Origin of the sequence: [Mycobacterium] fortunisiensis, assembly GCF_019050325.1 — a bacterium.
Taxonomy (GTDB): Bacteria; Actinomycetota; Actinomycetes; order Mycobacteriales; family Mycobacteriaceae; genus Mycobacterium; species Mycobacterium fortunisiensis.
In genome coordinates this window covers 114,347-170,425 of the sequence record NZ_VOMB01000019.1, presented here as the reverse complement: position 1 = coordinate 170,425, position 56,079 = coordinate 114,347, and the positions used below count along the sequence as shown (strand labels likewise).

Sequence of the window (56,079 nt, the reverse complement as noted above, 5' to 3'; positions counted from 1 at the left end):
TCGGACGAGAGCGACTGGGAACTCAGCGACGAGGTCGCCGAGGTTCTCGAGGAGGCCGCGGCGCCACCGCCGGTGGTGGCCGTCGTCGGCCGGCCCAACGTCGGCAAATCGACTCTGGTGAACCGGATCCTGGGTCGTCGCGAGGCCGTCGTGCAGGACATCCCCGGGGTGACCCGAGACCGGGTGTCCTATGACGCGAACTGGCTCGGCCGCCGATTCATGGTGCAGGACACCGGGGGATGGGAACCCGACGCCAAGGGGTTGCAGCAGCTTGTCGCCGACCAGGCGCTGGTGGCGATGCGCACCGCCGACGCGATCATCCTGGTGGTCGACGCAGTCGTCGGAGCGACGTCGGCCGACGAGGCCGCGGCACGGATGCTGCGCAAGTCGGGCAAGCCGGTTTTCCTGGCGGCCAACAAGGTTGACACCCAGCGCGGTGAGTCCGATGCCGCGGCGCTGTGGTCACTGGGCATCGGTGAGCCGCACTCGATCAGCGCCATGCACGGCCGCGGCGTGGCCGACCTGCTCGACACCGTGATGGAAAAGCTGCCCGAGGTGTCCGAGGTGGGTGGGGCCGGCGCCGGCGGACCACGCCGGGTGGCGCTGGTGGGCAAGCCGAATGTCGGGAAGAGTTCGCTGTTGAACCGGCTGGCCGGCGACGAACGCTCGGTGGTGCACGACGTCGCAGGGACGACCGTCGACCCGGTTGACTCGCTGATCGAATTGGGCGGCAAGACTTGGCGATTCGTCGACACCGCAGGGCTGCGCCGCAAGGTCGGCCAGGCCAGCGGCCACGAGTTCTACGCCTCGGTGCGCACCCACGGCGCGATCGATGCGGCCGAGGTCGCGATCATGCTGATCGATGCTTCCCAGCCGCTGACCGAGCAGGACCTGCGGGTGCTGTCGATGGTGATCGAGGCCGGGCGGGCACTGGTCATCGCGTTCAACAAATGGGATCTGGTCGACGAGGACCGGCGCTATCTGTTGGACAAAGAGATCGACCGGGAACTGGTGCAGGTGCAGTGGGCGCCGCGGGTCAACATCTCGGCGATGACCGGCCGGGCGGTGCAGAAGCTGGTGCCGGCCCTGGAGACATCGCTGGCGTCCTGGGACAAACGCATCTCCACCGGGCAGCTCAACAACTTCCTCAAAGAGGTGGTGGCCGCGACGCCGCCGCCGGTGCGTGGCGGCAAGCAGCCCAAGATCCTGTTCGCCACCCAGGCCGCCACCCGGCCGCCGACCTTCGTGCTGTTCACTTCCGGATTCCTGGAGGCCGGCTACCGCCGGTTCCTGGAGCGCCGGTTGCGTGAGCAGTTCGGTTTCGACGGCAGCCCGGTGAAGATCAACGTCCGGGTCCGGGAGAAGCGCGGCGCACCCAAGCGGCGCCGATAGCCCGCGATTTGTGTGCGTGCAGCGGCGGTAGGCGCCGCTGAACGCACACAAATCGGGCCGATAGGGTGGCCCGAATGTCGGTCACCCACATGATCCTCATCGCGCTGGCCGGTGTCGGCGCGGGCGCGATCAACGCCATCGTCGGGTCCGGCACCCTGATCACGTTCCCCACCCTGGTGACGCTGGGGATTCCACCGGTCACCTCGACCATGTCGAATGCCGTCGGCCTGGTCGCCGGTGGGGTGTCGGGCACCTGGGGTTACCGCCGCGAGCTGCGGGGCCAGTGGAAGCGGCTGCGCTGGCAGATCCCCGGCTCGCTGATCGGCGCCGGGCTGGGGTCCTGGCTGCTGCTGCACCTGCCGGAAAAGGTGTTCGTCGCGGTGGTGCCGGTGCTGTTGATCTTGGCGCTGATCCTGGTCGTCGTCGGGCCGCGCATCCAGGCCTGGGCGCGGCGACGCGCCGAGGCGTCGGGGCAGTCCGCCGACCACGTCAGCTCGCGCCGGATGGCGGTATTGGTACTCGGCACCTTCGCCGTCGGCGTCTACGGCGGCTATTTCACCGCGGCGCAGGGCATCCTGCTCATCGCCGTGATGGGCGCGCTGCTGCCCGAGTCGATCCAGCGCATGAACGCCGCCAAGAACCTGCTGTCGTTGCTGGTGAACGTGGTGGCGGCGGTGGCCTACACCATCGTGGCGTTCGACCGGATCAGCTGGGTGGCCGCGGGGCTGATCGCGGTCGGGTCGCTGATCGGTGGGTTCCTCGGTGCGCACTACGGCCGGCGGCTGTCGCCGAACGCGCTGCGCGCCGTGATCGTGGTGGTGGGCCTGATCGGGCTCTACCGGCTGCTCAGCCTGTAGGGCCGCACCGGCCCCGTCCGAGGGCTCAGGTAAAGTCACGACAACTGTCGAGCAGGAAGGGGTGACCGGTGGCTGAACTCGCCTACCGCACCGCGCCGTCTGCTCTGGCTGCTCTTGAGCCCTTCTGGCCCTCGCGTCGGCTGATGGCTTTCGACGAGTGGTGTCGCGCGCGCCGGTAGATACGCGCCCATCTTCCGTCGGGTCGCCTGGTCGGTGACCACAATCGAAAGCAGCCGAACCGTATGCGTTCGCTTCTGATCTTCACGCTCGTCGGCCTCGGAGCCCAGTTGGTCGACGGTGCGCTCGGGATGGCCTTCGGTGTCACCGCCTCGACCCTGCTGGTACTCAGCGGGGTGGCCTCGGCGCAGGCCAGCGCCGCGGTGCACCTGGCGGAAGTGGGCACCACGCTGGCCTCGGGCCTGTCGCATTGGCGGTTCAAGAACATCGACTGGCAGATCGTGCTCAAGCTCGGTGCGCCCGGGGCGGTCGGTGCCTTCCTGGGCGCCACCGTGCTGTCGTCGCTGTCGACCGAGGATGCCGCACCGTTGATGGCGGCGATCCTGCTGGCCATCGGTGTGTATGTGCTGCTGCGGTTCTCGCTGCGGACGCCGCCCGCCTTCCGCGCCGGCGGCACACCGCACACCGCGAAGTTCCTCACCCCGCTGGGGCTGCTCGGTGGCTTCATCGACGCCTCCGGTGGCGGCGGTTGGGGGCCGATCACCACCAGCACGCTGCTCTCGCGCGGCAAGGCGGCACCACGCACCGTGATCGGGTCGGTCAGCGCCTCGGAGTTCCTGGTCGCGGTGTCGGCGTCGCTGGGGTTCGTGGTGGGCCTTCGGCAGGACTTCTTGGACAACCTCCCGGTGGTGGCCGGTCTGGCAGCGGGTGGCGTGCTGGCCGCACCGCTGGCGGCCTGGCTGGTGTCCAAGATCAGCCCCGCGTTGTTGGGCACCGCGGTGGGCGGCGTGATCGTGCTGACCAACGCCCAGAAGCTGCTCAAGTACTTCGACATCCACGGCGCGGCCTCCACGGCCGTCTACGTCACGATCGTGGTGGTCTGGGCGGGGCTGGTGCTCTACGCCTGGCGGGTGTCCCGGGCACCGGAATACCTGCCCACCGAGCTTGAGCCCGAGGAGCCGGCCGAGGAACAGCTGGCGGACGAGCCCGACGCGGCCGCGCGGTGACGCGCGGGGGGAGCGATTGGGGCGAAACCGGACCTCTACGGTAAGCTTTCGACTCGCTGCCGGTGCAAGCCGGAAGCACGCGGGCTGTGGCGCAGCTTGGTAGCGCACTTGACTGGGGGTCAAGTGGTCGCAGGTTCAAATCCTGTCAGCCCGACACACTAAACCGCCTGTTCGCAGGCGGTTTTTTTATGCCCCGAGTGCCGCGGCGAGGTAGGCGGCGGTGGCGCTGTCAGAGCACTCGGCAATCTCGGTCGGGGTGCCGGTGGCGACGATCCGCCCACCGGCGGCGCCGGCCCCGGGCCCCAGGTCGATGACGTGGTCCGCCTGGGCGACCACCCGCATGTCCAGCTCGGCGGCCACCACGGTGTTGCCGGCATCGACGAGCCGGTGCAGGTGGGCGAGCAGCCGGTCGGTGTCGGCGGGGTGCAGACCTGCGGTGGGCTCGTCCAGCAGATAGAGCGTGTCGCCTCGGTGCGCGCGCTGCAGTTCGCCGGCGAGTTTGACCCGCTGCGCCTCGCCGCCGGACAGTTCGGTGGCCGGCTGTCCGAGCCGCAGATAGCCCAGCCCGACATCGCCGAGGGCCTCCAATGCGCGGAGGATGTCGGGCTCGCCGTCGAAGAAGTCACGGGCGGCCGAGGTGCTGAGTTCCAGCACCTCGGCGATGTTGCGTCCGCGCCAGCGGATCTCGAGCGTCTCGGGGTTGTACCGGGTTCCGTGGCAGTCCGGGCACGGACTGTAGACGCTGGGCAGGAACAGCAGCTCGACCATCACCCACCCCTCGCCTTCGCAGGTGGGGCAGCGTCCGCCGGCGACGTTGAACGAGAATCTTCCGGGTTTGTAGCCGCGTTTCTGCGCCTCGGGAGTTTCGGCGAACCGTCGGCGGATGTGGTCGAACACCCCGGTGTAGGTGGCGACGTTGGACCGCGGGGTGCGGCCGATCGGCTTTTGGTCGATGCACACGATCCGGCGTACACCGCGGATGTCGCCGACGACTTCACCCGAGGCGGGCGGCGCGGCCTCGGCGAGGAGGTCGTCGTCACCGGGGTCGTCGAACCGGACGGGGCGACCCAGGTGATCGCCGACGATCTCGGCGAGCGCGTGCGCGACCAGGCTCGATTTGCCCGATCCGGATACGCCGGTCACCGCGGTGAGGCATCGCAAGGGGACCGACACCGAGATGTCGTGCAGGTTGTTGCGCCGCACGCCGGCAAGCTCCAGCCAGTCGTTGCGGTCGCGCGGCGTGCGCGGGCCGGTACGTGCGCCCGCATCGAACAGGTAACGGCGCGTGACGGATTCAGCGACGTCGGCCAGGCCGGCCGGTGGCCCGCTGTAGAGGATCTGGCCGCCGTCCTCCCCGGCGCCAGGCCCGATATCGACCAGCCAGTCGGCGGCGGCGATGACATCGAGCGAGTGCTCCACCACGAAGACGCTGTTGCCGCTGCGCTTGAGTCGCTGCAGGATGTCACGCAACGCGTCGCGGTCGCGGGGATGCAGACCGGCCGAGGGCTCGTCGAGGACGTAGACGACGCCGAACAGCTGAGACGACAGCTGCGTGGCGAGCCGGACGCGCTGCAACTCGCCGCCCGACAGCGTCGGTGTGCTGCGGGCGAGGGAGAGATACCCCAGCCCCAGATCGATGAGCGGCTGCAATCTCTCTTGCAGATCCGCCACCAATCGCTGTGCCGCAGCCCGCTTTTCGGCTGACATGTTGGGTGTCTGCCGAACGTCCGGTGCGGCGACATGAGCGGCTCCACCCGCTGCGACCCGCGCCTCGACAGCCGACTTGCGAGCCTTTTCGTCGAGTACCGCACCGGACGTGGCCGGCCCCCACCGTGGACCGAGCACGGTACTGCAGAGGGCCGCGAGTTGATCCAACGTGAGCCGGGACAGTGCGGCGATGTCGAGACCCTCGAACGTCACCGAGAGTGCCTCGGGTTTCAGTCGTTTTCCGTGGCACGCCGGGCACGGGCCGCTTCCGACGAACTGTGCGACTCGCTTCTTGACGCCGGCGCTCTTGGTGGTGGCGAAGGTGTCGAGCACGTATCGACGCGCACCGATGAAGGTGCCCTGGTAGCTGGGTTCCCAGTCGTCCTTGATGGCACGCCGGGTTTCCTTCGGGGTGAGGCCGGCATAGACCGGCACCGTAGGGCGTTCCTCGGTGAACAGGATCCAGTCGCGGTCCTTGCGCGGCAACGTTTTCCACGGGACGTCGACGTCGTAACCGAGCGAGACCAGGATGTCGCGCAGGTTCTGGCCGTACCAGGCCGGTGGCCACGAGGCGACGGCGCGCTCACGGATCGTCAGTGTCGGGTCCGGCACCATGAGCGCTTCGGTCACCTCGTACACGCGGCCCATGCCATGGCAGGTCGGGCAGGCCCCCTGAGGTGTGTTGGGGGAGAAGTCTTCGGCGAAGAGCATCGGCTGGTTTGCCGGGTAATTTCCCGCGCGTGAGTAGAGCATGCGGATCAGGCTCGACAGGGTCGTCACACTGCCGACCGACGACCGCGTGCTGGTGGCGCCTCGCTGTTGTCGCAGTGCGACGGCCGGCGGCATGCCTTCGATGGAATCCACGTCCGGCACGCCCACCTGGTCGATCAGGCGACGCGCATACGGTGCGACGGATTCCAGGTACCGGCGCTGGGACTCGGCGAACAGGGTGCCGAAGGCCAGGGAGGACTTGCCCGAACCCGACACCCCGGTGAACGCGACCAAGGCATCGCGCGGAACCTCCACATCGACGTTCCGCAGATTGTGCTCACGCGCGCCCCGCACCCGAACCATGTCCTGAGCGCCCATCGCTGACCTCCTGCCCGGTTCAGACGAGCCATGGTTGACCGCTTCAACCGACGCTACCTGCGCGTACTCACGCGCTACCGGTTTTGCGCGCCGGACCGGGATGATCACCGGCCATCTGCGCGATCAACTCTCTGCCCGACCCGCAGACCCGATGCGCAGGTACCGCGCGGTGTTCGCTCGCCCCACCGGGGTTGCCTGACCGAAAGAACAGTCCTACAACGTGTTTCGGGGAATTGCCACCACCACTGCCGAAGCCTGGGCCCAGGCGAACCGGAATTGACCTGTGCCACCATGCCCTCACCCGTTTCGGGTGAGGAGGTAACGATTTCAGCAGTGTGTCCCCGGAACCTGTGGCAGTTTGCGGCGTCGACGGTGAATTGCTGGCAGGGTGGCGAGTGTGACCCAGTGGGGAAGTGCCAGCGCGCCATCGCCAGACGCGCATCGCCACGTCGGGTCCGGCTACGAGTTCGGCCCATCGAGGCCGTCATCGATCGATGAAATCCAACTGCGGTCAGCGAGCTGACGGCACGTCACCAGGAGGTGCACATGGCAGCGTCATCAGACAAGTCCAAGCCGAACATCGTTCTCATCGTCTCCGACGACTTCGGTTACGGCGATGCGGGCATATACGGCGGTGGCGAGAACCGCGGCATGCCCACCCCCAATCTCGACAAACTGGCCGCGGACGGCATGCAGTTCCTGTCGTTCTACGCACAACCGAGCTGCACACCCGGACGTGCGGCGATGCTCACCGGGCGCATCCCCAACCGCAGCGGCATGACCACGGTCGCCTTCCAGGGCCAGGGCGGCGGGCTGCCGGCGGCCGAGTGGACGCTTGCCTCCGTCCTCAAGACCGCCGGTTACCAGACGTTCTTCACCGGCAAGTGGCACCTCGGTGAGTCCGACTATGCGCTGCCCACCGCGCACGGCTACGACGAGATGCGCCATTGCGGGCTCTACCACCTCAACGCGTACACCTATGCCGACCCGGAATGGTTCCCGGACATGGACGACGAGCTCCGTGAGATGTTCGCCCAGGTGACCAAGGGCGCGCTGTCGGGGAAAGCCGGCGGCGAGGTCAAAGAGGACTTCAAGGTCAACGGTCAGTACGTCAACACCCCGGAGAAGGGGGTCGTGGGCATCCCGTTCTACGACGAGTACGTCGAGCAGGACGCCCTCGAATACCTGGACGCCAACGCGAAGTCCGACACCCCGTTCTTCCTACACGTCAACTTCATGAAGGTGCACCAGCCGAACATGCCGCACCCGGATTTCAAGGGCAAATCGCTCTCGAAGTCGAAGTATGCGGATTCGATCGTGGAGAACGACGCCCGGATCGGCAACATCATGGACAAGATCCGCTCGCTCGGGCTGGCCGAGAACACGTATGTGTTCTGGACGACGGACAACGGTGCCTGGCAGGACGTCTACCCTGACGCGGGCTACACACCGTTCCGCGGTACCAAGGGCACCGTTCGCGAGGGCGGAAACCGAGTTCCTGCGATCGCGTGGGGCCCGGGGATCAAGGCCGGTACCCGCAGCGCGGACATCGTCGGTGGCCTCGATTTCATGGCAACGTTCGCCACGCTGGCCGGTGCCGAGTTGCCGGACAAGGACCGGGAAGGTGAGCCCACCATCTTCGACAGCTACGACATGTCGCCGGTGCTGTTCGGCAAGGGCTCCTCCGACCGCAAGAACTGGTTCTACTTCAGCGAGAACGAACTGACGCCCGGCGCCGTGCGGGCGGGCCACTACAAGGCCGTGTTCAACCTGCGCGGCGACGACGGCGCCAGCACCGGCGGCCTCGCGGTCGATACCAACCTCGGCTGGAAAGGCGCACAGTCGTACGTGGCGACGGTTCCGCAGATCTTCGATCTCTGGCAGGACCCACAGGAACGCTACGACGTGTTCATGAACAACTACACGGAGCACACCTGGACCCTCGTGGTCTTCAACGAGGCGATCAAGGAGCTGATGCAGACCTATCTGAAGTACCCACCGCGGCAACTTCAGAGTGAGGGATATACGGGTCCGATCACCGTCTCGCAGTACCAGCGGTTCAAGTTCGTGCGGGACCAACTTGCAGCCGACGGCGTGAACATCTCGCTGCCCACCGGCAACTGAGCACACGTTGCGGCAACGGGTGCGCGGCCGGCGCTCGGCGGTCGCGCACCCGGTTGCGCCCCAGGTCTATCCGGACGACACCCGCCGGAACTCGGCTTCGCCGGTGACCAATTCGAGGCGGTCGCCGACGTCGACGGTCACCTCGGCGGTGGCCTGGAACAGGCCGTAGAAGTCGTCGGTCCTGGCGAAGGTGTGCGCCCGGGAGAACAGCGGCTGCACGTCGAACACCCGGACCCGGAGCTTCTCGCGGGTGAGTCTGCCCAATTCCCGGCCGGATTCGGGGTCGGTGATCACCTGACCGGACTCGGAGAGCACGGCGAACACCATGCCGGGCGTCACGCCGGCCTCGGCGCCACGATTGATCACCAAGGTGTAGTCGTCCTCGATGAGCGCGACCTGGCCGGACAGCGTGGGGTCGTTGTTCATGACGCCGCCAGGGAATTGCTTTCTCTCAACGCTGCGGCTGCGGCCCCGACCCGGATGCGCGGCCGGGCGCTATGGGCGTCCACCGACAACAGGGCGTCGATCGGAGCGCCGGCTTCCTGCTCCGTGCCGAGTGTGAGCTCGACGGCGGTCTTGGCCTGGAACAGGGCGATCATCGCATGCTGCTGGTGTTCGGCGGCAAACGCGCCGAGGGCGACGGCGAGCTTTTTGTCGACATATTCGACCGACCGTTGCAGATCCGACGCCGAGGCGGTCGCCGGGCTCTCGACGTGCGGTGCGGGCTGCGGGTCGAAGCCGGCGTACCAGCGATGTCCCAACGCGCCCAAGGTGATCGAGCACACCGGGATCACCACGATGATGCACACCAGGCCCAGTGTGTCCGGCAGGACGACGGCGCCGACGATGCCCAGCAGGATGAGTAGCCCCGCCACGGCCAGCCAGCGCACCGGCGGCGGCACCGCCGCGACCGCGCGGGACAGGTGTGTGGCGGTGCGGGCGCCCGATCGGGCGACGCCGGCGAGGAACCGGACGATGGCCGCACCGGCGTCGGCCGCGATCCGGCCCACCGCGTCGGCCTGCGTGCGGGCCGACGCGGGCGTGGGCATCGTCCACACACGTTGCTGCTGTGACGACGACGCCGGGCCCGTTTCGGAATCGGCCGACATCCCGTCTGTTTCCGGGCCGGACGACGGGGGGACCGACACGTTGGTCACATTCGTATCAACAGCCACATTTGCATCATCGCGCTCTTTGCTCTCGATGTCGGGACCGACGCGCCGGGCTCACGCGCGTCGGCTGCGGGCCAGGACCGCAAAGACGGCAGTGGCGATGATCCGGACGACGATGTTCGCGATCAGCACCGCACCCGCGCCCTGTCCGAGGAGATAGGCCACCTCGAGGATCGCGGTGGCGCCGTGAAAAGCCGCGAAGCACAGCGCGATCGGTCACGCGCGCGGGACGGTTAGCTGCGCGACGACGGGTGCGGCAGCCCGAGGATGCGTCGCCCGGCGGCGATCAACTGTGCGCGCAGGGTTTCGTCGTCGATCCGGTGAGATGCGGTCGACGCCCCACCGGCCACCCCGGTGAGCGCCACCGAGGCAGTGACCCCGTCCGATGGCTCCGGTTCGATGTCCGCGAGCAACGCCATCTGCCGGTCGATCACCCCCGACCACTGGGGGTGGCTCACCAGCACGCTCCGCACGCTGGGGTCGAACGTGGTGACGGCGGCCAGGGTGCGGTGACGGGTGACGATGTCGGCGTAGCCGGTCAGCATGGCATCCGCGCGGGAGGCTGCGTCGGGCTGCTGTTCTGCGACGGCGACCACCCCCGCGATCTCGGTGAAGATCGGTTCCATCAACGCCAGCAGCAGCTGATCGCGGGTGCGGAAGTGGTAGTAGATCGCTGCCTTGGTGAGCCCGAGTTCGTCGGCGATCATCTGCAACGACGTGCCGGCAACGCTGTACCGGCCGAACAGCGACACCGCGGTGTCGAGGACTCGGCGACGCGTACCCGGTATCCACTCCGCGTCGTCGGTGGTCGTGGCCGTTGTGTCTCCCTCGCCAACCATGGTGTGACACATTACTGGCCGATCGTATGAACAATCAATTTTATGGCTTAATTCCTTTACTTTACGATCGGAAAGTGATTACTTTACGATTGGCAAGTACGCCGCAGCGGGAGACACCCGCGCCGGGTTCACCCACCACGAAAGGACCGGAACCGATCATGACCACGAGCCTCGACGTTCTGAACACACGAGACCTCACGCCGCGCATCGGCACCGAGATCCGCGCCGACAAGGCGACGTTGTTGTCGGGCGAGCAGGCCGGAGCGATTCGGGACCTGCTGGAGCAGCGGGGTGTCCTGGTGTTCCCGCAGATCGGGTTCACCGACGACGAGCACGTGGCGTTCACCGAGACGCTTGGGGTCGCGGCCGACGAACGCACCGGCGAAAAGTTGTACAACGTCACGCTCGACGCCAGCGTCAACAGTTCGGCGGACTACCTCAAGGGTTCGCTGTACTGGCACATCGACGGCACGATGAACGACGTCCCGATTCGGGCGTCGCTGCTGTCGAGTCGGGTGTTGCCGGCCGACGGCGGCGGCGACACCGAGTTCTGCAACACCTACGCGGCCTACGACGACCTGTCCGACGAGGACAAGGTGGGGTTGGAGGGGCTCACGGTGATGCACTCGGCGTGGAATTCACTGTTCTACTACGAACCCGAACCCAGCCTGAAACACCTGCGGTCGATGATGCGGATCGGCGACAAGGAACTGCCGCTGGTGTGGAACCACGTATCGGGCCGGAAGTCATTGGTGCTGGGCTGCACCGCCCGGCACGTGGTGGGGATGGACTACCGCGACAGTGCCGAACTGCTTGTGCGACTCCGCGAATGGTCCACCCGGCCCGAGTTCACCTACCGCCATCAGTGGTCGGTCGGAGACTTGGTGATCTGGGACAACACCGGGACCATGCACCGGGCGACACCGTATGACCCGGAGTCCGGTCGGTTGCTCAACCGCACCAAGCTCGAGGGTGAAGAACCGTTTGCCTGACGCGCCGACCGCACGGGTAGCGTGAGAGTCGTTGTCATTACCCGAGCGTGGGCGTCCGAACCCGGAACGTCCGAACCTGGACAAGGAGAGTCGACATGGATCTCGGCATCTGGGGCGACCTCACGATTCTCGCCGGTGTGCTGGCCGTGACGTTCGGTGCCGGTGTGTTCGTCTACGTGGGCCGCCTGGAGAAGCGGTCCCCGGCCGCGCTGGGGGAGAAGGTCGGGGCGCACAAGGCGGTGCTCGCCAAACTTCGCAAGCGGGAACCGATGTCGCAGGACGAATTCGACTATGCCACCGAGCTGGTCACCGATGCGCGCTCACCCCTGGCCTACGCGATACCGGCCGCCCTGTTCACGATGGGTTTCTTTTACGTGGTCGGCTGCCTCTACGAGCTCCATGTCCATGGCGGCAACCCGTCCTTCCGGACGTTCATCGGCGGGATCCCGATGCTGACCTCCATGAACATCGCCGCTCAGCTCCGCCGGGTCGCGGGCCTGAAGGGTAAGTTGCGGAATGTCGAGGTGACCGACCAATCGGCTGACGAGCTCAGTCCTGCTGCCAGAGACTGACTTCCGTCACTTCCCGGATGGAGCGGCCGCGTCCCCGTCCTCCCACAGCAGCAGCTGACGCACCGCCGCGCGCGAACCGTAGGGCTGCAGCATCTGGCTGGCGGGCCGCGGCCGCACCCGAAGCGGCCACCAGAACCAGCGCCCGAGCAGCGCGGCGAGGGACGGCGTCATGAACGAGCGCACGATCAGGGTGTCGAACAGCAGGCCGAGAGCGATCGTGGTGCCGATCTGACCGAGGATCCGCAAGTCGGCGAAGATGAACGACGCCATCGTGGCTGCGAATACCAGACCGGCCGAGGTGACCACCGCGCCGGAGCCGGCCATCGACCGCACGATGCCGGTGTTCAGGCCGGCGTCGATCTCCTCCTTGAATCTCGAGACCAGCAGCAGGTTGTAGTCCGATCCCACCGCCAGCAACAGGATGATGGCCAGCGCCAACACAATCCAGAACAACTCGATGCCGAACAGCTCCTGCCAGATCAGCACCGAGAGCCCGAACGACGCGCCCAGCGACAGCGCCACGGTCCCCACGATGACGAGGGCGGCCACCATGCTGCGCGTGATGAACATCATCACGATCAGAATCAACGTGAGCGCCGCGATGGCGGCGATCATCAGATCGTATTTGGCGCCGTCCTGGATGTCCTTGTAGGTGGCGGCCGTGCCGGCCAGGTAGATCTTCGACCCGGCCAGGGGGGTGCCTTTGACCGCCCCCTGTGCGGCATGCCGGATCGCGTCGATGTGCGAAATGCCTTCGGGTGTGGCGGGATCCCCGTCGTGGGTGATGATCATCCGGGCGGCTTTGCCGTCGGGGGAGAGGAACAGCTTGAGCCCGCGCTGGAATTCGGGGTTGGTGAACGCTTCTGGCGGCAGGTAGAAGGAGTCATCGGTCTTCGATGCGTCGTACGCCTGCCCTAGGGCCGTGGCGTTCTTCAGTGCCTCCTCGGTCTGGTCGTTGATGCCCGAGGTGGTGGCGTAGTTCGTCAGCGTCAGGTCACGGTTGGTCTGCTGACTGGCGATCTGTGGCGGTATCAGCGCCAGCAACTTCGGTTGCAGCGCATCGAGTTTCGAGATGCTGCCGGAGACGTTGGCGAGCTGATCGGTCAGGGCGTCGATACCGTCGAGCGCATCGAACACCGATCTCAGCGCCGCGCACATCGGGATGTCGAAACAGTGGGGCTCCCAGTAGAAGTAATTACGCAGCGGGCGGAACTGGTCATCGAAGTCGGCGATCTTGTCACGGAGGTCCTCGGCGGTGGCCACGGTCTGCTGGAAGGCCTTGGCCTGCTCGTCGGTGACGGCGGCCGACTGTTGTTGCAAGGCGTACTGCTGACGCAGAATGTCGATCGAACTGTTGATCACGTCAACCTGTTTGAGCAGATCGGCGCCGCGGGCCTGCTGGAACGGCAAATTGTTGATCTGCTGCGCGCTGCTCGCGCTGATCTGGAACGGGATCGACGTATGCTCCAGGGGAGTGCCCAGCGGGCGGGTGATCGACTGCACCTGGGCGATGCCGTCGGTGTGGAACACCGCCTTGGCGACACGTTCCAGCAGGATCATGTCGGTGGGGTTGCGCAGATCGTGGTCGGCTTCGAGCATCAGCAGTTCCGGGTTCAGCCGGGCCTGGGAGAAGTGGCGTTCGGCGGCGGTGTAGCCGACGTTGGCTGGTGCACTGGCGGGCATGTACGGCCGCGCGTCGTAGCTGGTCTGGTAACGCGGCAGCGCGAGCAGGCCGATGAGCGCCACCGCGACCGTCACCACCAGGATGGGCCCGGGCCAGCGGACGATGGCGGTGCCGACGCGTCGCCAGCCGCGCGTGCGCATGGGCCGGGCGGGTTCGAACAGACCGAAATGGCGGCCGATCACCAGCAGGGCGGGCGCCAGTGTCAACGCGGCCGCCACGGCCACCAGGACGCCGGCTCCGGCCGGGATGCCCAGGCTCTGGAAATACGGCAGCCGGGTGAAGGTCAGGCACAACACCGCACCGGCAATCGTCAGACCCGATCCCAGGATGATGTGCGCGGTGCCGTGGTACATCGTGGTGAACGCCGTGAGGCGATCCTGCCCGGCGTAACGCGCTTCGTGGAACCGGCCGAGGATGAAGATCGCGTAGTCGGTGCCGGCGGCGATGACCAGCAGCGTCAGCAGGTTCGTCGAATACGTTGACAGCTCGATGATCCCGGCGTTGGCCAGCACCGCGACGACGCCGCGCGAGGCGGTCAGTTCGATCATCACCGTGAAGAGCACCAGAATCGCCGTGGTGACCCGGCGGTAGAGCGACAGCAGCATCACCAAGATCACCCCGATGGTGATCAGGGTGGTTTTGAGCGTCCCCTGCCGGCCCACCTCGAATTGATCGGTGACCAGTGGTGCCGGGCCGGTGACGTAGGCCTTGAGGCCCGGGGGCGGCGGGGTGTGATTGACGATGTCGCGTACCGAGTCGACGGACTCGTTGGCCAACGACTCACCTTGGTTGCCGGCGAGGTAGACCTGCACCAGGGCGGCTTTGCCGTCGGTGCTCTGTGAGCCGGCCGCCGTCAGCGGGTCGCCCCAGAAATCCTGGATGTGCTGGACGTGCGTGGTGTCCTGGCGCAGCTTCTGGATCAAGCCGTCGTAGTAATGGTGGGCTTCGGCCCCGAGCGGCTGATCGCCCTCCAGGACGATCATCGCCGAACTGTCGGAATCGAACTCGTCGAATACCTTGCCGATCCGTTTGGCGGCCTGCAACGACGGCGCGTCCTGAGGGCTCAGGGACACATTGTGGGCTTCGGCGACGGTCTCCAGCTGCGGGACGAAGACGTTCGTCACCACCGCCACGCTCAACCAGAACAGCACGATGAGCGCCGAGAAGCGCCGGATCAGGTCCGGAACCGAACGCCGTGACGACCGCGGGCTCATCCGGACTTGTCCAGGCAGGAGGTGTAGGCGTTCACGGTGTTCACGGTTTTCTCGTCCTTGATCACGTCGTCGATCTTGATTCGGCAGCCGATGGAATCGGTGTTGCCCTGCGCCTGGATGTTGACGAAGACGGCCGGCTGGGTGGTGGTGGTGTCGTAGCGCCACGGCAGCGGGACGGCGTCGGCGCGCTGGGGTTGGGCGTCGACGTCCAGGTAGGTGATGGTGGCGACCGTCCCCGGTGGACCGAAGACCTCCATGACCACGTGCTTGGGATTGAACGGAACGATGTCGTTCACGGTGCCACTGGGCGTCGAGGTGACGTCTTCGGAGCCGAATACGCCGTGCAGCCGGTACACCACGAACGCGGCCACCGCCACCACGACCACGGCCACCACCAGCGTCCACCGTCGGCCGAGGCGCCGTGCGATCGAAACCCGCTGCATCCGTGACCCTTTCATGAGCGGCGCCAGTCGCAAACGTTGGGAAAATGCCTTAGTGGGACTAATCAACTAGGTTGACACTACGACACCCGTGTCGGGCACCACAACCGTGCCCGGCAGGCATTGTGCGTGACGAAGCTGGGAATGCCCGGCGACCTGGGTCAGGCGCGGGCAGTGTGTCGCGACGGGGTGCGCGAGGGTTCGGCTACGTGAGGTACGTTTCGTGCCCGGTGGGGAATCCGCCGCCGTTGGTGGCGATGTGCACGTGGTCGTAGTGGTTGGCCGTGGCGCCGCCGCGGTCGGCCATCTTTCTGGGTGCCCTGCCGCGGGAGTGGATCTCCTGACGGAAGATCACGTGGTTGACGTCCCAGCGCTCGGCATTCTCGAGCGCGTATGCCACGATCCGGTCGCCGAGCGCCTTGCCCTCGGGCGTCATGTAGTTCGGAATCATCACGTCGATCGCGAGGCCGTTCGGGTGCCACTTCAGTGAGTCGGCCCGCACCCCGCCGATGTCGAGGATCTGCGGGAACCGGGCACTGACCGCGCGGGCGGCCAAGATCGTTTCGACCTGCAGGCCTTTTTCCAGCGCCACACCGGCGGGCAGCGGGAAGCGGGTGTTACGGCGCACAGCGCGGTCGGCTCGTGCCGGCAGCGGGTTCGGCGCCTGGACGGCTGCCACCGGGACGACCTCCGTGCAGCACTGCGGCGCGTCCGGGACGGCTGGAGCGGTATCGGCTCCGACGGCCACGATGGCGGCGGCGGGTCCGATGACCGCAGCCATGACCACCGACCGGCGGCGGCGCCGGCCCTTGTTCAGCTGGTGTCTGCCCACGGGGTCCGGACCCTACCGGCGAGTAGCCGGGTTTCCGGAATCGCGATGTTGCCTGGCGTCGCCAGTGGCAATCAGATGGGCGGAGACCTCACCGGGTGCTCGGCGCGGTAGGGTCTTCGGGCTGCCGGCGCCGGGGTACACGCATTCGCGGCAGAAAGCCCCAGCTCAGTCCAGTGAGAACGGCAAAGCGGCCGTGCGACTTTGCGTGGGGCACGGCACGGTCTGCGTGTGTCGGGCGCCACCCGTCGGTCGTGATCTGTGTCCGGCCGAGCAAAATGTATGGCGTTTACCACACTGCGCGGCAATTGCCGGGCTCGAGCCGCTCATTTGTCCGTACTGCGAGCCTCGGCTCCGGTCTCGCCGCTGTCGAAATCGTCGTCGGGGGATGCCTGCCCCACATGGCTGCCGTCCGCGTCGCTGCCGTCCGCGTCCCGGCCACGTCGTGAATGTGCCACGTGGGTATCGCGCTCGACATCGGATTCGGCTTTGTCAGGTTCGGGCCGGCTCATCGGAGGCCTCCGTTCGGTGATCCTCGGACAGGATTGCCGCGACCGGGTGGGTTGAAACTGCCCCGGTTCAGTCGGCCTGGGTGACCCCGCGGACCACGGCCACGCACAGTCGGGCGCATTCGGCTGCGAGGTCTGCCGGTGTTTCGACGGGATCCTGCAGCCAGGCATCGATGAGTTGGTTCACCCCGCCGACCATGAACCGGGCGCCGCGGCGCAACTCGTCGGGACTCGGGGTCGCGGTGGGCAGAACGTCGGGGGCGTGCTCGACGATCGACTCGGTGATCATCTCCAGGATGTGCGTGCGGTGTTCGGCCAGGCCGGCCACGCTGCTGACATCGCCGGTGGCGATCCGGTGGATGTGGGGATCGGCCGCGATGATCTCGAGGAAGGCGGTCAGCGCCGAGCGGAGTTTGTCGGTGAGCGGGCCGGGGTTGTCGATGCCGGCGGACACGAGCGCCGCCAGCAACTCGTCGCGGACCTCGTCGGAGATGGCGAACAGCAAGGCATCTCGGCTGGGGAACTGTTCGTAGAAGTAACGCGAGGTCAACCCGGCGGCCGTGCAGACGGCCCGGACCGTCACCTCGGAGATCCCGAATTCACCCCAGATCTGGCGGCCGGCGGCGAGCAGTTTGCTCCGTCGTTCGCTGCGGCGGTCGGCCGCGCTGATGCCGCCGTAGCCGCGCACCACCTGTGCCCGCTTCATTGACAGCAGCCTACCGCCGGCCTATTTTTTGACTACATACGTAGTCAGTTGTTTCTGGGAGGCCGCCGATGACCGTTCCCGCCCGCCATCCCGAGCGGCCGCTCGCGGTGCCAGGGGCCATCCGGACGTTCGCCCGGGTGCTGGGTGTGCGTGAGCCCGACGCCGGGCAGTGGCGCCGGCTCGGGGAACGGCTGACAGTCGGCGACGCACCGATGGACCGGCTGGTCGACTGGATGGCCGCAGTGGGCATGGAGCAGACCCGCCCGATGTTCGAGCGGGCGTTGAGCGTCGGGATCGACAACGTGCCCGAGGCCCCGGAACCGTTGCGCGAGTTCTTCATCGGCGTCGAGACCGTGCCCGACTGGGTGGATCGTGCCAAGCTGCGCAAAGGCCGGCGTGCGCTGCTGCGGGGCGGGTCCGACGGCATGGCCATCGCGCGCGACGTCTCGCTGCTCGGGGGCTACCAGTTCTCCGGGTTCAACAAGACCCTGCTGCGCACCGGTGCTCTGGAGAAGGGTTCCAACCAGCGGTTCGCCGAGACCATGCAGTGGGCGATGGACGTCATTTCCGACGGCGGCCTCGACCCGCTCGGGGTGGGGTACCGGTCGACTCTGCACGTGCGGTTGATCCACGCCTTCGTACGCCGGCACGTGGCGGCCATGCCGGACTGGCGGGCCGAGGAATGGGGACTTCCCGTCAACCAGACCGACATGGCCGCGACGCTGGTCGGCGCGCTCATCGCCCCGCCGGTGGCCTCGCTCGGAATGGGCATCATCCCGGCGCCAGGTGACCTCGACGCCATCGCGCATCTGACCCGCTATGTGGGCTGGCTGATCGGAGTCGAGGACGAATGGCTGCCGCGCACCTTCCGCGACAGCATCCGCGTGCTCTACCACACCTCGACTGCGCTGGCCCGCCCCGACGAGACCACACAGCAACTCTCGGTCCCGATGGCCGCAGATCCGCTGTCGTGGCACTACCGCCGTTTCCCGGGACTGCGCCGCCGGGTGGCCTGGGCGCAGCACCTGTCGGTGACGAGTGCGTTCCTGGGCCCGAGCGCGATGCGCGTTCTGGGCCTGCCGGTCTACCTGCCGCCGTGGTATCCGCTGTTACGGATGCCGGTCAACCTCATCCGTAGCGTGGCGGCACTGGCCTCCCCGCCCGGCATGGAGCGCGCGGTGTCGCGAGGGCAACGCGAACAACAAGCCCTGCTACGCACGATCATTGGCGACGACGCCGCCCGCATCGGCGACTCGGCCACCCACGTGAGCCACGCAGCATGATTGCGCCACAACCGGATTCGGTCGGCTAGCGATTCATCGAACCCATGAAGTAGGTCTCGCGCCCGGTCGGGTAGCCGCCACCGTCGGTGGCGATGTGCACGTGGTCGAAGTGGTTGAGGGTCTCATTGCCGTAGTCGGCAGTCCAGTGCGGCGCGCCGATTCCGGGATACAGCCCCTGCCGCCAGATCACGTGCAGCACACCCCAGCGCTCGGCGTTGGCCAGGGCGAACCCGGCGATCTGGTTACCGAGCTCAATCCCCTTCTCGGAGTGGTAGTTCGGAATCATCACGTCGATCGCCAGGCCGTTGGGATGCCACTTCAGAGCATCTTGGCGATACCCGCCGATCGTGGTGATCTCGGGAAACATCACGGCAATGGCCCGGGCTACCCAGATCGTCTTGATCTGCAGCCCGTTCTCGGGTGCCGGGCCCTTCGGTAGCGAGAACTGGAAGTCGCGGGCCACCACCGGCGCACTGGCCGCCACCAACTCGGCTTGAGCGGGCACCGGCCGCGGCTGCGCACTGCTCGGTGGGGTGGCCGCCGGGACCGGTGCACAACAGTCCGGCTCGGAGTTCTGTGCGTACACCATTGCCGCGGCGACAGTGACCGAGACCGCCAGCGCGAGCACGCGCCCCCGGCTGCCGGCCAACAATCGTCTCCCCACGCCAGCAATCTACTGCGGTCAGCGGCGTGACACGGCGAAGTTGGCAAACGGATAGCCAACCGTGTCGAACCGGGCGAAGCCGAGTCGCTGGCCGACGGCGCCGAAGCTCGGGCCAAATGGCCCTGGCCAGAGCCGATCGGCGCCTGCACCATGGGTACACATGAACGAGATACCGGCCACCGATGAGGCAGATGAACCATGGGAGATCGCCGGGAACCTTGACGCTCGGGCCCACGAGACACACACCGGCGTGGTCGTCCTGATGGGTGCCTTGGCCTACAAGGCCAAGAAGCCGATCTGCACCGATTTCCTCGACTTCAGCACGTCCGCACAACGCGAAGAGGCCTGCCGGCGCGAGGTGGCGCTGAACAGCAGACTGGCCCCCGACAGCTACCTGGGCGTGGCCCATTTCGTCGCGCCCGGCGAGGCTGCCGCCGAACCGGTGGTCGTGATGCGCCGCTACGCCGACGCCATCCGACTGTCCACGATGGTGCAGGCCGGCCAGGCAGTGGCCGACCGGTTGGACACGATCGCCTCGACGCTGGCCGAGTTCCACCGCAACGCCGAACGTGGCCCGTCGATCGACGAGCAGGGCAGTGCCCGGGCCATCGTCGGCCGTTGGACCGACAACCTCGATGAGCTGCAACGTTTTCCGGCAGTGGCGGCCGATGTGGCCGGTGAGATCCGTACCCTGGTCGAGCAATATTTCGCCGGCCGGGCCGACCTGTTCACCGGCCGGGTCGCCGAGCGCCGCATCGTCGACGGGCACGCCGACCTCCTCGCCGACGACATCTTCTGCCCACCGCACGGCCTGGCGATCCTGGACTGCCTGGAGTTCGACGACAACCTGCGTTACGTCGACGGCATCGACGACGCCGCGTTCCTGGCGATGGACCTGGAGTTCCTCGGTCGCGCCGATCTGGCCGAGCTGTTTCTCGGCCACTACACCGAGTACGCCGGGGACAACGCCCCGCGCTCCCTGATCGATCTCTACATCGCCTACCGCGCCGTGGTACGGGCGAAGGTCGAATACGTCCGTGCCGAGCAGGGGCAGGACGAGGCCAGGGACGCTGCGCGCCGGCACCTGGACCTGGCGCTGCGGCATCTGCGGGCGGGTACGGTCCGACTGGTCATCGTGGGAGGCGGTCCCGGCACCGGAAAGAGCACGGTGGCCCACGCGCTGGCGCCGCACCTGCGCGCACAGGTGGTCTCAACCGACGACGTCCGTCGCGAACTCGTGGCGGCGCGGGTCATCTCCGGGGAGCCGGGCACGATCGACGCCGGGCTGTACACACCGCAGAACGTGACCGCCGTGTACGACGAGGTCCTGCGACGTGCACATCGACAGTTGACCAACGGGGTCTCGGTGATCCTCGACGGCACCTGGCGCGACCCACAGCAGCGGGACCGGGCCCGCCGGCTGGCCGCCGAGACTGCCACGCCCATGGCCGAATTCACCTGTGCGGTGCCACTCGACCGGGCATCCGAGCGGATCCAGACCCGTACCTCGACCACGTCCGACGCGACACCGCAGATCGCGGCGGCCCTGGCCGAGCAGGATGGACACCACACCGACGGCCATGTGCTGGACACGAGCAGGCCGGTGGCCGAATCGGTGGCCGAAGCTCAGCGCATCTGCGGGCTGGAGATCGTCGGCGATACCAAGTAGGACTACCCATCCCCATCCGGCCCCGGCCCGGCAGACTGAACTCATGTCAAGCCCCGATGTGGTGTCGTCAGCGGACGCCGTGGCGCGCAACACGAAACCCGACCGCGATCGCGCGGTGGACGTCGCACGCCTGGGCGCGCTGCTGGTGGTGATGTTCGGACACTGCGCGCTGCTGTTGGCCACCATCGATTCCGGCGGCGTCCGGGTCGGCAACATCCTCGGAGCGCTACCCGCCCTGGCCCCGATCACCTGGGTGCTGCAGGTGATGCCGCTGTTCTTCATGGCCGGTGGGGCGGCCGGGGCCTACAGCTGGCATACCGGCCGGCCGTGGGGCGCGTGGTTGTTGGCCCGTGCCCAGCGGCTGTGCCGGCCGGTGTTCTGGTATCTGGCGGTGTGGGCGGTGGTCCTGGTCGTGGTGCGCGAGACGATGGGTGCCGCATCTGCCACCGCGCTCGGGCGGGAGTGCGTGGCCCTGCTCTGGTTCCTGGGTGTCTACCTGGTGGTGCTGGCGTTTGTCCCGGCGCTGATGCGCCTGCGCAGCGGCCGTGCGCTGGGGGCGGTGGTCGCCGGCCTCATCGTGGTCTCCGGGGTGGTGGACGCCATCCGCTTCGCGGTGGGTACGCCCGAGGCGGGTACCGCCAACTTGGTCGTGGTGTGGCTCATTCCCATGGTGATCGGGGTGGCCTATGCCCGGCATCTGATTTGCGCCCGGCGCGCGTTGGTGATCGCGGTGATCGCGTTGGCGGCACAGGTAATCCTTGCTCTCACCGGTATGTACGACGTGTGCCTCGTCGTCACCGGAACCGAGCGGGTATCCAACGTGTCGCCACCGACGCTACTGCTGGCGCTGCACTGCACCTGGATGCCGTGCCTGTTCATCGCCGCGGCGAACCCGATCCGGCGGTGGGCATCCCGCCCGCGGGTCTGGTACGTGATCGCCACGGGCAACGGGGGAGCGATGACGCTGTACCTGTGGCACATCCCGGTGATCGCGGTCGCCGCGTTCACCCTGCATGCCTTCGGCTTGGACGCCTTCGATCCGCACGCTCCGGGCTTCTGGGCCCACTTGGCTTTGCGCGCAGCGGTTTTCGCTGTCCTCATGGCGGTGGTCTTCCGGCTGCTGTCACCGCTGGAGCACCGCGCGCTGCCGTGGTGGGATGATCGGGTTCAGGTCAGCGGCGCCCGGTCGGTGCTCACCGGCGCGCTGTTGTGTCTCGCCGGCGCCGCTTTGACGCTGATGGCCAAGAACGGACTCGAGGGTGTGCTGGGTTGGTCCGCACTCGCCGGTTTCGTCGTCGCCGCGGTGGCTGCGCGGGCCAGTGCCGGTCGGGTTGTCAAGACCTAATTCGCTTGTGCGGCACCTTCTGTGGATGAATCCCGGGTTGTGGATAACCAGTTGAGGTGGCGGTTGCCGGCGGTAGAATTCGAACATGATTTCGAACACCGTTTCCGATCGGGAGACGGTGCTGGCGGCCTACGACGAGTACGACGCGGTCTGCGCGAAGCTGGCCGCCCTGAATTATCAGGGGCTGAGCCTACCGGAGCTGCTGGACCTGCAGTCCCGTCGGGAGCGTCAAGCCCGGTGTGCGCCCACGGTGGATCATGCGGTACTGGCCGAAATCCAGACTCGAGTCACCCCGGCTGAGATCGGTGCGAAAAGCTGGGCCGACATGCTCGCCATTCGGTTGCGCATCAGCAACAAGGAGGCCAAACGACGCATCGCCGAAGCCGGCGAGTTGGGCCCCCGCACCACCGTCACCGGAGAGTGGTTGGCGCCGGTGTTGCCGGCGACGGCCGCCGCCCGGGCGGCGGGCGAGATCAATGGCGAACATGTCGCGATCATCCACAAGTTTTTTGCCAAACCACCTGTGCGCCTGGATGCCGAGACCCATGCCCAGATCGATGCCGATCTGGCCCGTATCGCCAGTGGCAACAGTCCAGAAATCTTGAAGCAGTGCGCTGGTCGGATTGCGTTCCTGCTCAACCAAGACGGTGACGAACCCGTCGATGACGAGCCCCAATGCAACGGTGAAATATTCATCGGCCCGCAAAAAGCCGACGGCACCAGTGAAATCCGTGGCCGGCTCACCCCTGAAGCCCGCGCCACTCTCGTCCCGATCCTGTCGCGCTATGGCGCCCCTGGCATGTGCAACCCCGCTGACGAACACCCGTGCACCACTGGTACCCCCAGCGCCGAGGCGATCGCATCTGATAGCCGCACTCCGGCCGAACGCAACCACGACGCCCTGGTCGCCATGGGCCGCAGTGTGTTGGCCTCAGGAGAACTGGGTGAACAGAACGGGCTACCGGTGTCCATCGTGGTGTCCACCACGCTGCGCGAGCTGGAATCCCGGACCGGCACCGGGCTGACCACCAGCGGCACCTATCTGCCGATCGGCGATGTCATCCGGCTGGGCGCACATGCCCACCACTACCTCGTGGTCTACGAGAATCACCGTCAGGTCCCGCTGTATCTGGGCCGCGCCAAGCGCGTCGCGACTCCCGGGCAGCGGATCGTGCTGCACAACCGCGACCGCGGTTGCACCCGGCCCGGCTGCACCTGCACCTCCGACCGTAGCCAGGTCCACCACGCCAAAGCCGATTTCAGCGCCGGTGGACGCACCGACATCACCGACCTCGCGTTGGCCTGCCCCAAGAGCAATCGCCTCGTCCACGCCAAGGGCTGGCGCACTCGCATCCGCGACGACGGCCGCGTCGAATGGATCCCACCACCGCTATTGGACACCGGACAGGATCGCACCAACCACTACTGGCACCCCGAAGACCTCTTCCGCCCAGCCGACAAAGACAGGGAAGACGATCCCTAGGTGTGGGTTTAGGGTTCAACCCGCGATCACCCGTGCAGCGGGTTCCAGGGCTGGGTGGCGATCAGCTCTGCGTTCCAGATGCCGGTTCTGACCAACGCGGCGACTTTCTCTCGGATGGTGTCACCGATCTTCACGCTGAGTTCGCGCGGCAGGTCGAGCTGGCCTGTCGCGGCGACCCCGAGCCGCTGGGTGAGGTCCGGTTGCGCGATCGGCGCGAAACGTAAACGCCCGACGTCGATTTCGCGACGGCAAGCCGAAAGTGGAAGTACTCCGTAGCCGATGCCCGCTTCGATCAGGTTCTTCATCACCGCAACAGAGTCGGTTGTCGTCCGGTGGCTGAACGTGACCTTGGCGCGCAGCGCCGCGTTCTGCAGGGAGATGCCGATGCCCGACGGCGAGCGCGGCACCACGAGGGGGAGCCCGACGACATCGCCGAAGTCCATGGCGTGGGACGCATCGAGATCCGTGTCGGGACCGCCGATTACGAACAGGTCTTCGGTCAACAACTCGCGGTAGAAGACCCGTTCATCGGGCACGGGATTGATGAGTGCGACGTCGACCGCGCCCTTGAGCATCGCTTCCACCAGTTCGTCGGTGCTGCCGACGGTCACCGAGAACGTCGCCTCGCGAAAGACCGTGGTGAGGCCGACGAGCAGGGGCGCGGCGAGCAGATCGACGGTGGTCTCGGGCAACCCGAGTCGCAGGGTGCGGTCGAGGCGGGCCAGCGGCGTCCCGGCGTACTGCACGGCCAGCTCGAGCTGGCGCAACGGCCCGGCGGTCGAGGCCCGCAGGCGTTCGCCGGCCTCGGTGAGCTCGACGCCGCGCCGGGTGCGGGTGAACAACGCGACGCCCAGGTCCTCCTCGAGCAGCTGCAGTTGCCGGCTCAGCGCCGGTTGCGCGATGCCCAGCACACCGGCCGCGCGGGTGATCGACCGCTCCTCGGCGATGCGCAGGAAGTATTTGAGCCGGTGGGTGTCCATCGCTTCGAGGTATACCAGCCATCGAATAACGGCATGACTGGATCCCGAAATCGGTATTACCTCACCGGTCGCGGCGGACCATAGCGTCTCCATCGAAGCCATGGCGAGAGGAGACACCCCATGACAGTTCACGACGATGCCGAGGCCATCGCGGCCCTGAACCTCGACAGCCTGCCGCGGCACATCATCGACAAACGGGTCACCGAGTTGATGAATCTGTCCGGCAAAAAGGCATTCGTGACCGGTGCCGGCGGAGACGGCCTGGGCCAGGCCATCGCCAACCGACTGGCCGGGCTGGGCGCCGATGTGGCGCTGATCGGGCGCACGTTCGAGAAGGTCGAACGCCGCGCCACCGAGATCGAGAAACGTTGGGGTGTCAACGCGTATCCGGTGCAGGCCGACATGTCCGACTGGGACCAGGTGCACGAGGCGGTACGCACCGCGCACGATGAGCTGGGCGGGTTGGACATCATGGTCAACAACCCGGTCATGGTGGTCGGCGGTCCGTTCGAGAAACACACCAAGGCCGACATCGACCACACCGTGCTGGGCAGCCTGACCATGATGATGTACGGCGCTCATGCCGCGCTGGAATTCCTGCTGCCGCAAGGGGCGGGGAAGATCATCAACATCGGGTCGGTCGGCGGTCGTATCCAGCAGCGCGGACTCGTCGTGTACAACGCCTGCAAATCGGGCGTCGTCGGCTTCACTCGTAACCTCGCCCACGAGGTGGCGCCGCGGGGAGTGAATGTGCTCGGGGTGGCGCCGGGCATCATGATCAAACCGGAGATGATGGAATACCTGCTCGATCCCAAGACCCCGGCCCATTTCGCGGGCCGCGGAGCGATCTTGGAGGCGATCACCACCCAGGTTCAACTCGGCCGGGCTTCGCTGCCCGAGGAGGCAGCCAACATGGTGGCCTTCCTCGCCTCGGAGGCCGCCGACTATCTGTGCGGGCAGACTATCGACGTCGCCGGCGGGCAGTGGATGAACTGAGATGCCCACCGCCACCGATCTCAAGGCCGCTGCCGCCGAACAGACCGGCCTGTCCGACTTCGGCGAGGACTCCTTCGAGGAGGGCCTGGCCATTCTGCTGGAATCGCTGGAGTCCGAAGCCCAACTGAACGACCGCGGCCAGGCGTTCCTGTACCCCCGCATCACCGCATATCTGGCCCAACGGCTCCAGGTCGAAGACTGGTACCGGCGCCACCCGGAGATCGAGGACGTCGCCATCACCGCACCCGTCATCGGAATGGGCCTGCCGCGCACCGGATCCACAGCGTTGTCGATGCTGCTGGCCCAAGACCCTGACGTGCGCTACCTGCGCCGCTGGGAGTCCTCGCAACCGTGCCCGCCACCGTCGACGGTGCGCGGTGTCGATCCCCGTGTCCCGCCCGACAAAGGTGAGATGGTGGGCACCCGCCACCACGTGCCGACCGACACCCACGGCCCGATGGAATGCCACGAGCTGATGGCACTGGACTTCAAGTCCCACCTGTTCCAGTCCTTCGCCCAGATCCCCACATACTCCCGCTGGCTGGTGGAAAAGGCCGACCTGACAACGACATTGGCCTACCAGCGGCGGGTAATGAAACTGCTGCAATGGGGCGAGCCCAACCGGCCGTGGCGGCTCAAGTGTCCCTCGCACGTGCTGTGGCTGGATGCGGTGCACCAGGCATTCCCGGACGCCAGATACGTGATGACGCACCGCGACCCGACCGACGTCATCCTGTCGGTGGCCGACCTCTACGCCGACATCATCGGCACGTTCACCGACGCGATCGACCGCCCCTACATCGGCCGGCTCAACGTGGAGCACTGGTCGCTGGGCATGGACCGGGCCCTGCAGTTCCGGGCCGGAGCAGCCCAGGATCGCTTCTACGACATCGATTTCCGGGCCATGCAGGCCGATCCGATCGGCGAGGTCACCGGCCTGTACACCTGGCTGGAGCAGCCGGTGACCGACGAGTTCGCGCAGCGCATGGACAGTTGGTGGGCTCACGCCGCGGCCGAACGCGAAGCCCCCTCACCCGCCGACCCTGCCCTCTTCGACATCGATCCAGATCAGGTCCGGCCCCGGTTTGCCCGTTACACCGAGCACGCCACCCGTTGGACCACCCACGCATAGAACAGGAGCCCCCATGGCGATCGACCTCACCGGTGGCATCGACCCGTCCCGCGAATTCGTGTTCGCGCAGCGTCCGGACAACCCCGAGATGCGGGACTCGGTGAGCTTCTGGACCGTCGACGACCGCGGCCAGATCGGACTGCCCCGCATCGGCATCGAAGCCGTCGCCGCGAACTGGGACAACCACGAGATGCAGATCAATCTCGCGTTCCCCGATGGTCGGGTGTACCGGCTGCGCGACGGCGCCCCGTCGCTGCCGCCCGAAGGACCCGACGGCAAGCCCACTGTGCTCGGTGCCGGCGGCCTGGCCTTCCGCTGCATCGAGCCGTTCGACACCTGGACCATGACCTACACCGGCAAGGCCGCTGCGACCTCGTCGGCCGATCTGGTGGCCGGCAATTCTGCGGGCCCACTCGTCGACGTGGCCTTCCACGTCGAGGCGAAGATGGCCGTCCCGCCCTGGATCCAGGGCGCGCTGCAGCAGCAGGCGGCAGACCGGATCAAGAACTCGGTGGAGGGCGACCTGATGGGTGGTCCGCGCTACGAACAACTGTTCCGCGCCCGCGGATCGGTGACGATCGACGGGGACACCCACGACTTCACCGGCAGCGGCCTGCGGATCCGCCGACAGGGGGTACGCAAACTGGGAAGTTTCTGGGGTCATGCCTGGCAATCGGCAATCTTCCTCAGCGGCAAGGCCTTTGGCTACATCGCCTACCCGCCGCGTGACGACGGGCAGCCCACCTTCAACGAGGGCTACCTGTTCACCGGCGACGGTGAGCTGATCCCGGCCCGCGCCGTAGCGGCCCCCTGGCTGACCAAACTACAGCCGCTCGGCGAGGACGTCTCGGTGGTGCTGGAAACCGCTGACGGCACCGTGCACATCGAAGGGGAGACGGTGTTCTCCACCCACGACATCCACCACAACGACAACACCTTCTCGGTGCGCGAGATGAAAAAGGAGAACCCGAATTTCCCGGCCCTGCAACAGGCCGGGGTGCGCTACCGGTGGGACGGCGAAGAGACTTTCGGCATGCTCGAGCGTTCCAACCCGATCGAGAAGATCGATCTCGGGGCCTGAGGGGAGAATCCACATGCTCGGCCTTGAGGGCAAGACGTTCATCGTCGCCGGGGGAGCGACGGGTATCGGCGCCGGCACCGCCAAACGGCTGGCCGCAGAGGGCGCATCGGTGGTGGTGGGCGACATCAACATGGCGGGTGCCAAGGCCACCGTCGAGGCCATCACCAGTGCCGGCGGTGCCGCGCTGGCCGTCGAGTTCGACCTGGCCGACGAGGAATCCGCCGCCCACCTCGTCGACGCCACACTCGCCGAGTTCGGTGCGGTGCACGGGCTGGACAACGTGGGCGCGGACCTGACGGAGGGCACCATCGGTCGCGACACCACGATCCTGGACACCCCGTTCGAGGTGTGGCACCGCACCCTCGACGTGAACCTGCTCGGCTTCGTACGTACTGTGCGCGCCGTGCTGCCGCATCTGCTCGAGGGCGGCGGAGGCAGCATCGTCAACACCTCCTCAGGCGGCTCGCTGGGCACCGACCCGATGCACGTCGCCTACAACGCGTCGAAGGCCGCGGTCAACCAGCTCACCCGCCATGTGGCGAACAACTACGGCGCCAAGGGGATTCGCTGCAACGCGGTGATGCCCGGCCTGGTGATGGGGGAGACCCAACAGCGGCAGAACGATCAACAGATCCAGCAGATGTTCCTGATGGCGGCCAAGGTCACCCGCCTGGGCAGGCCCGCGGACCTGGCCGCCGTCACGGCGTTCCTCCTCTCCGACGACGCCGAGTGGATCAACGGACAGACCTGGTACATCGGCGGCGCGTCGCACATGCGCCAGTGAAGCGGGCTAGTCCTCCTTGCGGATCAACCGGCCCAGCGCCTCGCGGTCGGGGGCCAGCAGTTCATCGATACGCGCCTGGTTCACATCGGCCACGATGATCTCACCGACCTCCTGGTACACATCGCTGAAGATGCCGTGCGCCTTCATCTTCTCGGTCTGATAGACGTTGTCCTCGGTCGGCGTCACGTAGTACACGATCTCCGGCTTGAACCGGTGGATCAGCCACACGTGGATCAGATCCATCAGGCGCTTCTTGCGCAGTTTCTCGGCGAAGGTGTTCTGGTCGCGCACCGTGAGGATGTTGCGTCCGTGCCGGTCCTTGATCGGGTCGACGACGACGTTGGCCAGGGGTTCCTCCCCGTCACCGTAGATGCCGAGATCGAGCACGTCGGAACCCGCACGGCGGGGCCGCAATTGCACCCGCAGCTTCTCACCGATCTGGTAGTAATCGCCCCACAGCGCCAGCCACTCCTCCAGCAGCTTCTTGGGCACCTCGGTCTGCACCAGATGCTGGTGTTGTGTGGAGCCCGCGCCCATCGCCTTGGTGGTGGCGGTGCGCCCCGACGAGGCGGCCAGGGCGGCGTCGCTGCGCGGCCCGCCGACCAGGGTTTGCGGTGTGCGGTAAGGGGATTCGACCAGGCGCATCTTGCGTTGCAGCCGGGCCAGTGCCAGCATGCCTTCCTGCTGCAGGGAGGTCGCGAACTCCTCGCAGGCCACGCCGTCGACCTGATGGCCGCCGTAGGTGATGAAGTTGAAGACGAAGCCCATCTTGCCGAGTTCCGCGGGGAAAGCCCGCATCTGGTCGTCGGTCATGCCGGTGGTGTCCCAGTTGAACGACGGCGACAGGTTGTAGGCCAGCATCTGGTCGGGAAACTCGGCGTGGATGGCGTCGGCGAACTGCTTGGCATCGGCCAGGTCGGCGGTCTTGGTCTCCATCCACAGGATGTCGGCGAACGGCGCGGCCGCCAGTGACTTGGCGATCGCGTAGGGGATACCGCCGCGGACCTGGTAGTAGCCCTCGGGCGTCTTGACCCGCTCGCAGTCCCAGGCCACGTCGGCGCCCAACTCGTGGGCCTTTTCCTGCGCGGTGTACAACGAGGCCCGCGCGGCGAACGCCCGCCAGTCAGCGGCACTCATCGGGGCCGGCTCACCCTCTCGCTCGCGGAACTCCAGCACTTCGGCCACCGCCTCGCCGTAGGTGTTGAGGCCGGCGTCGTTCTGCCAGGCCTCGACGAACGCCGACTCGACTTTGTCGAACAGGGCGTCCACCGAGTCGCCGGGCCGATGGGCCTTGACGGCGTCGGCGATCGCGCCCATGATGCCCTGCCGTTCCAGCCAGGCCTCGGCGGTCGCGTACTCGCCGTCCGGCAGCGCGTAGAGCAGGTGGCCGTTGAGCTCGGTGAGACCGGACTCGTAGAACCGCCGCATCATCGCCAAAAAACACGACTTGTAGGTGGGCACCGACAGGTTCGTCGCCCCCAGCAGGAACGGTTGATCGCGCTCGTCGGCGCGGCCGTCGATCAGGTTGGCCGCCTCGGCGTCGGTGCGCGCCACGATGATGCCCGGCACCCGCATGATGTCGAGCTGGAACCGGGCGGTGTTGAGCCGCTTGATCTGTTCGTCCGACGGCACCAGCACCTTGCCGCCCTGGTGGCCGCATTTCTTGGTGCCGGGGCGCTGATCCTCGATGTGGTAGCCGGGCACCCCGGACTCGACGAAGCGGCGGATCAGATTGCGCACGTGCGGATCGCCACCGTGTCCGGTGTCGGCGTCGGCGATGATGAACGGCCGGTAGTCGACCGGCGGGGTGGCGGCGCGTTGCTGATCGGTCATCCGGAGCCGCAGATACTGCTGGTTGCGATCCGCGGTGAGCAACGCGCGCACCAGCCCGGCGGCCTCCTCGGGCACCTGGCTCAACGGATAGCTGGCCAGGTCGGGCCCCGGGTCCTCACTGATCGACCCCTTGGCCGAGGTGGCCCAGCCACCCAGATAGATCCCTTCGATGCCCATTCGTTTCATCACCACCGCCTGCCCGGGCGAATACGGTCCGAATGTGGTGATGCTCTTCTTCTTGGCGAACAGCTCGCGAAGGTGCGGATAGAAGGCGGTGGCCGCCTCGCGGGCCACCGGGTAGTCGGATCCGATGGTGCCGCGCTGCTCGGCCACCTGACGCGCCGAATACAGCCGGGTGATGCCCTCGAACCGAGGACTGTCGAAGTAGGCCTGGGTGGCCTCGACATCTGCCTCGAACGACGAGTCGGTCTGTGCGTTGGCTTCGATGCTTGCCATGTCTGCGCTCCTGAACTCGGGTACCCGGCAATCATTGCTGGCGACCGGTGGGCACCGAAGCCGGTTGACGGTTTTCTCAGGACTGCCATACGAAGCGGTGCGGCGTCCTACGCTGCGGTCCATGTCGATTGACCGGGCCGCGCTGGCCGCCGGCGCCCTCCGATTTGCCTCCGGTGTCTCGTTTCTCGTCGATCCGAAGCGGGCCGACCGGCTGTGGGGCGGGCGGCAGCTGCCCGATGCCACCGCACAGCTGCTGTGGCGGTCGATGGGATACCGCGACGCGCTGATCGGCGGGCTGCTGCTGGTGGCCGGGTTGCGTGGCCGCGACACCCGCGGCTGGTTTTTGGCCTCCGGCGGCGCCGACGCCTCCGACCTGCTCGGCGGCCTTGCCGTGCACACCGATCCGCCGCGGTCGCAGCAGGTCATCGGTCTGGGCGGCGCCGTGGTCGGCATCGCGGTGGGGCTGTGGGGCGCGCTGCGGGGCCGGAAGCCGGATCACCCGGTTTCTACTTAGCCGATTTCTACGATGTCGGCCCGGTACCAGCGGGCGGCAACGAGGTAACAGCTCATCCCCAGCAGCTGCGCCGTCGGCACGAGGATCAGCAGCGCCCGGCCCAGCGCCGAGCTCCCGAGGTCCGCGGTGATCGCGTCACTGATCGCGCCGGTGACAAACGGCCCGATCGAGCCGAGGATGGCATTGAAGAACAAGAACAGTGCCGACGCGGTGGCGCGCTGCTCCGGCCGCACCAGCCGGTGGATGGCCGCGACCGAGGGCGCCAGGTAGGCGGTGCCGATGACGTAGCTGAGGGCCAGGAACCACACCGATGCCACGCGATTGTCGACGGTGAAGGCCAGCACCGACGCCGGCAGCAGGACCATGGTGGTCAGCACCACGATCCACAGCAGCCAGCGGGCGTCGCGCACCGCCAGCCGGTCGGCCAGCCGCCCCACGATCAGCAGTCCCAGCACCCCGCCCAGCGCGGTGGCCACGCCGTATTCGACGCCGACTTCGCCCAGCGACATCGAGTGGGTCCGCATCAGGAACGCCGGGGAGAACGTGCTCAGCGAGTACCCGGCGGCCCCGACCAACGCGGTGCCGCCGATGATCGCCAGGAAGCTGCGTTTGCGCAGCAGATCCCACCAGTTGGCGGCCGTCCCCGGCGTTTGGGCGGTGGGCGCCGGCAACGACTGACGAGATCCGACCAGCCACAGCACCAGCGGCGCGAATATCAGGCTCAGCGCGCCGAGCACCACGAATGTCGTTCGCCAGCCCAGGTTCTCGGCCAGCAGCCCGCCGCCGATCAGGCTGACGCCGCTGGCCAGCGGGATCGCGAACGTCAACACCGCCAGCGGCGCCGCCCGGCGGTGCGGTGCGAAGTTGCGGGCTACGTAGGCATGTGCGGCCGGCGTGCTGCCGGCCTCGCCCACCGCGACGCCCACCCTGGTCAGCGCGAGCTGCAATCCGGACTGCACCGCGCCCCCGAGCATCGTCATGGTGCCCCAGAGGGTCACGCACCCGGCGACCACCGCGCCGAACGCGCCCCGATCGGCCACCCGGGCCACCGCGACGCCGAGCACCGCGTACACGATCAGAAAGCCGAACCCGTTGATCACCCCGATCGCGGTGTCGGACAGCGCGAGGTCGACCTTGATGGGCTCGGCCAGCACTGCGGGCAGGAACCGGTCGACATAGTTGAGGATGCCGACCAGGGTCAGCAGCGCCACCGCGGCCCAGGCCCGCCGCGGGGTGTGCGCGGTGTTATCCACGCACGCCGCGCTTGAACCGCCACAGGTACTGCGGGAGCCGGCGCAGGGGCAGCGCCCGCGGCCAGTCCCGGGGGCGGAAGAAGGCGTCGGACCCGCCGTCGACGAAGACCACACTGCCGCAGAGGAAATCGGCCGAGTCCGACAGCATGAAGCAGATCCAGTCGGCCAGCTGGCCGGCATCGCCGTAGCCGCCGACCGGTACCGGGAAGGACCGGACCGCGCGCCCCTCGCGCGGTTCGGCGAGTTGCGCCTGCAGCAGCGGTGTCATGATCGCCCCCGGGGCCAGGGCATTGAGCCGAATCCCGGCACCTGCCCACGCCTCGGTGACCGCGGTGCTCCGCAGCCAGCGGGTGACCGCGGTCTTGGACGCCGCGTACATGAGGGCCGATCCGTTTCGGCCGAGCAGGCGCAGCGAGCGCACGGCCTTCTCGGTGTCGCGGGCCATGATCGCGCGCACCGTGCGGGCCGGGATGATCGGCACCGTCGTCGTCGAGTTACTGGAGATCACAACGACTTTTGCGCGATCGGCGGCGGCCAGTGCCGGCCGCCAGGCCTGCAGCAGATCCACCACACCGGAGAAGTTCACTTCGGCGATCAACCGGTTGCGGTCCGCGCCCGGCCCCGGGCCCAGCCCGGCAGCCAACACCGCCCCGTCGAGCACACCGCCGCAGGCCGCCAGCACGCCATCGGCCGCGGCCCGCCGGCCCGCCGCGGTGGACAGATCGGCCACCACGTCACCTTCGCTGAGGTCCACCCCGATGACGGTGTGCCCGCGTTCGCGCAGCCGTCGCGCGGTCTGCAGCCCCATCCCGGATGCCGACCCGGTAACCGCGTATGTGCCGATGATCGCCTCCCTTGCGGACCGACCAGGAGGCCGGTTGGCGGCCAAAGATAGCATCCGAGGGATGACCGACCTTGCCAGATACGGGCCGTGGGCCGTGATCGCCGGCGGCTCCGAGGGGGTGGGCGCCGAGTTCGCCCGCATGCTCGCCGAGGACGGGTTCAACCTGGTATTGCTGGCCCGCAAGCCCGGTCCCCTGGAAGCCACCGCACAGCGGTGCCGGGAGTGGGGTGTGCAGGTGCGCACGCTGGCGGTGGACCTGGTGGACGCCGGATCGACGGCGCAGATCGTGGCGGCGACAGCGGATCTGGAGGTCGGGCTCCTGATCTACAACGCCGGCGCGAACACCTGCAGTGAGCGGTTCCTGGACGCGCCGCTGGCCGACTTCGGAAAGGTCGTCGATCTCAACATCACCCGGATGATGGAACTGGTCCAGCACTTCGGCAGGCCGATGACCGCCCGAGGCCGGGGCGGCATCCTGCTGGTGGGATCCCTCGCCGGCTACGCCGGGTCGATGCGCCACACCGTTTACGGCGGGGTGAAGGCCTACGGCCGACTGTTTGCCGAGAGCCTGTGGCTGGAATTGCGGGAGTACCACGTTGACGTGCTGGAACTGGTGCTCGGGGTGACACGGACCCCGGCGATGCAGCGCGCCGGGCTGAACTTCGAGGCGCCGGGCATGCGGATCAACGACCCGGCCGAGGTGGCCCGCGAAGGCCTCGACCATCTCGCCGACGGCCCGGTATACATCGCCGGCGGCAACGCCGAGCGCGCCGAGCGGAACAGTGCCCCGGACCGGGCCCGGGTGGTACTCAAATCCGATGCGGCGATCCGCAACCTGATCGACCGGCGGGCATCGCAGTGAAATCCGAGGTGGCCGCCCTGGAAGCGCGGCTGCGCCGGCTCGAGGACGAACGTGACATCGCCCGGCTGATCGCGTCTTACGGGCCGCACGTGGATGCCGCCGACGCCGACGGCGCGGCCGCACTGTGGGCCACCGACGGTCGGTACGAGGTCGAGGGCTGGACGATGACCAGCCGGGCCGACGTCCATGCGATGGTCAGCTCGTCGTCCCACCGGGACCTGGTGGCCTCGGGCTGCAGTCATTTTCTCGGGCCGGCGGTCGTGACGGTCGACGGTGACACCGCGGTGGCACTGTGCGAATCGCTGGTGCTGGTGCGCCGGGAGACGCCGGACGGGTCGGCCGAATACGTGGTGTGGCGGGCCACGGCCAATCATTTCGAACTGGCCCGTATCGACGGGCGCTGGCAGATCACCCGGCGAAGCAGCCGGTTGCTCAACGGCGACCCGGCCGCACATCGATTGCTGACCGCCGGTGCCGCCGGGGAGCCGGCCGAGTGATTTTGGCGGAAACGCGGGAATGGGTGCGTACCGGGCGTATCGTCCGCTACCACGGGGCCATTCGAGGGGTGGGCCCCCGCTACGTGAGATTTTTGCGGTTCCCGATGTTTTCGGGCTTTTCGGCGCGGCCGTGCACCGCAGCGCGCGCGAAGGCGCGAACCCGGTCCTTGGCGACCTTGCCGTTGCCGGTCAACGGTAGGGATTCGGTGAACAGCACCACCCGTGGCCGTTTGAACGCCGCGAGCAGTCCACGCACGTGGTCGATCAGCTCATCGGCGCCCGGTCGGTGCCCCGGCGTCGGGACCACCACCGCGCACACCGCCTCGCCCCAGTAGTCGTCGGGCACCGCCACCACGGCCACCTGGTCGACGCCGGGGTGCCCGGACAACGCGTCCTCCACCTCGCGGGAGGACACGTTCTCGCCGCCGGTGACGATGATGTCCTTGAGCCGGTCGACGACGAACAACCGGCCGTCGGTGTCGATGCGGCCCATGTCGCCGGTGTGCAGCCAGCCGTCGGACCGGGATCCCGGCGCCACCTGGGCGCCGCGCACCAGGATCTCACCCACCTGCCCGGTCGGCGCCAAACCGCCGGAGGTGCCGGCGATGCCGATCTCGACGTCACGGTGCGGGCGGCCGGCACTGGTGAGCAACTCGGGTCGCCCGGCGGCTCCGGCCCGGTGGTCGCCGGGGCCGAGAAACGTGACGTTGCCACCGGTTTCGGTCATCCCGTAGCCCTGGTGGAAGTCGACTCCGAGGGTGTCTATCGCCCGGCGCAGCAGGTCCAGTGGCATGGCCGCCGATCCATAGGAGATTGCGTTCAGAGTGGGCAGCGCGGTCTGGCTGCGTTCCAGGTGGCCCAGCAGCGCATGCAGCATCGTCGGTGCCAGCGAACACGAGGTCACCCGGTGTTCGCGGACCAGTTGCGCGAACGCCTCCGGGCGGAACTGGGCGCAGAGCACGACCGTGGCCGCGACCGCGTGCTGCACCAGCATGTTGTAGCCGGCGATGTGGCACATCGGGAACGGCAAGGCATATACCCCGCCCGGTTGCACCGAGCGGCCCTCGACCGAGCCCCACACCGCGGCGAGGATCGAACGATGGCTGTGTACAACGGCTTTCGGTACCCCGGTGGACCCGCTGGTGAACAACAGCCAGGCCGGGTCGTCGGGTGTCGCGACATCGGGGCAGGGGAGTGCGGTTGTCGGTGCGGCACGCCACTGCGCGGATTCGAACGCCACCGTCGGTCCGGCGGTGCCGGGCAGCGCGGCCAGGTAGCGCTCGTCGCCGAGCACCAGGGCGGGGTCGGCGGTGGCCAACTGTGCGGCCTGCTCGGCCGGACGCAGTCGCTGGTTGATCAGGGTCAGCACCCGGCCGCTGCGCGGCACCCCGTAGTACAACTGGGCGTAGGCGGCACCGTTGTCGGCGATGACGGCCACCCGGTCGCCCGGGGCGGTGCGGGCGGCGAGCCAGCCTGCGACATTGCGGATCTCGGTGTCGAACTCGGCGAAGGTCGTGGTGGTCCCGGTGTCGGTCACCACCGCCTCGCGTTGCGGTGCAGCGGCGGCTGCCGCCGAGATCAACTCGTGCAGCAGGCTCATGCCCGTGCCCCCGGGGGCAGCTCGAACCGGTCCAGATAGCGCCGCACGAAATCCTGGGCCTGGGCATGCCCGCGGCTGATGCCCAGGCCCTGTTCGAGTACCAGGATGCGGGCCAGGCTGGCCACCAGCATCGACATCACCACCGGCGGGAACTCGTCGGTGTCGACCCCGTGGGCCTGCAGCGCGGCGGTCATCGCGGATTCCTCCAGATCGCGGAATCGGTCGGCGTATCCGGCGATTTCGCTGCGGATGGCCTTGCGGTGATTGGCCAGGGCCATGAACTCCATCCACAGCGCCGCGCCCTGGGCGTTGTTGAGGTCCCACAGCGCATGCAGCGGGGCGTCCTCGTCGAATGCCGTCTGCTGGGTGCTCAGGTTGGATTCCGCGCCGGCCTGCAGCACCGCCACGAACAGGTCGTCCATGCTGGGGAAGTAGTAGTGCACGAGCGCGGGTTTGACCCCGGCCCGCGCGGCCACCCGGCGGGATGTGGCCGCGGCATAACCTTCTTCGAGCATGACCTGGGCGGTGGCCCGGATCAACGCGCGTCGGGTCGTCGAGTCTCGGCCGGAAGAGGCCTTTTGGGTACTCATCGCACCCTTGACCATGCGCGCCGGCGGCTGCTAGACATGGCCTGAGTGTAGTTATTGGGCGATCGCCCAAAGTCGGCAGTGTGGTGACGGCGGGTCACCGAAGGTAATGAGGGTGGGCGATGACGGGACGCGTCGAGGGCAAGGTCGCACTGATCACCGGGGCAGCCCGCGGGCAGGGACGCAGCCACGCGGTACGACTGGCCGCCGAGGGGGCCGACATCATCGCGGTCGACATCTGTACCACCTTCGACCGTTCACCGGCGCGGGGGGCCACGGCCGAGGATCTGGCCGAAACCGCCGACCTGGTCAAGAACCTGGGCCGGCGCATCGTCACCGCCGAGGTCGACGTGCGTGATTTCGCCGCCCTCAAAACCGCGGTGGACAGCGGAGTCGAACAGCTCGGCCGGCTCGACATCATCGCCGCCAACGCGGGTATCGGCACCACCGGGGTGAAGCTGGACCGGATGGACGAGGACCTCTGGCAGGAGATGATCGACGTCAACCTCAGCGGTGTCTGGAAGACGGTGAAAGCCGGTGTGCCCCATATTCTCACCGGTGGCCGCGGTGGGTCGATCGTGCTGACCAGCTCGGTGGCCGGGACCAAGGCCTACCCGTTCACCGGGCATTACGTCGCGGCCAAACACGGTGTGGTCGGGCTGATGCGCAGCTTCGCCGTCGAACTGGGGCCGCATTCGATCCGGGTGAACTCCGTGCACCCCACGCACGTCAACAGCCCGATGCTGATGAACGAGAAGACCTACCGGATGTTCCGGCCCGACCTGGAGAACCCGGGCCGCGACGACCTGGCGCCGATCTGCCAGACCTTCCACATGCTGCCGATCCCGTGGGTGGAGCCCGAGGACATCAGCAACGCGGTCCTGTTCCTGGCATCCGACGAAGCCCGCTACATCACCGGGGTCACCCTTGCCGTCGACGCGGGCAGTTGCCTGAAATGAGCGTGTATTACGACCCGTACGACGTCGGCATCGTTGCCGATCCGTATCCGGTCTACGCCCGGTTGCGTGAGGAAGCCCCGCTCTACCACAACGAGCGCTACGACTTCTGGGCACTGTCGCGGCACGCCGACGTCGAAAAGGCACTGTCGGACTGGGAAACCTTCTCCAACAGCCGAAGTGACATCCTCGAACTGGTCAAATCGGACTTCGACATGCCGCCGGGCGTGATGATGTTCGAGGACCCGCCCATGCACACCCTGCTGCGCGGGTTGATGTCGCGGGTGTTCACGCCGCGGCGGATGGCCGAGATCGAGGACCAGATCCGGCAGTTCTGCGTGCGCTGCCTGGACCCGCTGGTCGGATCGGGCGGATTCGACATCATCGCCGAACTGGCGTCGATGATGCCGATGCGGGTGATCGGAATGCTGCTCGGGATACCGGAATCCGAGCAGATCGGGGTGCGTGACGCCAACGACGCCAACCTGCGCACCAAACCGGGCGCACCGATGAAGGTGGTGCAGGCCGACCGGATCGCCGACGGCCGGATCTATGCCGACTACGTCGAGTGGCGGGCCGACAATCCCTCCGACGACCTGATGACGGCCCTGCTCAACGTCGAGTTCACCGACGAGTTCGGGGTCACCCGCAAGCTGAACCGCAAAGAGGTGCTGCACTACACCCAGGTGGTGGCCGGCGCCGGCAACGAGACCACTGGCCGGCTCATCGGCTGGCTGGCGAAAGTGCTCGCCGAACATCCCGACCAGCGTCGTGACATCGAACGGGATCGGTCGCTGCTGACCCGCGCGGTCGATGAGACGCTGCGCTTCGAACCCACCGGACCCCATGTGGCCCGCTGGGTGGCACGCGATTTCGAGTACGACGGCACCACGGTGCCGGCCGGAAGCGCGATGCTGCTGCTGTTCGGGGCGGCCAACCGCGACCCCCGCCGCTACCGCGACCCCGACACCTTCGACATCCACCGCGACAATGGCAGCCACCTCACCTTCGGCAAGGGACTGCACTACTGCCTGGGCGCCAACCTGGCCCGGCTGGAGGGCCGGGTCGCCCTCGACGAACTGCTCAACCGCTTCCCGGAATGGGAGATCGACTACGACAGTGCGCAACTGGCGCCGACGTCGACGGTGCGCGGTTGGGAGAAGCTGCGCCTCGTCGTCGACTGAGCATGTCTGTCGTGAGCATCTGGACCGGGCAGGCCCGACGCAGCGTCTGTGGTGAGGTGCCGGCGCCGCCGGAGCGGGTGCGGGCGTTCTACGTCGACCTGGACAACATCGCGCAGGTGCACCCGCTGGTGCAGTGGGTGCGCAGTGATTCCCGGGTCGAGCTGGCCGACGGGTATCGGCAGGATTACCGGGTGCATGACCGAATCCCATTGGGGCCGTTGCTGCTTCCGATCACCTACCGGGCCCGGCTCACCGTGCCCGCCGAAGGGACGGTGAGGGCGCAGGCCCGGCAGTTCCCGCAGGTGCGGCTGGACAGCCGGGTGGACTTCACGCCGTCGGCAACCGGCACCAGGATCACCGAGGACCTGACCATCACCGCGCCCAGGCCGTTGCTGGCGGTCACCGTGCGCCAGGCGGTGGCCGCCCACACCACGATGCTCGCCGCGATCGGGAAACTGTTTGCGGCCTGAACTGAGGCCCAACGCTTCTCCGCTCGCGCAAGGGACCTAGAGCGCCTCGGCGTGCTCGATGGCCACCGACTTCGCCCAGCGGTAATCGGCCTTGCCCGCCGGGGAGCGCACGATCTGCGGCGACCGGATGAAGGCCTTGGGAATCTTGTAGCGGGCGATCGAGCCCTGACACACCGCCACGAGCTCCTCGTCGGTGGCCGAGGTGCCCTCGGCGAACTGCACCACCGCCACCACCTCGTTGCCCCACCGCTCCGACGGGCGGCCGACCACCACCACGTCGTACACGGCGGGATGCGCGGCGATGGCCCGCTCGACCTCCTCGACGAAGATCTTCTCGCCGCCGGAGTTGACGGTGACAGAATCCCGGCCCAGCAGCTGAATTCGACCGTCTGCCAAGACATTCGCCCGGTCACCCGGAACCGACCAGCGCACCCCGTCGATGGTGGGGAAGGTGCGGGCGGTCTTGGCCGCGTCGCCCAGGTAGCCCAGCGGGATCAGGTCCCGGCGGGCCAGCCAGCCGCCGCCATCGCCGGGGCCGAGCACCCGGGACAGGTCCTCGGCGACCACCGCGGTGTCGGACTGGGCGTTGAAGGTCGCGGCCTCGGTTTCGCCGCCTGCGGTGGAATAGGTGCTCATCTGGGCCCCGGACTCCGAGGCGCCGACCGCGTCGAGCAGCGTCAGGTGCGGCAGGGCGGCCAGGATCCGGCCCCGCACGGTGGGCGACAGCGGCGCGCCGCCGTTGCTGATCGTGAACAGGCCGGACAGGTCGTAATCACCCTTCTCGATCTCGTCGATCAGGGGCCGGGCGATCGCGTCGCCGACCACCGGGATGCTCAGCACCCGTTCGCGTTCGGCGAGCCGCAGCACGTTGTCCGGCTGCATCCGGACCACGTCGTCAGGGATGACGAGCTTTCCGCCCATGGTGACGGCGTTGTAGGCGGCCCACTGCGCGGCACCGTGCATGAACGGCGGAATCATCAACATCGACAACCCGCCACCGGCGGCCCCGGCCCGCTCGGCGAGTTCGTCGTAGGAGCCGATGAAGGTGTCGCTGCCGAACGGCCGGCCGCCCATCGAGGACAGGAAGATGTCGTGCTGGCGCCACAGCACACCCTTGGGCATGCCGGTGGTCCCGCCGGTGTAGAGGATGTACAGGTCGTCACCGGACGGGGTGGGCATACCGGCCTGTGGCGCAGGGGTTTTCAGGATGGTGTCGTAGTCCACCGCGCCCGGCAGCAGGTCGTTGCCGGATTCGTCGGCGACCTGGATCAGCACCTGCAGATTCGGCAACCGGTCGCGGATCGCGGCCACCCGCGGGGCGAACTCGGCGTTGTAGATCACGGCGCGGGCATTCGAATCGGTCAGCAGGTAGAGGAGTTCCTCCTCCACATACCGGTAGCTGACGTTGAACGGCGCCACCCGGGCCCGGTAGCTGCCGATCATCGACTCGAGGTACTCGTTGCCGTTGCGCAGGTAGATGCCGAGGTGGTCCTGGCCCGATTCGTGTCCGGCCAGGCTGTCACGCTCGGTGTGCACACCCAGACCGGCCGAGACCAGGTAGTGGGCGAAGCCGTCGACGCGGGCATCGAACTCGCGGTAGCTCAACCGGCGGTCCCGCCACACCAGGAACGTCTGATCGCCGACGGCCGCGGCCACCGTCGAGAACACCGTGGACAGGTCGAATTTCACGCCACGACCATACACGTATCACTCGCCTGTATGGCCGGGGATGTGTGACCCGGGGCTCAGGACGGAAAGAAGCCGTCGCCGGTCAGCACACCCGGCTGCCACCCCTGCGCGCCGAGGCACAGCATCGGCCGGCCGTCGGGGGATTGCGCCGCGGCTTGCGGCCCCGGGCATGGTGAGCCGATCTCCTGCACTCCGTGCAGCGGGTAGGCGTACGTCCAGAAGCCGGTGTAAACCGGCGGCCACTGGTTGGGGATCCACCGGCATTGCATCGCTGTACCGCCCGGTCCGCGGCCGAACACGTTGCGCTCCCAGCTGTAGCACGGCGCCCCATTGGAGGCCTCGTAGCTCATGCCCGGGACATCGGTGGGGTAGCGGCCCGGATTGTCGGGATACATGTTGGTGTTGTCGTCGGCCACCGCACCCGGCGCCGCCGAGAGCGCTGTTGCCAGTGCCGCCGCCGCGACCGCCGTTGCACCGAAGAACTCGCGAATCATGTTCCACCCTCAGCATCGCCGGCCGCGCCGGCCAGTTCATTGACTTTGGGGCATGAGCCTAGCCGGTCGCCGCGCCGGGCAGTCGACATTCGGGCCCGTTTGTTACTCGCCGGTATCGGTGTCGAGCACGCTCACCGCAATGCCGTACGGCAGGAACCGCACCCGGCGGCCGGGGTCGGTGTTACCGGCGTTGGCCCGCAGGGCTTCGAGCTCGTTGGGGTACACCTGCTCGATGTGGGCGCCGCCGGCCTCGTCGACGGTGTAGATCGCCCACACCCCGTCACCGGCCTCCCCGGTGGTCTCCGGTTCGGTCCGCGGGCGCGAGAATCTGCTCACCTCGTCGAGCAGGCCCGCCCAGCCGACGCCTTGGCCGGGATTGTTGAGGAACCGGCCCAACCCGTCCAGAGCCTCGCGGGCGACGCGGTCTAAATCCTCGGGATCGAACCCGAACGGTCCACTGCCACTCATGACGCTCTCCTCGATCGTGTGGGCATCCCATGTGCCAAACACCAGTGTGCGCGCACCTGACGGCGGGCGGAATGGTAAACGAACCATATGGCCTTCACACGGGACGACCTGCTAGCCACCGTCGAGCTGTCACCGCAGGCAGCGGCGACACACGACCGTCAGGGATGGGTGGGATTGTTCGCTGCCGGCGGAAGTGTCGAGGACCCGGTGGGGTCGCGTCCACACCGCGGACCGGCCCAGATCGAGCGGTTCTACGACACCTTCATCGCCCCGCGCGACATCACCTTCCACCGCGACGTCGACATCGTCGCCGGGTCCACCGTGATCCGGGACCTGGCGCTCGAGGTCGCCATGAGTCCATCGGTCACCATGCGCATTCCGGCCTATCTGCGCTACGCGGTCACCCCCGGACCGGCCGGACCGGCGATCGCCGAACTGCAGGCGTACTGGGAGTTGCCGTCGATGATCGGGCAGTTCGCCCGAGCCGGCGCCGGTGCCCTGCCGGTGGGCCTGCGCCTGGCCGCGGCACTGCTGCGCAACCAGGGCCCGATGGGCGCGCTGGGGTTTGCCAAGGGGCTGGCCGGCCCGGGGCAGTCCGGTCGGCGCCTGGTCACCGGCCTGCTCGATGACCTGTGCGCGGGCGACGTGGTCGCGGTGCAACGACGGCTCGGCACCGACACCGCCGTGTGCTCGGGCGACGCCGAGCCGCTCAGCACCGCCGGGCTGGTGGAACACACCGCGGGCGGCACCTGGCGCAAGCTGATCGCATCCGGCCCGGGGCTGGTGGCCGGGCTGGACACGAACGGCCGCCGGGCAGTGGTGATCGCCGACGTCACCGTCCGGCCGCTGGCGATCACCCGCCTGCGGTATTTCGCCGACACGCCGTGACCGACGTGACCCGTCCCACCGGCCCGGCTGCGCCGGCTGCAGGCGCTGTCATGAGACCGTAGAAGGATCATGGCTGACCACGCTTACATCACCTACGAGGAATTCGGCCGCCGGTTCTTCGAGGTGGCCGTCTCCGAGGACCGGGTCGGTGACGCCATCGGGTCCATCGCCGGTGACGCGTTCGAACTCGGGCCCATCGCCCAGGGGCCGGGCAAGATTGCCAAGGTCACCGCGCGGGTGAAGATCCAAAAGCCCCGGGTCAGCCGCATCGTCGGCGACACCATCACGTTCTCCATCCGGATACCGCTGGAGATCGAATTGATGATCGACCTGCGCATCGACCGGCCCAAGTTCCTGGTGTTCGGCGAAATCGCCTTGCGCGCCTCGGCTTTGGCCGCCGAACCCCTGCTGTTGATCCTCGATGTCAAGAAGCCGCGGCCGGCCGACATCTCGATCCACGTCACCTCCAAGTCGCTCCGCGGCGAGGTGCTGCGCATCCTGGCCGGTGTCGACGCCGAGATCAAACGGTTCATCGCCGCACACGTGGCCGGTGAGATCGACAGCCCCGGGGCCGAACAGGCCAAGGTGATCGACGTCGCCAAGGAGCTTGATTCGGCCTGGACCGGTATCTGACACGCTTTAGCCGCTCAGTGGCGTCAGTACCGGTCGCCGCGGGGCACGGCCGGCGCCGGCGTCCCGGCCGCGCAGGTGCCGCCACAGCCACGGCATCAACATGTGCCGAGTCCACAAGAGCTGTGAGTGGGCCCGGGACCGAAACGACTGGGCCTCGGATCGGTGCCCGGCGAGCGTCCAGGCATGATCGCTGCCCGGCAATTCGAGAGCTTCGGCCGCCGCGGCCGCGAACAGTTCGTGGCCCCGGGCCGAACCGTGCACCCGATCGGCACTCCAGGTCTGCGGCTCGCACATCGATGCGGCCGAGTACAGGTCGACCAGGCGAAATCCGTATCGGTCGGCAGCGGTGCTGATCGTGGAGTTGATCTCGACCACCCGTCTGCCCAGCAGCCGGCCCACCGGCAGGATCCGGGTGATGTCGGGGAACGTCGTGGTGACGACGGTGGCACCGGATGCCGCCAGCGCTCGGTAGACGGTGTCGAGGTCACGCAGCGCGCGATCGAAGGAACGCCCGGGCCGGGTCACATCGTTCATGCCGATGCACACGGTCACCAGGTCGGGGTACATCGCCAGGGCGGTGGGCAGCTGGGTGGTCAGTACATCGCCGATGCGGTGGCCGCGCACGGCCAGGTTGGCGTAGCTCAAACCGGGGTGCAGCCCGTCGAGGCGGGCCGCGAGCCGGTCGGCGAAACCCGTCAGGCCGGCGGTGTCGTCGCCATCCCACAGTCCCTCGGTCTGGCTGTCGCCGAGGGCGACATACCGGGTGAAACGTCGCACTCCGGCGACTCTAGTGCCGGCCGGCCCGGCCACGGCGCCCGGACACAACGAAGGGGCCCCCGAAAAGGGCGCCCCTCGTTGAGGTTTCGTCGAAATTCAGACTTACTTCACGTCTACGTAAACGGTCTTGGCGACAACCTGGGTCTCGAAGCTGTCACCGGGGTTGCCGGAATCGGTCCGGGTGAACGTCTGCCCGGGGCGTACCGCCACCACCGAGGCCTTGTCCAGCGGGGTGGAACCGATGTGGTTCACCACGACCTTGTAACCCTGTGCCTGTAGTTCGCTGATGGTCTCCTGGGCGTTGCCCGGTCCGCTCGGCGCGGCTTGAGCGGGCGTGGCCAGCCCGATCACCGCTGCAGCTGCTGCTCCGACCAATGCTGTGGCAAATCCAAGCTTCATCATCTTTGGTGCCTTCTTTCCTGATTCTGTTATGCCGCAGACGGCGCTCCCGGCAGCGGATGTCGGGGGGCGCCGTCGCTAGTTCATCTAAGTGTTACTTAACGATTAACCGGCTGTTCACACATTAAATTCCGGCTGCACGAAAATGTTTGACGAGGGCTGCGTCACATTCACCGAACCGCTGGACGTCACGCGCAGCAACTCGGGTAGGGGTCCGAACCGGGATCGCGGCCGGGCCGCCGCGTAGCCTGCCACCCGTGGCCAAACTGAGTGCCGGGGTACTGCTCTACCGCTTTGCCGGAACCGACGTGGAGGTACTGATCGCCCACCCGGGTGGGCCGTTCTGGGCCCGCAAGGACGCCGGGGCCTGGTCGGTGCCGAAAGGGGAGTACGCCGTGGGCGAGGACCCCTGGCCGGCGGCGCAGCGTGAGTTCGCCGAAGAACTCGGATCGCCACCGCCGGCCGGCCCGCGGATCGACCTCGCGCCGGTCCGGCAGGCCGGCGGCAAGGTGGTCACCGTGTTCGCGGTGCACGGGGATTTCGATCCGGCCACCGCCACCAGCAACACGTTCATGGTGGAGCTGCCCAGAGGGTCCGGTCGACTCGTCGAATTTCCCGAAATCGACCGGGTGGCATGGTTTTCCGTGGCAGCGGCACGCGACAAGCTGCTGCCGGGGCAGCGTCCGCTGCTCGACCAGTTGATGGCCGCCCCGGAGCTGAGCGGCTACGGCGAGGGGAACCCGGCCGGCGCCTGACGGATCAGAGGTCCAGCGTCAACCGCTGACCGGCCTCCGCGCGTGACACACAGGTCAGCAGATACCCGGCTGCGCGCTCGGGATCGGTGAGCAGGGTGTCGCGGTGCTGCACCGCCCCGTCTGTCGCGCGCACCCGGCAGGTGCCGCAGAACCCCTGCCGGCACGAGTAGGGAGCAGCCACCCCGGCCCGGGTCAGCGCAGCCAGCAGGGTCTCGTCGGCGTTGACCGACACCGTTTCGCCGGTGGACGCGATCGTCACGGCGAATTCGGCACCGTCGATCACCGGCGGTGCCGCGAACCGCTCGAAGTGCAGCTCCACATCGTCACGACCGGCGAGCGCGGCCCGGACGCCGGTCAGCATCGGAGCCGGGCCGCAGGCGTACACCGTGGTGCCGTCGGGACAGCCGCCGAGCAGGTCCTCGGCACTGGGCAGGCCGTGCACATCGTCGGTGCGGACCTCGATCCGGTCGCCGAACCGGTTGAGCTCGTCGAGGAACGGCAGGCTGTCACGACTGCGCCCGGCGTACACCATCGACCAGTCGACCCCCAGCCGCTCGGCCAGGCCGAGCATCGGCAGGATCGGGGTGATGCCGATCCCGCCGGCGATGAAACGGAACCGCTGGGCCGGCGAGCCGTATCCGGGCACGGTGAGGGCGAAGGCGTTGCGTGGACCGTGGGTGCCGACCCGGCTGCCGATCTGCAGGGTGTCGTGCACCTCGGCGGAGCCACCGCCGCCATCGGGTATGCGCCGCACCGCAATTCGATAGCTATCGGTGACGGCCGGGTCGCCGCACAACGAGTACTGGCGGATCCGGCCGCTGGCCAGGTGCAGGTCGATGTGCGCCCCGGGGTGCCACCGCGGCAGCGCGCCGCCGTCCGCGGCGGCCAGGGTCAGGGCGATGACGTCCTGATCGTGGGCCACCACGTGGCGGCCCGTCACGGTCAGCATGATCGTGCGGTCCAGCTCGGGCGGTGGGCTGGGCCGCCGCACCAGGCGGCTCACCCCCCACATCGTGGAAATCGCGACCTCGGCCAGGCCGAGCATCGGATCGTGCTTGAACCGGCCCGACAGGCTCGGCGGCAGCCGACGGTAGCGGGATGTCAGTGACAGCGCCGGCATGGCTGAGCGGGTCACAGGTGCGCGGCCCGGGCGGCGGGAGAGCTGGCCAGATAGGCGACCGCCTGGGCCGTGGACCCCATCTCTTCGGGCGAGAAGTTCGGCCGGCAGTAGGTCAGGGTGTTGGTGCCGAACATCCGGGAGAACTTGGGCAGCAGCCCGAGCCTGGAATCGCGGATGCGCATCCGGTTCATCTGCCACCAGCCGATGTCCAGGCTCGGGTCGCTCTTGACCATCGCCCAGCACCCGCGCTGGAAGAACAGGTACACCGCGGACGCGGCGATCGACATGGCCCGCACCCGGCTGATGTAGCTGTCCTGGAAGTACACCGCGACATCGTGGGCGACGCTGCGGTGCTCGACCTCCTCGCTGCCGTGCCAGCGGAACAGGTCGGTCATCGTCGGATCGGCGTCGTAGTCCTCCCAGGTGCAGTTCAGCACGAAATCGCCCAGCACCGCGGTGTAGTGCTCGATGGCCGCGATCAGCCAGAGCCGGTCACACAGGTTGGCCAGCCGGCGACGCGGGTGGGTGGAGGTGGTCGGCGCCAGCATCCGGGTGAACACGTGCTCCACCGCGGTCAGCAGCGGTTGGTAGTCCACGTTGTGGGCGGTCAGGAACTCCGCGAGCACCCGATCGTGGGTCTCGGCGTGGGTGGCCTCCTGGCCGATGAAGCCCCGCATGTCGTCGGCGAGCTTGGGATCGCGCACATATGGCAGCGCTTCGTTGAACGTCGCGACGAACCAGTGTTCGGCCATCGGCAGCACCACGTTGAACAGGTTGACCATGGTCGAGGCCACCGGGTGGCCGGGGATCCAGTGCAGTGGGATGTCGTCGAGATCGAAGTGCACCTTGCGGGCCTGGATCTGGACCGGGCCCGGGTCGATCTCGTTGTCGAATCGCGTCGGACGCAGCATCGAGAGCCTCCCTGGGGATGAGTGAACTCTCTGTAGTGTACGGATTTACCTGGGAACGGCGGTACCGGGTCAGGCCGGCGGCGGGGTACCGGCGCCCGGCGCGCCGGCGATCGGCACCACCGGGGTGGGCGTCACGGTGGTCACGCCGTTGCTGCCCACCCGCGGGCCGCCCGGCACGGCCGAATCGGCGGACTGCTCGGCAGCGGCTTCACTGCAGTCGAGCATCAGGATCATCTTGCCGCTGGAGTTGACCTTCTGGGAGTCGACCAGGCACTCGGCCTGCGGCAGGGCGCTGCCGAACGAGCCGCCGAACGTCGCCTTGACACCCTGGCTCTTCAAGATCGCCAAGGCCTTCAGGTAGGGCTCGCCCACCACGTTGACCGACGTCGAGGTCGGCTGCGAGGTGGCCGGGCCCGCGGCGAACAGGGCAATCGAACCGGCGGTGGCGAGCAGACCGCCACCGAGCGCAACAAGCTTCTTCACGTGTGGACTCCGTCAGTCGGGTGCGTTGCGAAGATATCGCAGCGGTGCTGAATGTGAAACCGCAGCAGAGGCCCGCCGCGTTACCCGTCGGACCGATCCGCGGGGCCGGTGACCGCCGCCATCGTGTCGCCCAGCGCCGCCGCCCGCGGATCGACGAACACGTCCTCGACCAGCAGCCGCCGGCCGTCCGGACCGGCCAGCGGAATCCGCCAGTTCGGATACTCGTCGGTGGTCCCGGGCTGGTTCTGGGTGCGTCGGTCACCCACCGCATCGGCAAGCGACAGCGCCAGCAACCGTGACGGGGTACGGCCGAGATACCGGTACAGCGCCGTCACGATCTGATCGGTGTCAGGATCGGCGCCCAGCAGGCCGACCCGGCGCAGTTCGTCCAGCCACGCCGCCTGAGCGGCCCGGTCGGCGGCCAGCTCCTCGGCGGGCGGGCGGGTGAGCAACCCGAGTTCGTCGCGCAACCGCACGTGCTCCCCGGACAGATACCCCGGCGTCGGCGGCAGATCGTGGGTGGTTACCGAGGACAGGCAGTACTCCCGCCAGCGTTCGGCCGGCAGCGGCCCGCCCGACCCGTCGGATTCGAACCACAGGATCGAGGTGCCGAACAACCCGCGGTCGTGGAGATAGTCGCGCACCCACGGCTCGACGGTGCCCAAGTCCTCACCGACGACGACAGCACCGGCCCGATGTGCTTCCAGGGCGATGATGCCGATCATCGCCTCGTGGTCGTACCGCACATAGGTACCCGCGGTCGGGGCGGCGCCGCGCGGGATCCACCACAACCGGAACATCCCGATGATGTGGTCGATGCGCAGTCCGCCGGCGTGCCGCAGCGCCATGGTGACCAGGTCGCGGAACGGTGCGTAGGCCTGCTCGGCGAGCCGGTCGGGCCGCCACGGCGGCTGCGACCAGTCCTGGCCGAGCTGGTTGAACTCGTCGGGCGGGGCCCCCGCCGTCACCCCGAGAGCCAGCACGTCCTGCAGCGCCCAGGCGTCGGCACCGTCCGGGTCGACCCCGACCGCCAGGTCACCGATGATGCCCAGCTCCATCCCGGCCTGCCGGGCGGTGGTCTGAGCCGCGGCCAGTTGGTCGTCGAGCAGCCACTGCAACCAGCGATGGAAGTCGACGGCCTGCGGATGGGCCGCGGCGAACGCGGCGACCTGGGGGCTCCGCGGATGCTGCAGGCCGGGTGGCCAGGCATGCCAGTCGGAGCCGTGCTGCTCGGCCAACGCACACCAGATCGCGAAGTCCTCCAGGCTGCGCCCGTGGCGGTGCCGGTAGGCCTGGTAGGCCAACTCCCGACCGGCCGACCGGTGCACCCGGTACACCTGCTCCAACGCGCTGCGCTTGGCCTGCCAGGCGTCGTCGCGGTCGATGGTCGGATGCTGATCGGCGCGGCGGTTGACCGCGGCGCGCAACCTGCGGATGTGCCCGCGGTGGCGCACGGCGGCGAATTCGGGGATCGCCTCCACCCGCAGGTAGAGCGGATTGCCGAATCGGCGTGACGTGGGCAGATACGGCGACGGCTCCATCGGGGCCGTGGGCGCGGCGGCGTGCAGCGGATTGACGAGGATGAACCCCGCGCCGTGCGCACTCGCCGACCACACCGCCAGATCGGCAAGGTCGGTGAGATCGCCTGTGCCCCAAGAATTTTGCGAGCGCACACTGTACAGCTGGACGGCCAGGCCCCAGGCTCGCCCTCGGTCGAGCCGAGACGGTAACGCCACTGCGGCGGGGGAGATCACCACCGCGGTCTGCGCCTGGAACTCGCCCACCCGCAACCGCAGCCGGTGGTAGCCCAGCGGGAGATCGGCCGGCAACTCGAACGTGGCCTCACCGACCAGGCGGTCCCCGAGATCGAACGGGGGCCGGTTGTTCTCCAGTTGCCGCAGGCCGCTGCGTTCGGTGCCGTCCTCCAGGAACAGTGTCAGCTCGACCGGATCCCCGTGAGTGACGTGCACCCAGAAGCTCGACGCCACCGTCGCCCGGCCCAGCACGATCGGCGGCAGGCAGCGTTGCCAGTACTGCCGGTCGTGGGCGGCCAGGGCGGCGGTCCGCTCTTGCTCGGTGCCGGCCGGCACGCCGAGCGCTTCCAGTACGGCCACCAGCGTCGACTCGACCACCGCGGTGCGCCGGCCGGTCCAGTCGTCGAACTCGGCGGCCACGCCGTAGCGGTGGGCCAACTCCAGTAGGGCCGATGACGGTGGGGTCATGAGATCAATCTTGGTGCCCAGAACGCGATCGCGCGCCGTTGGCGAGGCGTTCGCAAGCGCTGCTACCCTGTCTGTAACGATCCTTACAGACAGGGTTCACATGACCACTGCATCCACGAGGCGACAACAGCAGGGCGCGGGTTCACGGGAACAGATCCTCGACGCCACCGAGCGGCTGATGGCCACCCGCGGCTACGCCGCCACCTCGATCAGCGACATCCGCACGGCCTGCGGTCTACCGGCCAGCTCGATCTACTGGCATTTCGGGTCCAAGGACGGTGTCCTGGCCGCGGTGATGGAGCGCGGGGCCGACCGCTTCTTCGCGGCCATTCCGAGCGGCGCGAGCATCGATGAGCAACTGGCGGTGCTCGCGGACCTGCAGTCGCAGCGCCCCGAGTTCCTGCGCATCCTGTACCTGCTGTCACTGGAACGCGGCGACGATCCGACCGTGACAGCGGTGGTGCGTCGCGTGCGAGACACCGCGATCTCCCGGTTCTCTGCCGCCGTGCGCGGCCAGCTGCCCGCCGGCGTGCCACCACGCCGTGCCGGGCAGGTGGTGGCTGAACTCACCGCGTTCGCCGTCGCCCAATCCGACGGCGTGTTCTTCGCCGGCCACCTCGAGCCCGACAGTGCCGACGTGGCGCGCATGTACCGACGGCTGTGGCAGGCCGTCACCGCTCTCATCCCGATTCTCCTGGCGGAAAAGTGACCGTTACCACCGCGATCATCACCGGTGCGAACACCGGGCTGGGATTCGAATGTGCGCGTGCACTGTTGGAATCCGACCCGGACCGGCATGTGCTGCTGGCGGTACGCGACATCGAGCGGGGCGCGGCCGCGGCGGCGCGGCTCGGCCATCCCGGACGCATCACGGTGGGTGAACTCGACCTGGCCTCGCTGCGGTCGGTGCGCGACTTCGCCGACACGGTGCCGGGATTGGACGTTCCGCCGGTGACCGGGTTGGTGTGCAACGCCGGGCTGCAACTCGTCACGGGCGCGCAGACCACGGCGGACGGCTACGAGATGACGTGGGGGGTCAACCATCTCGGTCATTTCGCCCTGGTGCGGCAGCTGCTCGACGCGTTGACGGTCCCGGCGCGGATCGTGGTGGTCAGCAGCGGCACTCATGATCCGGACAAGTTCACGGGTATGCCTGCACCGCAATACAATTCGCCCGAGGAACTGCTGCGCCCCCCGGCGGGCGGCCTGACGGGCGAAGAAGGTCGGCGGCGCTACAGCACTTCCAAGCTCTGCAACATGCTCTTCAGCTACGAGTTGGACCGGCGCCTGGGGCACGGGGCCCGCGGAATCACGGTCAACGCATTCGACCCGGGCCTGATGCCGGGGTCGGGGCTGGCCAGGGACTACGGGGGCGTCCAGCGGCTGGCCTGGCGCCTGCTCATGCCGGCGCTGCGGATGCTGCCCAATGTGAACAGCACCAGGCGTTCGGGCGCCAACCTTGCCGCGCTCGTCGCCGACCCCGCCCTCGAGGGCATCACCGGGACGTACTTCGAGGGCACCCGCCGGATTCGGTCCTCGCGCGATTCGTACGACGAGGCCAGGGCCACCGACCTGTGGCAGGTCAGCGAACGGTTGGTGGCGGAGGTCGGCTAGCGTCCCCGGACCGCAGTAGTGTCGCCTCGGTGGCATCCAGTTCGGTCTCGGAACAATGCGGCGCCGCCGCACTGCGCCGGGCCCGCATCGCCGTCGGCGCGCTGTTCCTGACCAACGGGGCGATCTTCGCCAACCTGCTGCCGCGCTATCCGGAGATCAAAACCGATCTACACCTGAGCAATGCGGTGTACGGCGCGGCCGTCGCCTCGTTCTCCGGGGGCGCCCTGGTCGCCGGACTGACCGCGGCAACCCTGATCCGGCGTTTCCGGAGCGCGCGGGTCGCGGTGATCGGCACCGTGGCGCTGGCAGCGTTCGTCGTCGCCGCCGGACTGGCGAATACGCCGGTGCTGTTCGCCGCCGCGCTGTTCGCGGCCGGCGCCTGTGACGCGGTGGTCGACGTCGCCCAGAACGCGCACGGGCTGCGGGTGCAACGCGCACACGGCCGGTCGATCATCAACTCGCTGCACGCGGTGTGGGCGGGCGGGGCGATCCTCGGCGGGCTCACCGGCGCCGGGGCGATCGCGCTGGGAATCCCGCGCGCCGTGCACCTTTCGGTGATCGCCGTGGCACTGAGCGCGGTGGCCCTGGCCGCCTACCGGTACCTGCTGGATGGGCCCGACCACGAGGACCACCCGGCAGCGCACACCGCGCCGGGGACGCGGGCCGGACCGCGGGTATATCTGATCCTGTTGGCGCTCGTGCTGATCGCCATCGCCGGCGCCACGGTCGAAGACGCTGGAAGCTCCTGGGCCACCCTGTACCTGCGCGACGGCCTGCACGCGCCACCGGCGGTGGCGGTGTTCGGCTACATCGCCCTCGTCGGCTTCATGTTCGTGGGCAGGCTGACCGGCGACCGGCTGGTCGACCGGTTCGGCGAGGCCGCCGTGGCCCGGACCGGCGGCATGATCGCCGCCGCCGGGATGGGCGCGGCCCTGGCATATCCGACCCTGGCCACCACGATCGGCGGCTTCGCGTTGGCCGGTCTCGGGGTGGCCACGCTGGTGCCGGCCGCGATGCACGGCGCCGACCAATTGCCGGGGCTGCGGCCCGGGACCGGGTTGACCGCGGTCACCTGGCTCATGCGGGTCGGCTTCTTCGGTGCGCCACTGCTGGTCGGGCTCGTCGCCGATGCCGCCGGGTTGCGGACCGGCCTGCTGGCCGTGCCCGTGGCCGGAATCGTGGCCGTCCTGCTGGCCGGGGCGCTGCCCGGGCGGCCGGAGTCAGTGCGTGACGCCCGCGAGCTCGATCGTGAACACACCTGACGCGATGAGCGCGATGCCCAGCATCATCACCGGGGTCAGCGGCTCCCGGAACAGGAACCGGGCCAGGACGGCGACCAGCGCGACCCCGCACGCCGTCCAGATGCCGTAGGCGATGCCGACGGGCACGCCACACGACAGGGCCAGCCACAGCAGATAGAAGGACGCCACGTACCCCGCTACCACCGGGCCGAGCCAGACCTTGCGGCGCAGGCCGTCGGATGCGCGCAGCGCGAGCGTGGCGAACACTTCGACCACGATCGCCCCGGTCAGGGCCAGCCACATCACGATTCGGCCCGGCGCGGGTGCGATCCGAGTTCGACCAGCAATACGCCCGCGATGATCAGGCCGATGCCGGCGACGATGGGCCAGGTGAACGGATCTCCGAAAACCAGCGCGGCCAGCACCGCCGTGGCCGCGGTACCGAGCGCACCCCAGATGCCGTAGGCGACGCCCACCGGCAGACCCGCGCGCAGCACCAGCGTCAGCAACGCGAACGCCGCGAGATAGCCGGCCACCACCAACGCCAGCCAGCCGGCGTGGTCCTGCGATGCGCGCAGCGACAGCGTGGCGGTGACCTCGGCGGCGACGGCCGCGATCAACAACGCCCACTTGTACACCGGTCAAACTTATCGGGCCCGGCCCAAACGGCCCGATCTGGCCGGGTGGGTACCGTGGGGGAGTTCGTCCAGTGTTTGCCGAGGAGTCCGCATGTCCGATCCGACCTGTGTCGACACCGGGTACGGCCCGGTGCGCGGCACTGACGACGGCACGGTCAGGCGGTGGTTGGGGATTCGCTACGCCGCCTCGCCGGTCGGTGAACTGCGCTGGCGGGCACCGCAGCCGCCGGCTCGCCGGTCCGAGATCGCCGACGCGACCGCGCCGGGACCGGTGTGCCCGCAGATCACCGATCCGCGGCTGCCGATCGACCTCGGTGGGCGCCAGGGTGAGGACAGCCTGGTACTCAATGTCTGGGCGCCCAGCGGTACCGAAGCCGGTGCCGGCCGGCCGGTGCTGGTGTGGGTGCACGGCGGGGCGTACGTACTGGGCTCGGGCAGCCAGCCGCTCTACGACGGCGCCGTCCTGGCCGCCGAGGGCGACGCCGTCGTGGTCACCGTCAACTACCGGCTCGGCCCGTTCGGCTTTCTGGACCTGTCCGGACTCAACGGACAACCCGGCGCCAAGGGGCAACGGTTCGAGACCAACCTGGGACTGCGGGACGTGCTGTGCGCCCTGCACTGGGTGCGCGAGAACATCGCCGCGTTCGGCGGCGACCCGCAGCGGGTGACCCTGTTCGGGGAGTCCGCCGGCGGCGGCATCGTCACCACCCTGCTGACCAGCCCGGCGGCCGAGGGCCTGTTCAGCGCGGCGATCGCGCAGAGCTCCCCGGCCACGTCGGTGTACGACGTCGACCGGTCCCGCGCCGTGGCCGGCCAGTTCCTGGACCGGCTGGGGCTCGGCCGCGACGAGGCCGGCCGACTGTCCGAGGCGCCGCTGCCGGCCCTGCTGTCGGCCGCCAAGGAACTCTTCGACGCGGTGCCCACCCAGACGCCGGGCCTGCTGGCGTTCGCCCCCGTGGTGGACGGCGACCTGGTCCCGGACTACCCGGTGGCGGCCGCCCGCGCGGGCCGCACCCACCCGGTGCCGCTCATCATCGGCACGAACGAGCACGAGGCCACCGTGTTCCGCTGGATGAAGTCACCGCTCATGCCGATCACCCCGGCCGCGCTGCGGGACATGTTCACCGCGATCGCCGCCGAACAACCCGGTCTGCAGCTGCCCACCGAGGAACAGGTCACCTCCGCATACGCGGGTTTGCGGCCCAAGGCGATCGGGCTGGGCATGGCGCGCGACATCGGATTCCGGATGCCGACCCTGTGGTTCGCCGAGGGGCACAGCGGCGTCGCCCCGACCTATCTGTACCGCTTCGACTTCACCACCCCGATGTTGAGGCTGCTGCGCCTGGGTGCCGCCCATGCCACGGAATTGCCGTACGTCTGGGGCAATCTGGTTGCCGGACCGAAGGATCCGACATTCAAGCTGGGTGGCCTCAAGCACGGGCGCGAGGTGTCGGCCAGGGTGCGGCGCCGCTGGGTCAACTTCGCCGCCACCGCAGACCCCTCGGGTGCACCCGGCGAACCGGTGTGGCGGCCCTATCGCCACGACGACCGGGCCACCCTCGTGATCGACAAACACGACAAGACCGTCGCCGACCTGGACCGTCACCTGCATACGGCCTGGGGAAGCCAGATCCTCAACTTCCGCTGACCCGAAGACGTGACCATGGACCTGATCCGTTCCGTACTGGACTTCCTGCCACCACCGATGCGGGACCCGGTGTTCTTCGCCATCCCGTTCTTCCTGGTGCTGTTGACGGTGGAATGGACTGCGGCCCGGCGCCTGGAACACCTGGAGACGGCCCGGGCACCGGCCGGGGCGTTCAACTCCCGCGACGCCTGGACGAGCATCTCGATGGGGCTGGTGTCGATCGTCACCACGGCCGGCTGGAAACTGCTGGCGCTGCTGGGTTATGCGGCCATCTACGCCTATCTCGCGCCATGGCACCTTCCCGGAAACCGCTGGT

Annotated in this window: 55 protein-coding genes and 1 tRNA gene (2 of these 56 only partly in view); 29 read left to right on the top strand and 27 right to left on the bottom strand. The window is 68.1% G+C overall.

The window, feature by feature from the left end; genetic code table 11:
• The 4 genes from der to FR943_RS15960 all read left to right on the top strand — a co-directional run.
• Window positions 1-1,392: the 3' portion of a ribosome biogenesis GTPase Der gene (der, locus tag FR943_RS15975; protein WP_217158898.1), read on the top strand. Its footprint begins 30 nt before the window's first position; 1,392 of the gene's 1,422 nt are visible here — the last part of the coding sequence; its start codon lies beyond the left edge, outside the window; its stop codon occupies window positions 1,390-1,392.
• Window positions 1,393-1,466: 74 nt separating this feature from the next.
• Window positions 1,467-2,249 carry a sulfite exporter TauE/SafE family protein gene (locus tag FR943_RS15970; RefSeq protein WP_217158896.1) on the top strand — a complete coding sequence of 261 codons (783 nt, stop codon included), beginning with the start codon at window positions 1,467-1,469 and terminating at the stop codon, window positions 2,247-2,249.
• Between the two features lie 242 nt (window positions 2,250-2,491).
• Window positions 2,492-3,433: a sulfite exporter TauE/SafE family protein gene (locus tag FR943_RS15965; RefSeq protein ID WP_217158894.1), complete on the top strand. Its 942-nt coding sequence runs from the start codon at window positions 2,492-2,494 to the stop codon at window positions 3,431-3,433.
• An 80-nt stretch (window positions 3,434-3,513) separates the two neighbouring features.
• Window positions 3,514-3,587 (top strand) — tRNA-Pro (locus FR943_RS15960).
• A gap of 32 nt (window positions 3,588-3,619) precedes the next feature.
• Here FR943_RS15960 and FR943_RS15955 read toward each other — a convergent pair.
• Window positions 3,620-6,229 (bottom strand): excinuclease ABC subunit UvrA, encoded by a 2,610-nt coding sequence (locus FR943_RS15955; RefSeq protein WP_217158892.1) that lies wholly within the window; start codon window positions 6,227-6,229, stop codon window positions 3,620-3,622.
• A gap of 546 nt (window positions 6,230-6,775) precedes the next feature.
• Between FR943_RS15955 and FR943_RS15950 the strand changes: the two genes are divergently transcribed.
• Window positions 6,776-8,353, top strand: a complete 1,578-nt coding sequence (locus tag FR943_RS15950; RefSeq protein WP_217158890.1) for an arylsulfatase — start codon at window positions 6,776-6,778, stop codon at window positions 8,351-8,353.
• 66 nt (window positions 8,354-8,419) lie between these two features.
• Here FR943_RS15950 and FR943_RS15945 read toward each other — a convergent pair whose 3' ends face one another.
• From FR943_RS15945 to FR943_RS15935, 3 genes are all read right to left on the bottom strand, one after another.
• On the bottom strand, window positions 8,420-8,779 hold the full coding sequence (locus tag FR943_RS15945; protein ID WP_217158888.1) for a hypothetical protein: 360 nt from the start codon (window positions 8,777-8,779) through the stop codon (window positions 8,420-8,422).
• Complete coding sequence (locus tag FR943_RS15940) at window positions 8,776-9,402, bottom strand: hypothetical protein (protein ID WP_246585058.1); 627 nt, start codon at window positions 9,400-9,402, stop codon at window positions 8,776-8,778. Before FR943_RS15940 ends, FR943_RS15945 begins: the two co-directional genes overlap by 4 nt.
• 356 nt (window positions 9,403-9,758) lie before the next feature.
• Window positions 9,759-10,364 carry a TetR/AcrR family transcriptional regulator gene (locus FR943_RS15935; protein WP_217158886.1) on the bottom strand — a complete coding sequence of 202 codons (606 nt, stop codon included), beginning with the start codon at window positions 10,362-10,364 and terminating at the stop codon, window positions 9,759-9,761.
• Between the two features lie 158 nt (window positions 10,365-10,522).
• Between FR943_RS15935 and FR943_RS15930 the strand changes: the two genes are divergently transcribed.
• Entirely contained in the window at window positions 10,523-11,356 is an 834-nt protein-coding gene (locus FR943_RS15930) for a TauD/TfdA dioxygenase family protein (RefSeq protein ID WP_217158884.1), read from the top strand.
• Between the two features lie 95 nt (window positions 11,357-11,451).
• Window positions 11,452-11,928, top strand: coding sequence for a hypothetical protein (locus FR943_RS15925; protein ID WP_217158882.1), 477 nt, complete (start codon window positions 11,452-11,454; stop codon window positions 11,926-11,928).
• A 6-nt stretch (window positions 11,929-11,934) separates the two neighbouring features.
• On the opposite strand, the gene FR943_RS15920 is transcribed toward FR943_RS15925, so the two are convergent.
• From FR943_RS15920 to FR943_RS15900, 5 genes are all read right to left on the bottom strand, one after another.
• The gene (locus FR943_RS15920) at window positions 11,935-14,826 is read right to left on the bottom strand and encodes an MMPL/RND family transporter (RefSeq protein ID WP_217158880.1); all 2,892 of its coding nucleotides are present in this window, start codon (window positions 14,824-14,826) and stop codon (window positions 11,935-11,937) included.
• Window positions 14,823-15,269 (bottom strand): MmpS family transport accessory protein, encoded by a 447-nt coding sequence (locus FR943_RS15915; RefSeq protein WP_217158878.1) that lies wholly within the window; start codon window positions 15,267-15,269, stop codon window positions 14,823-14,825. Before FR943_RS15915 ends, FR943_RS15920 begins: the two co-directional genes overlap by 4 nt.
• Before the next feature lie 202 nt (window positions 15,270-15,471).
• Window positions 15,472-16,098: a VldE C-terminal domain-containing protein gene (locus FR943_RS15910; RefSeq protein ID WP_217158876.1), complete on the bottom strand. Its 627-nt coding sequence runs from the start codon at window positions 16,096-16,098 to the stop codon at window positions 15,472-15,474.
• 323 nt (window positions 16,099-16,421) lie between these two features.
• Entirely contained in the window at window positions 16,422-16,607 is a 186-nt protein-coding gene (locus FR943_RS15905; RefSeq protein ID WP_217158875.1) for a hypothetical protein, read from the bottom strand.
• A gap of 67 nt (window positions 16,608-16,674) precedes the next feature.
• Entirely contained in the window at window positions 16,675-17,310 is a 636-nt protein-coding gene (locus FR943_RS15900) for a TetR/AcrR family transcriptional regulator (protein ID WP_217158873.1), read from the bottom strand.
• A 68-nt stretch (window positions 17,311-17,378) separates the two neighbouring features.
• On the opposite strand from FR943_RS15900, the gene FR943_RS15895 reads away from it, so the two are divergent.
• Window positions 17,379-18,593, top strand: coding sequence for an oxygenase MpaB family protein (locus tag FR943_RS15895; protein WP_217158871.1), 1,215 nt, complete (start codon window positions 17,379-17,381; stop codon window positions 18,591-18,593).
• A 25-nt stretch (window positions 18,594-18,618) separates the two neighbouring features.
• On the opposite strand, the gene FR943_RS15890 is transcribed toward FR943_RS15895, so the two are convergent.
• Window positions 18,619-19,257, bottom strand: a complete 639-nt coding sequence (locus tag FR943_RS15890; protein ID WP_217158868.1) for a VldE C-terminal domain-containing protein — start codon at window positions 19,255-19,257, stop codon at window positions 18,619-18,621.
• A 160-nt stretch (window positions 19,258-19,417) separates the two neighbouring features.
• Between FR943_RS15890 and FR943_RS15885 the strand changes: the two genes are divergently transcribed.
• The 3 genes from FR943_RS15885 (at window position 19,418) to FR943_RS15875 (ending at window position 23,754) form a co-directional block, all read left to right on the top strand.
• Window positions 19,418-20,926, top strand: coding sequence for a bifunctional aminoglycoside phosphotransferase/ATP-binding protein (locus tag FR943_RS15885; protein WP_217158866.1), 1,509 nt, complete (start codon window positions 19,418-19,420; stop codon window positions 20,924-20,926).
• A 43-nt stretch (window positions 20,927-20,969) separates the two neighbouring features.
• On the top strand, window positions 20,970-22,271 hold the full coding sequence (locus FR943_RS15880) for an acyltransferase family protein (RefSeq protein ID WP_217158864.1): 1,302 nt from the start codon (window positions 20,970-20,972) through the stop codon (window positions 22,269-22,271).
• 85 nt (window positions 22,272-22,356) lie between these two features.
• Window positions 22,357-23,754 (top strand): HNH endonuclease signature motif containing protein, encoded by a 1,398-nt coding sequence (locus tag FR943_RS15875; protein WP_217158862.1) that lies wholly within the window; start codon window positions 22,357-22,359, stop codon window positions 23,752-23,754.
• A 26-nt stretch (window positions 23,755-23,780) separates the two neighbouring features.
• Here FR943_RS15875 and FR943_RS15870 read toward each other — a convergent pair whose 3' ends face one another.
• Window positions 23,781-24,734 (bottom strand): LysR family transcriptional regulator, encoded by a 954-nt coding sequence (locus tag FR943_RS15870; RefSeq protein WP_217158860.1) that lies wholly within the window; start codon window positions 24,732-24,734, stop codon window positions 23,781-23,783.
• A gap of 120 nt (window positions 24,735-24,854) precedes the next feature.
• On the opposite strand from FR943_RS15870, the gene FR943_RS15865 reads away from it, so the two are divergent.
• From FR943_RS15865 to FR943_RS15850, 4 genes are read left to right on the top strand one after another with little or no spacing between them, the layout of a single operon-like run.
• On the top strand, window positions 24,855-25,730 hold the full coding sequence (locus FR943_RS15865) for an SDR family NAD(P)-dependent oxidoreductase (protein WP_217158858.1): 876 nt from the start codon (window positions 24,855-24,857) through the stop codon (window positions 25,728-25,730).
• Window position 25,731: 1 nt separating this feature from the next.
• Entirely contained in the window at window positions 25,732-26,862 is a 1,131-nt protein-coding gene (locus FR943_RS15860; RefSeq protein WP_217158856.1) for a sulfotransferase family protein, read from the top strand.
• A 13-nt stretch (window positions 26,863-26,875) separates the two neighbouring features.
• Window positions 26,876-27,943 carry a DUF7064 domain-containing protein gene (locus FR943_RS15855; RefSeq protein ID WP_246585057.1) on the top strand — a complete coding sequence of 356 codons (1,068 nt, stop codon included), beginning with the start codon at window positions 26,876-26,878 and terminating at the stop codon, window positions 27,941-27,943.
• Between the two features lie 13 nt (window positions 27,944-27,956).
• The gene (locus tag FR943_RS15850; RefSeq protein ID WP_217158854.1) at window positions 27,957-28,727 is read left to right on the top strand and encodes an SDR family NAD(P)-dependent oxidoreductase; all 771 of its coding nucleotides are present in this window, start codon (window positions 27,957-27,959) and stop codon (window positions 28,725-28,727) included.
• Window positions 28,728-28,733: 6 nt separating this feature from the next.
• Here FR943_RS15850 and aceA read toward each other — a convergent pair whose 3' ends face one another.
• Window positions 28,734-31,016 (bottom strand): isocitrate lyase/phosphoenolpyruvate mutase family protein, encoded by a 2,283-nt coding sequence (gene aceA / locus FR943_RS15845; protein ID WP_217158852.1) that lies wholly within the window; start codon window positions 31,014-31,016, stop codon window positions 28,734-28,736.
• Window positions 31,017-31,137: 121 nt separating this feature from the next.
• Here aceA and FR943_RS15840 point away from each other — a divergent pair, with 121 nt between their 5' ends.
• Complete coding sequence (locus FR943_RS15840) at window positions 31,138-31,530, top strand: DUF4267 domain-containing protein (RefSeq protein ID WP_217158850.1); 393 nt, start codon at window positions 31,138-31,140, stop codon at window positions 31,528-31,530.
• Here the strand turns inward: FR943_RS15840 and FR943_RS15835 are convergent.
• Entirely contained in the window at window positions 31,527-32,783 is a 1,257-nt protein-coding gene (locus FR943_RS15835) for a spinster family MFS transporter (protein ID WP_308170573.1), read from the bottom strand. The two genes, FR943_RS15840 and FR943_RS15835, sit on opposite strands and share 4 nt — an antisense overlap.
• The gene (locus FR943_RS15830) at window positions 32,776-33,627 is read right to left on the bottom strand and encodes an SDR family oxidoreductase (protein ID WP_217158940.1); all 852 of its coding nucleotides are present in this window, start codon (window positions 33,625-33,627) and stop codon (window positions 32,776-32,778) included. The genes FR943_RS15835 and FR943_RS15830 overlap by 8 nt, the downstream gene beginning before the upstream one ends.
• Before the next feature lie 61 nt (window positions 33,628-33,688).
• Between FR943_RS15830 and FR943_RS15825 the strand changes: the two genes are divergently transcribed.
• Both FR943_RS15825 and FR943_RS15820 read left to right on the top strand, forming a co-directional pair.
• The gene (locus tag FR943_RS15825; RefSeq protein ID WP_217158848.1) at window positions 33,689-34,489 is read left to right on the top strand and encodes an SDR family NAD(P)-dependent oxidoreductase; all 801 of its coding nucleotides are present in this window, start codon (window positions 33,689-33,691) and stop codon (window positions 34,487-34,489) included.
• Window positions 34,486-34,986 (top strand): nuclear transport factor 2 family protein, encoded by a 501-nt coding sequence (locus FR943_RS15820; protein WP_308170572.1) that lies wholly within the window; start codon window positions 34,486-34,488, stop codon window positions 34,984-34,986. Before FR943_RS15825 ends, FR943_RS15820 begins: the two co-directional genes overlap by 4 nt.
• A 79-nt stretch (window positions 34,987-35,065) precedes the next feature.
• Here the strand turns inward: FR943_RS15820 and FR943_RS15815 are convergent, their stop codons facing one another.
• Both FR943_RS15815 and FR943_RS15810 read right to left on the bottom strand, forming a co-directional pair.
• Entirely contained in the window at window positions 35,066-36,586 is a 1,521-nt protein-coding gene (locus tag FR943_RS15815; protein ID WP_217158846.1) for an AMP-binding protein, read from the bottom strand.
• Window positions 36,583-37,176 carry a TetR/AcrR family transcriptional regulator gene (locus tag FR943_RS15810; RefSeq protein WP_217158844.1) on the bottom strand — a complete coding sequence of 198 codons (594 nt, stop codon included), beginning with the start codon at window positions 37,174-37,176 and terminating at the stop codon, window positions 36,583-36,585. Before FR943_RS15810 ends, FR943_RS15815 begins: the two co-directional genes overlap by 4 nt.
• A gap of 119 nt (window positions 37,177-37,295) precedes the next feature.
• On the opposite strand from FR943_RS15810, the gene FR943_RS15805 reads away from it, so the two are divergent.
• The 3 genes from FR943_RS15805 to FR943_RS15795 are packed head-to-tail and all read left to right on the top strand — an operon-like array spanning window position 37,296 to window position 39,783.
• The gene (locus FR943_RS15805) at window positions 37,296-38,132 is read left to right on the top strand and encodes a mycofactocin-coupled SDR family oxidoreductase (RefSeq protein ID WP_217158842.1); all 837 of its coding nucleotides are present in this window, start codon (window positions 37,296-37,298) and stop codon (window positions 38,130-38,132) included.
• A complete protein-coding gene (locus FR943_RS15800) occupies window positions 38,129-39,313 on the top strand; it encodes a cytochrome P450 (protein ID WP_217158840.1) in 1,185 nt (394 codons plus the stop codon). Before FR943_RS15805 ends, FR943_RS15800 begins: the two co-directional genes overlap by 4 nt.
• A gap of 11 nt (window positions 39,314-39,324) precedes the next feature.
• Complete coding sequence (locus tag FR943_RS15795) at window positions 39,325-39,783, top strand: SRPBCC family protein (RefSeq protein ID WP_308170571.1); 459 nt, start codon at window positions 39,325-39,327, stop codon at window positions 39,781-39,783.
• Between the two features lie 36 nt (window positions 39,784-39,819).
• Here the strand turns inward: FR943_RS15795 and FR943_RS15790 are convergent, their stop codons facing one another.
• From FR943_RS15790 to FR943_RS15780, 3 genes are all read right to left on the bottom strand, one after another.
• Complete coding sequence (locus tag FR943_RS15790) at window positions 39,820-41,472, bottom strand: acyl-CoA synthetase (RefSeq protein ID WP_308170570.1); 1,653 nt, start codon at window positions 41,470-41,472, stop codon at window positions 39,820-39,822.
• 56 nt (window positions 41,473-41,528) lie between these two features.
• Entirely contained in the window at window positions 41,529-41,966 is a 438-nt protein-coding gene (locus FR943_RS15785; protein WP_217158834.1) for a hypothetical protein, read from the bottom strand.
• 102 nt (window positions 41,967-42,068) lie between these two features.
• Window positions 42,069-42,434, bottom strand: coding sequence for an Rv0313 family protein (locus FR943_RS15780; protein ID WP_217158832.1), 366 nt, complete (start codon window positions 42,432-42,434; stop codon window positions 42,069-42,071).
• An 87-nt stretch (window positions 42,435-42,521) separates the two neighbouring features.
• Between FR943_RS15780 and FR943_RS15775 the strand changes: the two genes are divergently transcribed.
• Both FR943_RS15775 and FR943_RS15770 read left to right on the top strand, forming a co-directional pair.
• Window positions 42,522-43,322 (top strand): ketosteroid isomerase family protein, encoded by an 801-nt coding sequence (locus FR943_RS15775; RefSeq protein ID WP_217158830.1) that lies wholly within the window; start codon window positions 42,522-42,524, stop codon window positions 43,320-43,322.
• Between the two features lie 69 nt (window positions 43,323-43,391).
• Window positions 43,392-43,955, top strand: a complete 564-nt coding sequence (locus tag FR943_RS15770) for a hypothetical protein (RefSeq protein WP_217158828.1) — start codon at window positions 43,392-43,394, stop codon at window positions 43,953-43,955.
• 6 nt (window positions 43,956-43,961) lie between these two features.
• Here the strand turns inward: FR943_RS15770 and FR943_RS15765 are convergent, their stop codons facing one another.
• Both FR943_RS15765 and FR943_RS15760 read right to left on the bottom strand, forming a co-directional pair.
• Window positions 43,962-44,732 (bottom strand): SGNH/GDSL hydrolase family protein, encoded by a 771-nt coding sequence (locus tag FR943_RS15765; protein ID WP_217158826.1) that lies wholly within the window; start codon window positions 44,730-44,732, stop codon window positions 43,962-43,964.
• 102 nt (window positions 44,733-44,834) lie between these two features.
• Complete coding sequence (locus FR943_RS15760) at window positions 44,835-45,134, bottom strand: hypothetical protein (protein ID WP_217158824.1); 300 nt, start codon at window positions 45,132-45,134, stop codon at window positions 44,835-44,837.
• A 254-nt stretch (window positions 45,135-45,388) separates the two neighbouring features.
• Between FR943_RS15760 and FR943_RS15755 the strand changes: the two genes are divergently transcribed.
• Window positions 45,389-45,886: an NUDIX hydrolase gene (locus FR943_RS15755; protein WP_217158822.1), complete on the top strand. Its 498-nt coding sequence runs from the start codon at window positions 45,389-45,391 to the stop codon at window positions 45,884-45,886.
• A 4-nt stretch (window positions 45,887-45,890) separates the two neighbouring features.
• On the opposite strand, the gene FR943_RS15750 is transcribed toward FR943_RS15755, so the two are convergent.
• The 4 genes from FR943_RS15750 to malQ form a co-directional block, all read right to left on the bottom strand.
• Window positions 45,891-47,006 (bottom strand): PDR/VanB family oxidoreductase, encoded by a 1,116-nt coding sequence (locus FR943_RS15750; RefSeq protein ID WP_217158820.1) that lies wholly within the window; start codon window positions 47,004-47,006, stop codon window positions 45,891-45,893.
• An 11-nt stretch (window positions 47,007-47,017) separates the two neighbouring features.
• Window positions 47,018-47,917, bottom strand: a complete 900-nt coding sequence (locus tag FR943_RS15745) for a metal-dependent hydrolase (RefSeq protein WP_217158818.1) — start codon at window positions 47,915-47,917, stop codon at window positions 47,018-47,020.
• A gap of 69 nt (window positions 47,918-47,986) precedes the next feature.
• The gene (locus tag FR943_RS15740; RefSeq protein WP_217158816.1) at window positions 47,987-48,400 is read right to left on the bottom strand and encodes a hypothetical protein; all 414 of its coding nucleotides are present in this window, start codon (window positions 48,398-48,400) and stop codon (window positions 47,987-47,989) included.
• Between the two features lie 80 nt (window positions 48,401-48,480).
• Entirely contained in the window at window positions 48,481-50,622 is a 2,142-nt protein-coding gene (malQ, locus tag FR943_RS15735) for a 4-alpha-glucanotransferase (protein WP_217158814.1), read from the bottom strand.
• A 100-nt stretch (window positions 50,623-50,722) separates the two neighbouring features.
• On the opposite strand from malQ, the gene FR943_RS15730 reads away from it, so the two are divergent.
• Genes FR943_RS15730 through FR943_RS15720 form a run of 3 tightly spaced genes read left to right on the top strand, consistent with a single transcriptional unit; the run spans window position 50,723 to window position 53,498 of the window.
• Window positions 50,723-51,331, top strand: a complete 609-nt coding sequence (locus FR943_RS15730) for a TetR/AcrR family transcriptional regulator (protein WP_217158812.1) — start codon at window positions 50,723-50,725, stop codon at window positions 51,329-51,331.
• Window positions 51,328-52,236, top strand: a complete 909-nt coding sequence (locus FR943_RS15725; protein WP_217158810.1) for an SDR family NAD(P)-dependent oxidoreductase — start codon at window positions 51,328-51,330, stop codon at window positions 52,234-52,236. Before FR943_RS15730 ends, FR943_RS15725 begins: the two co-directional genes overlap by 4 nt.
• Before the next feature lie 29 nt (window positions 52,237-52,265).
• Window positions 52,266-53,498, top strand: a complete 1,233-nt coding sequence (locus tag FR943_RS15720) for an MFS transporter (RefSeq protein WP_217158808.1) — start codon at window positions 52,266-52,268, stop codon at window positions 53,496-53,498.
• Here the strand turns inward: FR943_RS15720 and FR943_RS15715 are convergent.
• On the bottom strand, window positions 53,457-53,780 hold the full coding sequence (locus FR943_RS15715) for a DMT family transporter (protein ID WP_217158806.1): 324 nt from the start codon (window positions 53,778-53,780) through the stop codon (window positions 53,457-53,459). The genes FR943_RS15720 and FR943_RS15715 overlap by 42 nt on opposite strands.
• The gene (locus tag FR943_RS15710; RefSeq protein WP_217158804.1) at window positions 53,780-54,115 is read right to left on the bottom strand and encodes a DMT family transporter; all 336 of its coding nucleotides are present in this window, start codon (window positions 54,113-54,115) and stop codon (window positions 53,780-53,782) included. Before FR943_RS15710 ends, FR943_RS15715 begins: the two co-directional genes overlap by 1 nt.
• 91 nt (window positions 54,116-54,206) lie before the next feature.
• Between FR943_RS15710 and FR943_RS15705 the strand changes: the two genes are divergently transcribed.
• Both FR943_RS15705 and FR943_RS15700 read left to right on the top strand, forming a co-directional pair.
• Window positions 54,207-55,763, top strand: a complete 1,557-nt coding sequence (locus FR943_RS15705) for a carboxylesterase/lipase family protein (RefSeq protein ID WP_217158802.1) — start codon at window positions 54,207-54,209, stop codon at window positions 55,761-55,763.
• A 15-nt stretch (window positions 55,764-55,778) separates the two neighbouring features.
• Window positions 55,779-56,079 carry the 5' portion of a sterol desaturase family protein gene (locus FR943_RS15700; RefSeq protein ID WP_217158800.1) on the top strand. It continues 611 nt past the right edge of the window, so the window shows 301 of its 912 coding nt (coding positions 1-301); the start codon lies at window positions 55,779-55,781; its stop codon lies beyond the right edge, outside the window.

Coding starts and splice junctions, on each gene's coding strand:
- FR943_RS15945 (WP_217158888.1), bottom strand. CDS start 8,779: ATGAACAACGACCCCACGCTGTCCGGCCAGGTCGCGCTCATCGAGGAC.
- FR943_RS15770 (WP_217158828.1), top strand. CDS start 43,392: ATGGCTGACCACGCTTACATCACCTACGAGGAATTCGGCCGCCGGTTC.
- FR943_RS15885 (WP_217158866.1), top strand. CDS start 19,418: ATGAACGAGATACCGGCCACCGATGAGGCAGATGAACCATGGGAGATC.
- FR943_RS15875 (WP_217158862.1), top strand. CDS start 22,357: ATGATTTCGAACACCGTTTCCGATCGGGAGACGGTGCTGGCGGCCTAC.
- FR943_RS15970 (WP_217158896.1), top strand. CDS start 1,467: ATGTCGGTCACCCACATGATCCTCATCGCGCTGGCCGGTGTCGGCGCG.
- FR943_RS15775 (WP_217158830.1), top strand. CDS start 42,522: ATGGCCTTCACACGGGACGACCTGCTAGCCACCGTCGAGCTGTCACCG.
- FR943_RS15900 (WP_217158873.1), bottom strand. CDS start 17,310: ATGAAGCGGGCACAGGTGGTGCGCGGCTACGGCGGCATCAGCGCGGCC.
- FR943_RS15750 (WP_217158820.1), bottom strand. CDS start 47,006: ATGCCGGCGCTGTCACTGACATCCCGCTACCGTCGGCTGCCGCCGAGC.
- FR943_RS15870 (WP_217158860.1), bottom strand. CDS start 24,734: ATGGACACCCACCGGCTCAAATACTTCCTGCGCATCGCCGAGGAGCGG.
- FR943_RS15895 (WP_217158871.1), top strand. CDS start 17,379: ATGACCGTTCCCGCCCGCCATCCCGAGCGGCCGCTCGCGGTGCCAGGG.
- FR943_RS15805 (WP_217158842.1), top strand. CDS start 37,296: ATGACGGGACGCGTCGAGGGCAAGGTCGCACTGATCACCGGGGCAGCC.
- FR943_RS15785 (WP_217158834.1), bottom strand. CDS start 41,966: ATGATTCGCGAGTTCTTCGGTGCAACGGCGGTCGCGGCGGCGGCACTG.
- FR943_RS15855 (WP_246585057.1), top strand. CDS start 26,876: ATGGCGATCGACCTCACCGGTGGCATCGACCCGTCCCGCGAATTCGTG.
- FR943_RS15760 (WP_217158824.1), bottom strand. CDS start 45,134: ATGATGAAGCTTGGATTTGCCACAGCATTGGTCGGAGCAGCAGCTGCA.
- FR943_RS15950 (WP_217158890.1), top strand. CDS start 6,776: ATGGCAGCGTCATCAGACAAGTCCAAGCCGAACATCGTTCTCATCGTC.
- FR943_RS15715 (WP_217158806.1), bottom strand. CDS start 53,780: ATGTGGCTGGCCCTGACCGGGGCGATCGTGGTCGAAGTGTTCGCCACG.
- FR943_RS15920 (WP_217158880.1), bottom strand. CDS start 14,826: ATGAGCCCGCGGTCGTCACGGCGTTCGGTTCCGGACCTGATCCGGCGC.
- FR943_RS15915 (WP_217158878.1), bottom strand. CDS start 15,269: ATGCAGCGGGTTTCGATCGCACGGCGCCTCGGCCGACGGTGGACGCTG.
- FR943_RS15955 (WP_217158892.1), bottom strand. CDS start 6,229: ATGGGCGCTCAGGACATGGTTCGGGTGCGGGGCGCGCGTGAGCACAAT.
- aceA (WP_217158852.1), bottom strand. CDS start 31,016: ATGGCAAGCATCGAAGCCAACGCACAGACCGACTCGTCGTTCGAGGCA.
- FR943_RS15840 (WP_217158850.1), top strand. CDS start 31,138: ATGTCGATTGACCGGGCCGCGCTGGCCGCCGGCGCCCTCCGATTTGCC.
- FR943_RS15880 (WP_217158864.1), top strand. CDS start 20,970: ATGTCAAGCCCCGATGTGGTGTCGTCAGCGGACGCCGTGGCGCGCAAC.
- malQ (WP_217158814.1), bottom strand. CDS start 50,622: ATGACCCCACCGTCATCGGCCCTACTGGAGTTGGCCCACCGCTACGGC.
- FR943_RS15940 (WP_246585058.1), bottom strand. CDS start 9,402: ATGCCCACGCCCGCGTCGGCCCGCACGCAGGCCGACGCGGTGGGCCGG.
- FR943_RS15800 (WP_217158840.1), top strand. CDS start 38,129: ATGAGCGTGTATTACGACCCGTACGACGTCGGCATCGTTGCCGATCCG.
- FR943_RS15780 (WP_217158832.1), bottom strand. CDS start 42,434: ATGAGTGGCAGTGGACCGTTCGGGTTCGATCCCGAGGATTTAGACCGC.
- FR943_RS15935 (WP_217158886.1), bottom strand. CDS start 10,364: ATGGTTGGCGAGGGAGACACAACGGCCACGACCACCGACGACGCGGAG.
- FR943_RS15705 (WP_217158802.1), top strand. CDS start 54,207: ATGTCCGATCCGACCTGTGTCGACACCGGGTACGGCCCGGTGCGCGGC.
- FR943_RS15925 (WP_217158882.1), top strand. CDS start 11,452: ATGGATCTCGGCATCTGGGGCGACCTCACGATTCTCGCCGGTGTGCTG.
- FR943_RS15930 (WP_217158884.1), top strand. CDS start 10,523: ATGACCACGAGCCTCGACGTTCTGAACACACGAGACCTCACGCCGCGC.
- FR943_RS15850 (WP_217158854.1), top strand. CDS start 27,957: ATGCTCGGCCTTGAGGGCAAGACGTTCATCGTCGCCGGGGGAGCGACG.
- FR943_RS15860 (WP_217158856.1), top strand. CDS start 25,732: ATGCCCACCGCCACCGATCTCAAGGCCGCTGCCGCCGAACAGACCGGC.
- FR943_RS15965 (WP_217158894.1), top strand. CDS start 2,492: ATGCGTTCGCTTCTGATCTTCACGCTCGTCGGCCTCGGAGCCCAGTTG.
- FR943_RS15815 (WP_217158846.1), bottom strand. CDS start 36,586: ATGAGCCTGCTGCACGAGTTGATCTCGGCGGCAGCCGCCGCTGCACCG.
- FR943_RS15730 (WP_217158812.1), top strand. CDS start 50,723: ATGACCACTGCATCCACGAGGCGACAACAGCAGGGCGCGGGTTCACGG.
- FR943_RS15825 (WP_217158848.1), top strand. CDS start 33,689: ATGACCGACCTTGCCAGATACGGGCCGTGGGCCGTGATCGCCGGCGGC.
- FR943_RS15745 (WP_217158818.1), bottom strand. CDS start 47,917: ATGCTGCGTCCGACGCGATTCGACAACGAGATCGACCCGGGCCCGGTC.
- FR943_RS15810 (WP_217158844.1), bottom strand. CDS start 37,176: ATGAGTACCCAAAAGGCCTCTTCCGGCCGAGACTCGACGACCCGACGC.
- FR943_RS15865 (WP_217158858.1), top strand. CDS start 24,855: ATGACAGTTCACGACGATGCCGAGGCCATCGCGGCCCTGAACCTCGAC.
- FR943_RS15905 (WP_217158875.1), bottom strand. CDS start 16,607: ATGAGCCGGCCCGAACCTGACAAAGCCGAATCCGATGTCGAGCGCGAT.